Annotated in this window: 50 protein-coding genes (2 of these 50 running past the window's edge); 36 read left to right on the forward strand and 14 right to left on the reverse strand. The window is 73.9% G+C overall.

Annotated features, from left to right (window positions below):
- The 12 genes from ACFTWP_RS20255 to ACFTWP_RS20310 form a co-directional block, all read left to right on the forward strand.
- Window positions 1-348, forward strand: the 3' end of a protein-coding gene (locus ACFTWP_RS20255; RefSeq protein ID WP_380265975.1) for a glycosyltransferase family 2 protein. It extends 576 nt beyond the left edge of the window; 348 of the gene's 924 nt are visible here — the last part of the coding sequence; the start codon falls outside the window, past its left edge; it ends in the stop codon at window positions 346-348.
- 125 nt (window positions 349-473) lie between these two features.
- Window positions 474-1,409, forward strand: a complete 936-nt coding sequence (locus ACFTWP_RS20260) for an ABC transporter permease (protein ID WP_380265976.1) — start codon at window positions 474-476, stop codon at window positions 1,407-1,409.
- 19 nt (window positions 1,410-1,428) lie between these two features.
- Window positions 1,429-2,229, forward strand: a complete 801-nt coding sequence (locus ACFTWP_RS20265; protein ID WP_380266051.1) for an ABC transporter ATP-binding protein — start codon at window positions 1,429-1,431, stop codon at window positions 2,227-2,229.
- A 280-nt stretch (window positions 2,230-2,509) separates the two neighbouring features.
- A complete protein-coding gene (gene hpnC, locus ACFTWP_RS20270) occupies window positions 2,510-3,451 on the forward strand; it encodes a squalene synthase HpnC (protein ID WP_380265977.1) in 942 nt (313 codons plus the stop codon).
- A 41-nt stretch (window positions 3,452-3,492) separates the two neighbouring features.
- The gene (hpnD, locus tag ACFTWP_RS20275; RefSeq protein ID WP_380266052.1) at window positions 3,493-4,350 is read left to right on the forward strand and encodes a presqualene diphosphate synthase HpnD; all 858 of its coding nucleotides are present in this window, start codon (window positions 3,493-3,495) and stop codon (window positions 4,348-4,350) included.
- A gap of 103 nt (window positions 4,351-4,453) precedes the next feature.
- Window positions 4,454-5,881, forward strand: coding sequence for a hydroxysqualene dehydroxylase HpnE (hpnE, locus tag ACFTWP_RS20280; RefSeq protein WP_380265978.1), 1,428 nt, complete (start codon window positions 4,454-4,456; stop codon window positions 5,879-5,881).
- A complete protein-coding gene (locus ACFTWP_RS20285) occupies window positions 5,878-7,107 on the forward strand; it encodes a polyprenyl synthetase family protein (RefSeq protein ID WP_380265979.1) in 1,230 nt (409 codons plus the stop codon). The genes hpnE and ACFTWP_RS20285 overlap by 4 nt, the downstream gene beginning before the upstream one ends.
- Window positions 7,108-7,309: 202 nt before the next feature.
- Complete coding sequence (gene shc, locus ACFTWP_RS20290; RefSeq protein WP_380266054.1) at window positions 7,310-9,265, forward strand: squalene--hopene cyclase; 1,956 nt, start codon at window positions 7,310-7,312, stop codon at window positions 9,263-9,265.
- Complete coding sequence (locus tag ACFTWP_RS20295) at window positions 9,262-10,020, forward strand: 1-hydroxy-2-methyl-2-butenyl 4-diphosphate reductase (protein WP_380265980.1); 759 nt, start codon at window positions 9,262-9,264, stop codon at window positions 10,018-10,020. The genes shc and ACFTWP_RS20295 overlap by 4 nt, the downstream gene beginning before the upstream one ends.
- 2 nt (window positions 10,021-10,022) lie before the next feature.
- Entirely contained in the window at window positions 10,023-11,051 is a 1,029-nt protein-coding gene (gene hpnH / locus ACFTWP_RS20300; protein ID WP_380265981.1) for an adenosyl-hopene transferase HpnH, read from the forward strand.
- 200 nt (window positions 11,052-11,251) lie between these two features.
- Entirely contained in the window at window positions 11,252-13,162 is a 1,911-nt protein-coding gene (gene dxs / locus ACFTWP_RS20305) for a 1-deoxy-D-xylulose-5-phosphate synthase (RefSeq protein ID WP_380265982.1), read from the forward strand.
- The gene (locus ACFTWP_RS20310) at window positions 13,152-14,582 is read left to right on the forward strand and encodes an aspartate aminotransferase family protein (protein ID WP_380265983.1); all 1,431 of its coding nucleotides are present in this window, start codon (window positions 13,152-13,154) and stop codon (window positions 14,580-14,582) included. The genes dxs and ACFTWP_RS20310 overlap by 11 nt, the downstream gene beginning before the upstream one ends.
- Window positions 14,583-14,689: 107 nt before the next feature.
- On the opposite strand, the gene ACFTWP_RS20315 is transcribed toward ACFTWP_RS20310, so the two are convergent.
- Window positions 14,690-14,962, reverse strand: coding sequence for a DUF6343 family protein (locus tag ACFTWP_RS20315; protein WP_380265984.1), 273 nt, complete (start codon window positions 14,960-14,962; stop codon window positions 14,690-14,692).
- Between the two features lie 157 nt (window positions 14,963-15,119).
- Here ACFTWP_RS20315 and ACFTWP_RS20320 point away from each other — a divergent pair, with 157 nt between their 5' ends.
- The gene (locus ACFTWP_RS20320) at window positions 15,120-15,308 is read left to right on the forward strand and encodes an I78 family peptidase inhibitor (protein ID WP_380265985.1); all 189 of its coding nucleotides are present in this window, start codon (window positions 15,120-15,122) and stop codon (window positions 15,306-15,308) included.
- Here ACFTWP_RS20320 and ACFTWP_RS20325 read toward each other — a convergent pair.
- Window positions 15,235-16,095, reverse strand: coding sequence for a phosphatase PAP2 family protein (locus ACFTWP_RS20325; RefSeq protein ID WP_380265986.1), 861 nt, complete (start codon window positions 16,093-16,095; stop codon window positions 15,235-15,237). The genes ACFTWP_RS20320 and ACFTWP_RS20325 overlap by 74 nt on opposite strands.
- 174 nt (window positions 16,096-16,269) lie before the next feature.
- Window positions 16,270-17,109 carry a helix-turn-helix domain-containing protein gene (locus ACFTWP_RS20330; protein ID WP_380265987.1) on the reverse strand — a complete coding sequence of 280 codons (840 nt, stop codon included), beginning with the start codon at window positions 17,107-17,109 and terminating at the stop codon, window positions 16,270-16,272.
- 86 nt (window positions 17,110-17,195) lie between these two features.
- Between ACFTWP_RS20330 and ACFTWP_RS20335 the strand changes: the two genes are divergently transcribed.
- On the forward strand, window positions 17,196-18,158 hold the full coding sequence (locus ACFTWP_RS20335; protein ID WP_380265988.1) for an LLM class flavin-dependent oxidoreductase: 963 nt from the start codon (window positions 17,196-17,198) through the stop codon (window positions 18,156-18,158).
- A 182-nt stretch (window positions 18,159-18,340) separates the two neighbouring features.
- Here the strand turns inward: ACFTWP_RS20335 and fabG are convergent, their stop codons facing one another.
- Window positions 18,341-19,141, reverse strand: coding sequence for a 3-oxoacyl-ACP reductase FabG (gene fabG, locus ACFTWP_RS20340; RefSeq protein ID WP_380265989.1), 801 nt, complete (start codon window positions 19,139-19,141; stop codon window positions 18,341-18,343).
- Window positions 19,142-19,551: 410 nt separating this feature from the next.
- On the opposite strand from fabG, the gene ACFTWP_RS20345 reads away from it, so the two are divergent.
- Window positions 19,552-20,448, forward strand: coding sequence for a MarR family transcriptional regulator (locus tag ACFTWP_RS20345; RefSeq protein WP_380265990.1), 897 nt, complete (start codon window positions 19,552-19,554; stop codon window positions 20,446-20,448).
- A 161-nt stretch (window positions 20,449-20,609) separates the two neighbouring features.
- On the opposite strand, the gene ACFTWP_RS20350 is transcribed toward ACFTWP_RS20345, so the two are convergent.
- Window positions 20,610-21,473, reverse strand: coding sequence for an aldo/keto reductase (locus ACFTWP_RS20350; protein WP_380265991.1), 864 nt, complete (start codon window positions 21,471-21,473; stop codon window positions 20,610-20,612).
- Between the two features lie 360 nt (window positions 21,474-21,833).
- On the opposite strand from ACFTWP_RS20350, the gene ACFTWP_RS20355 reads away from it, so the two are divergent.
- From ACFTWP_RS20355 to ACFTWP_RS20405, 11 genes are all read left to right on the forward strand, one after another.
- Window positions 21,834-23,630 carry an ABC transporter transmembrane domain-containing protein gene (locus ACFTWP_RS20355; RefSeq protein WP_380265992.1) on the forward strand — a complete coding sequence of 599 codons (1,797 nt, stop codon included), beginning with the start codon at window positions 21,834-21,836 and terminating at the stop codon, window positions 23,628-23,630.
- Window positions 23,631-23,745: 115 nt separating this feature from the next.
- Window positions 23,746-25,518 carry an ABC transporter ATP-binding protein gene (locus ACFTWP_RS20360; RefSeq protein ID WP_380265993.1) on the forward strand — a complete coding sequence of 591 codons (1,773 nt, stop codon included), beginning with the start codon at window positions 23,746-23,748 and terminating at the stop codon, window positions 25,516-25,518.
- Window positions 25,519-25,786: 268 nt separating this feature from the next.
- Entirely contained in the window at window positions 25,787-26,041 is a 255-nt protein-coding gene (locus tag ACFTWP_RS20365) for a LapA family protein (protein WP_380265995.1), read from the forward strand.
- 35 nt (window positions 26,042-26,076) lie between these two features.
- Window positions 26,077-26,859: an amino acid ABC transporter ATP-binding protein gene (locus tag ACFTWP_RS20370; protein ID WP_380265996.1), complete on the forward strand. Its 783-nt coding sequence runs from the start codon at window positions 26,077-26,079 to the stop codon at window positions 26,857-26,859.
- 11 nt (window positions 26,860-26,870) lie between these two features.
- Entirely contained in the window at window positions 26,871-27,767 is an 897-nt protein-coding gene (locus tag ACFTWP_RS20375) for a glutamate ABC transporter substrate-binding protein (RefSeq protein ID WP_380265997.1), read from the forward strand.
- Window positions 27,768-27,779: 12 nt separating this feature from the next.
- Entirely contained in the window at window positions 27,780-28,424 is a 645-nt protein-coding gene (locus tag ACFTWP_RS20380; protein WP_380265998.1) for an amino acid ABC transporter permease, read from the forward strand.
- Window positions 28,421-29,338 carry an amino acid ABC transporter permease gene (locus tag ACFTWP_RS20385; protein WP_380265999.1) on the forward strand — a complete coding sequence of 306 codons (918 nt, stop codon included), beginning with the start codon at window positions 28,421-28,423 and terminating at the stop codon, window positions 29,336-29,338. Before ACFTWP_RS20380 ends, ACFTWP_RS20385 begins: the two co-directional genes overlap by 4 nt.
- A 216-nt stretch (window positions 29,339-29,554) precedes the next feature.
- On the forward strand, window positions 29,555-30,460 hold the full coding sequence (locus ACFTWP_RS20390; protein WP_380266000.1) for a LysR family transcriptional regulator: 906 nt from the start codon (window positions 29,555-29,557) through the stop codon (window positions 30,458-30,460).
- 208 nt (window positions 30,461-30,668) lie between these two features.
- Window positions 30,669-31,232 (forward strand): cysteine dioxygenase, encoded by a 564-nt coding sequence (locus ACFTWP_RS20395; RefSeq protein ID WP_380266001.1) that lies wholly within the window; start codon window positions 30,669-30,671, stop codon window positions 31,230-31,232.
- A 7-nt stretch (window positions 31,233-31,239) separates the two neighbouring features.
- Window positions 31,240-32,304 (forward strand): YeiH family protein, encoded by a 1,065-nt coding sequence (locus tag ACFTWP_RS20400; protein WP_380266002.1) that lies wholly within the window; start codon window positions 31,240-31,242, stop codon window positions 32,302-32,304.
- Window positions 32,305-32,380: 76 nt separating this feature from the next.
- Window positions 32,381-33,079, forward strand: coding sequence for a spermidine synthase (locus tag ACFTWP_RS20405; RefSeq protein ID WP_380266003.1), 699 nt, complete (start codon window positions 32,381-32,383; stop codon window positions 33,077-33,079).
- Window positions 33,080-33,177: 98 nt separating this feature from the next.
- On the opposite strand, the gene ACFTWP_RS20410 is transcribed toward ACFTWP_RS20405, so the two are convergent.
- Together ACFTWP_RS20410 and ACFTWP_RS20415 are read right to left on the reverse strand one after the other, a co-directional pair.
- Entirely contained in the window at window positions 33,178-35,445 is a 2,268-nt protein-coding gene (locus tag ACFTWP_RS20410) for a glycosyl hydrolase family 18 protein (protein WP_380266004.1), read from the reverse strand.
- Window positions 35,446-35,732: 287 nt separating this feature from the next.
- A complete protein-coding gene (locus ACFTWP_RS20415; protein ID WP_380266005.1) occupies window positions 35,733-37,313 on the reverse strand; it encodes an MFS transporter in 1,581 nt (526 codons plus the stop codon).
- 241 nt (window positions 37,314-37,554) lie between these two features.
- On the opposite strand from ACFTWP_RS20415, the gene ACFTWP_RS20420 reads away from it, so the two are divergent.
- Complete coding sequence (locus tag ACFTWP_RS20420) at window positions 37,555-38,667, forward strand: TetR/AcrR family transcriptional regulator C-terminal domain-containing protein (protein WP_380266006.1); 1,113 nt, start codon at window positions 37,555-37,557, stop codon at window positions 38,665-38,667.
- A gap of 148 nt (window positions 38,668-38,815) precedes the next feature.
- On the opposite strand, the gene ACFTWP_RS20425 is transcribed toward ACFTWP_RS20420, so the two are convergent.
- Entirely contained in the window at window positions 38,816-40,648 is a 1,833-nt protein-coding gene (locus tag ACFTWP_RS20425; RefSeq protein ID WP_380266007.1) for a hypothetical protein, read from the reverse strand.
- Window positions 40,649-40,765: 117 nt separating this feature from the next.
- The gene (locus tag ACFTWP_RS20430; RefSeq protein WP_380266008.1) at window positions 40,766-41,587 is read right to left on the reverse strand and encodes a TetR/AcrR family transcriptional regulator; all 822 of its coding nucleotides are present in this window, start codon (window positions 41,585-41,587) and stop codon (window positions 40,766-40,768) included.
- Between the two features lie 191 nt (window positions 41,588-41,778).
- Between ACFTWP_RS20430 and ACFTWP_RS20435 the strand changes: the two genes are divergently transcribed.
- A complete protein-coding gene (locus ACFTWP_RS20435; RefSeq protein WP_380266009.1) occupies window positions 41,779-42,570 on the forward strand; it encodes a molybdopterin-dependent oxidoreductase in 792 nt (263 codons plus the stop codon).
- Window positions 42,512-43,195 (forward strand): cytochrome b/b6 domain-containing protein, encoded by a 684-nt coding sequence (locus ACFTWP_RS20440; protein ID WP_380266010.1) that lies wholly within the window; start codon window positions 42,512-42,514, stop codon window positions 43,193-43,195. Before ACFTWP_RS20435 ends, ACFTWP_RS20440 begins: the two co-directional genes overlap by 59 nt.
- A gap of 31 nt (window positions 43,196-43,226) precedes the next feature.
- Here ACFTWP_RS20440 and ACFTWP_RS20445 read toward each other — a convergent pair whose 3' ends face one another.
- The gene (locus ACFTWP_RS20445; protein WP_380266012.1) at window positions 43,227-43,805 is read right to left on the reverse strand and encodes an NUDIX hydrolase; all 579 of its coding nucleotides are present in this window, start codon (window positions 43,803-43,805) and stop codon (window positions 43,227-43,229) included.
- Between the two features lie 110 nt (window positions 43,806-43,915).
- On the opposite strand from ACFTWP_RS20445, the gene ACFTWP_RS20450 reads away from it, so the two are divergent.
- The gene (locus ACFTWP_RS20450; protein ID WP_380266013.1) at window positions 43,916-45,274 is read left to right on the forward strand and encodes a serine hydrolase domain-containing protein; all 1,359 of its coding nucleotides are present in this window, start codon (window positions 43,916-43,918) and stop codon (window positions 45,272-45,274) included.
- Window positions 45,275-45,359: 85 nt separating this feature from the next.
- Here the strand turns inward: ACFTWP_RS20450 and ACFTWP_RS20455 are convergent, their stop codons facing one another.
- Complete coding sequence (locus ACFTWP_RS20455) at window positions 45,360-45,683, reverse strand: nuclear transport factor 2 family protein (protein ID WP_380266014.1); 324 nt, start codon at window positions 45,681-45,683, stop codon at window positions 45,360-45,362.
- Between the two features lie 215 nt (window positions 45,684-45,898).
- Here ACFTWP_RS20455 and ACFTWP_RS20460 point away from each other — a divergent pair, with 215 nt between their 5' ends.
- From ACFTWP_RS20460 to ACFTWP_RS20475, 4 genes are all read left to right on the forward strand, one after another.
- Window positions 45,899-46,327: a DUF6325 family protein gene (locus ACFTWP_RS20460; protein ID WP_380266015.1), complete on the forward strand. Its 429-nt coding sequence runs from the start codon at window positions 45,899-45,901 to the stop codon at window positions 46,325-46,327.
- A gap of 7 nt (window positions 46,328-46,334) precedes the next feature.
- A complete protein-coding gene (locus ACFTWP_RS20465; RefSeq protein ID WP_380266016.1) occupies window positions 46,335-46,787 on the forward strand; it encodes an SHOCT domain-containing protein in 453 nt (150 codons plus the stop codon).
- 133 nt (window positions 46,788-46,920) lie between these two features.
- Window positions 46,921-47,307 (forward strand): hypothetical protein, encoded by a 387-nt coding sequence (locus tag ACFTWP_RS20470; RefSeq protein WP_380266017.1) that lies wholly within the window; start codon window positions 46,921-46,923, stop codon window positions 47,305-47,307.
- A 158-nt stretch (window positions 47,308-47,465) separates the two neighbouring features.
- Window positions 47,466-48,635 carry a polymorphic toxin type 44 domain-containing protein gene (locus ACFTWP_RS20475; RefSeq protein WP_380266018.1) on the forward strand — a complete coding sequence of 390 codons (1,170 nt, stop codon included), beginning with the start codon at window positions 47,466-47,468 and terminating at the stop codon, window positions 48,633-48,635.
- Window positions 48,636-48,684: 49 nt separating this feature from the next.
- Here the strand turns inward: ACFTWP_RS20475 and ACFTWP_RS20480 are convergent, their stop codons facing one another.
- The 3 genes from ACFTWP_RS20480 to ACFTWP_RS20490 form a co-directional block, all read right to left on the reverse strand.
- Window positions 48,685-49,020: a DUF779 domain-containing protein gene (locus ACFTWP_RS20480; RefSeq protein WP_373311283.1), complete on the reverse strand. Its 336-nt coding sequence runs from the start codon at window positions 49,018-49,020 to the stop codon at window positions 48,685-48,687.
- A 16-nt stretch (window positions 49,021-49,036) separates the two neighbouring features.
- A complete protein-coding gene (locus tag ACFTWP_RS20485) occupies window positions 49,037-50,560 on the reverse strand; it encodes an aldehyde dehydrogenase family protein (protein WP_380266019.1) in 1,524 nt (507 codons plus the stop codon).
- A gap of 233 nt (window positions 50,561-50,793) precedes the next feature.
- Window positions 50,794-51,750 carry a terpene cyclase gene (locus tag ACFTWP_RS20490; RefSeq protein ID WP_380266020.1) on the reverse strand — a complete coding sequence of 319 codons (957 nt, stop codon included), beginning with the start codon at window positions 51,748-51,750 and terminating at the stop codon, window positions 50,794-50,796.
- A gap of 318 nt (window positions 51,751-52,068) precedes the next feature.
- Between ACFTWP_RS20490 and ACFTWP_RS20495 the strand changes: the two genes are divergently transcribed.
- Together ACFTWP_RS20495 and ACFTWP_RS20500 are read left to right on the forward strand one after the other, a co-directional pair.
- A complete protein-coding gene (locus ACFTWP_RS20495; protein WP_380266021.1) occupies window positions 52,069-55,065 on the forward strand; it encodes an ATP-binding protein in 2,997 nt (998 codons plus the stop codon).
- A 182-nt stretch (window positions 55,066-55,247) separates the two neighbouring features.
- Window positions 55,248-56,320: the 5' portion of an aldose epimerase family protein gene (locus ACFTWP_RS20500; RefSeq protein WP_380266023.1), read on the forward strand. The gene runs 52 nt beyond the window's last position; the window shows 1,073 of its 1,125 coding nt (coding positions 1-1,073); the start codon lies at window positions 55,248-55,250; its stop codon lies off the right edge, out of view.

Raw genomic sequence — 56,320 nt, forward strand, 5'->3', positions numbered from 1 at the left:
ACCGACCTCGCGTGGCGGGCGCTGGACGCCGGCTGGTCCATCGACTACCGGGCCGACGTCGTCCTGCACCACCCCACGACCTCCCCGGCCCGGCACGCCACGTTCTTCCACAACGTGGCCCGCAACCGGGTCTGGCTGGCGAGGCGGAACCTTCCCGCCCTGTTGGTGCCTCTTTACCTGGGAACCTGGTTCCTGCTCACGCTGGCCCGCCGCCCCTCCCCGGAGGCGCTCAGGGCCTGGCTGGGCGGGTTCCGGGCGGGTTGGCGCGAGCCCTGCGGCGAGCGTCGGCCGATGCGATGGCGTACTGTGTGGCGGCTGACCAGGTTGGGCAGACCGCCGGTCATCTGATCGCAGCGGCCGGCGGGCACACCGCCGGCCGAATCCCCCGTGATCCCCTGGATCCCCCTCGGCGAACGGCCGGCGTCCCCCCCGCCGCCCGCTCGCCCGACTCCCGATCCCTGCGAAGGACGAATGTGTCGACAGTGAGTGAACCTGCCAGCCTCTCCGCCCCGAGGGGGGCGGACGCCGGCCTGACCCCCAAGCAGCTCGCGGACAAGTACGGCCTGGCGGTCAGCGGCCGGCGCCCGTCACTGGTCCAGTACACCAAGCAGCTCTGGGCCCGGCGGCACTTCATCTGGGCGTTCGCGACCGCGCGCCTGGTGGCGCAGTACACCGACGCCAAGCTCGGCCAGATCTGGCAGGTGGTTACCCCGCTGCTGAACTGCGCGGTGTTCTACCTGGTCTTCGGTGTGATCCTCTCCAACAAGGACGGCTTCCCGTTCTACGTGGCGTGGCTGTGCATCGGCGTCTTCGTGTTCCAGTTCACGCAGAGCGCGGTGCAGGCCGGCACCCGGGCCATCTCCGACAACCTCGGGCTGATCCGGGCGCTGCACTTCCCGCGGGCCTCGCTGCCGATCGCCTTCACCGTGATCCAGCTCCAGCAGCTGCTGATCTCCCTGGTCGTGCTCGTCGTCGTGGTGATCGCCAGCGGCATCGAGCCCGGCCGGACCTGGCTGCTGGTGGCCCCCGCGCTGGTGCTGCAGTCGATGTTCAACACCGGTGTCGCCCTGATCATGGCCCGGATCGGCGCCAAGACCAGTGACATCTCGCAGCTGATCCCGTTCGCGATGCGGGCGTGGCTGTACATGTCCGGCGTGATGTACAGCATCCAGGACCGCATCGACAACTGGCCCAAGTGGGTCCAGGTTGTGATGACGATCAACCCGGCCTCGGTCTACATGGACCTGGTCCGGCACGCCTTCGCACCGATCATCTACAACAAGCACGAGGAGCACTACCAGGAGCTGCCGGCCCACCTGTGGGCCTACGGCATCGGCTGGGCGGTCGTGATGCTCGTGATCGGATTCGTCTTCTTCTGGAAGGCAGAGGAGGAGTACGGCCGTGGCTGACAGTGCAACGAACGTCGACATCGGGAAGAAGCCGGCCGTGCAGGACACCGTTCCGGCCCGCGAGCCCACCGTGATCGTGGACGACGTCCACATCGTGTACCGGGTGCACGGCGCCGGTTCCGGCAAGGGCAGCGCGACCTCCGCGATCAGCCGGATCATCAGCCGCAAGCGCGCCTCCGGCGTGCGCGAGGTGCACGCCGTGCGCGGCATCAGCTTCACCGCGTACAAGGGCGAGGCCGTCGGCCTGATCGGCTCCAACGGCTCCGGCAAGTCGACCATGCTGGCGGCCATCGCCGGCCTGCTGCCGACCGAGCGCGGGGGCATCTACACCAACGGCCAGCCGTCGCTGCTGGGCGTCAACGCGGCCCTGATGAACGAGCTCACCGGTGAGCGCAACGTCGTCCTGGGCTGCCTGGCGATGGGCATGTCGCCGGCCGAGGTGCGGTCCCGCTACGAGGACATCGTCGACTTCTCGGGGATCAACGACAAGGGCGACTTCATCTCCCTGCCGATGCGCACCTACTCCTCCGGCATGGGCGCCCGGCTGCGGTTCTCCATCGCCGCCGCGAAGACCCACGACGTGCTGCTGATCGACGAGGCGCTGGCCACCGGGGACCAGGCCTTCCAGCAGCGCAGCAAGGCCCGGATCAACGAGCTGCGCAAGGCGGCCGGTACGGTCTTCCTGGTCAGCCACGACAACTCGTCGATCCGCGAGGTGTGCGAGCGGACCATCTGGATCGAGCACGGCGAGCTGGTGATGGACGGGCCGACCGAGGAGGTCGTGTCCGCCTACGAGCGCGGCGAGCGCCCGCAGCGCTGAGCCGTCCGGCCGAGGGGCCGGCGTCCGGGACACCAGCTGTCCCGGACGCCGGCCCCTCCGCCGTGCGGGTGACAGTGCGGTGAGGCGTTCGCAGGCGGTCTTTTGCGGCGCGCTCCGCGGTGTCAGGCTGTACGCCGGGGAGTGGTGCGTCGCACGGGACGCCCGGTATCGGACGCGTGTCCGGGCGAGGTCAGTGGTCCAGGCGGTGTAGAACGGGGGAGTGACAGCAGTGTCGGCTTCGGCCCATCCGAGCAGCGAGCCAGCGGACCAGACGGCAGGCGTGACGCTGGACAAGGCGGACCTGGAGAACTTCCCGGTCGCCCCCTTCTTCCTGCCCGCAGCCTGGCGCACGGACCTGATGGCCGTCTACGGCTTCGCCCGGCTGGTGGACGACGCGGGGGACGGCGACCTCGCCGACCCCGCCGGCACCGCCCGCACGCTGGGGGTCGACCCGGCCGTGCCCGCGCCGCCGCCCCCGGCCCCGGGCGCGCCGGCGGGCCCGCCCACGGCGGTGGAGACCGCGTTCCGGCTCGCCCTGCTCGACGGCCTGGAGCGCGACCTCGACCGGGTGTTCGAGAGCGCCCTGGAGCCGGCGGCCGCCGACCGGCCCCGGCACCCGCTGATGCGCGCCCTCGTCCCGCTGGTGGGCCGGCACGCGCTCACCCCGGAGCCCTTCCGCCGGCTGATCGAGGCCAACCGGGTGGACCAGACCACCGCCCGCTACCCCGGCTACCGCGACCTGATCGACTACTGCCGGCTCTCCGCCGACCCGGTCGGCCGGCTGGTGCTCTCGATCGCCGGTGTCTCCACCCCCGAGCGGGTCGCCCTGTCGGACGCCGTCTGCAGCGCCCTGCAGATCGTCGAGCACCTCCAGGACGTCGCCGAGGACCTCGCCCGGGGCCGGATCTACCTGCCCGCCGAGGACCTCGCGCGGTTCGGCGTCACCGAGGCCGACCTCGCCGCACCCACCGCCGGCCCGGCCGTGCGCGCGCTGATCGCCTTCGAGGCGGACCGGGCCCGGACCCTGCTCGATCGCGGCGCGCCGCTGGTGGGTACGGTTCGGGGGAGGCTCCGACTGCTCCTGGCGGGATTCACCGCCGGCGGCTACGCGGCCCTGGCGGCCGTCGAGGCGGCCGGGTACGACGTACTCGCCCAGCAGGCGAAGCCCGACAAGCGCCGCCTCGCAGCGAAGGCGGCGGCAATCTTCGCGAAGGGAAGGTGAACGCCCGAGTGGCGGCATCACCACTGGCGTCGGCGCAGGTCATGGCGGCCTATCGGTACTGCGAGGCGGTCACCGCCCTGCAGGCCCGCAACTTCAGCTACGGAATCCGGCTGCTGCCGGAACCCAAGCGGCTGGCCATGTCGGCCCTCTACGCCCTGGCCCGCCGGGTCGACGACATCGGCGACGGCGAACTGCCACCCGAGCGCAAGGCCGACCAGCTGCTGCGCACCCGCGAGCTGCTGGACGAGATCCGGGCCGGCGCGGTGGCGGAGGACGACACCGACCCCATCAAGGTCGCCCTGGCGGACGCCGCGCGGCGCTTCCCGATCCCGCTCGGCGGCTTCGACGAGCTGATCGACGGCGTCGAGATGGACCTCAAGGGCGCCGAGTACCAGACCTTCGAGCAGCTCAAGGTCTACTGCCGCTGCGTGGCCGGCTCGATCGGCCGCCTCTCGCTCGGGGTCTACGGCTGCGAGGACCCGGAGCTCGGGGCCCGGTACGCCGACACCCTGGGCCTGGCGCTGCAGCTCACCAACATCCTGCGCGACCTGCGCGAGGACGCGGTCAACGGCCGGACGTACCTGCCCGCCGAGGACCTCGCCCGGTTCGGCTGCGAGGAGGGCTTCGCGCTCGCCGTCCCGCCGGTCGGCGCGGACTTCACGGGGCTGGTGGCCTTCGAGGCCGCGCGCGCCCAGGAGTCCTTCGCCGAAGGCCTGCGCCTGCTGCCGCTGCTGGACCGCCGCAGCCGCGCCTGCACCGCCGCGATGGCCGGCATCTACCACCGTCTGCTCGGCCGGATCGCGGCCGATCCCGAGTCGGTCCTGCGCGGCCGCGTGTCCCTCCCGGGCTGGGAGAAGGCATACGTGGCGCTGTCGGGGCTCGCCGGAGGGCGTTCTTGATTCTCACGCCAGTTATGTCACGCTTTGTCAGCAGGCAATCACGCATGGGCACATCCGCGTCGGACGTCGGCGTCCCGTGCGACCAGGACAGGGGGGAGGGCCGATGAGCGGGCGATCCGGGGGCACCCGACCCACCGCCGTGGTGGTCGGCGGCGGCCTGGCCGGCATCACCGCCGCGCTGCGGCTCGCCGAGGCCGACCACCGGGTCACCCTGGTCGAGGGCCGGCCCCGGCTCGGCGGACTGGCCTTCTCCTTCCAGCGCGGCGAGCTGACCGTCGACAACGGCCAGCACGTCTTCCTGCGCTGCTGCACCGCCTACCGCGGGCTGGTCGACCGGCTCGGCGCCGGCCGCCTGGTCGACATCCAGCCCCGGCTGGACGTCCCGGTCCTCGGCGTGTCCGGATCGGGGCCGGCCACCCGCCGCACCCTGGGCCGGCTGCGCCGGGCCGCCCTGCCCGTCCCGCTGCACCTGGCCGGCAGCCTCGCCGCGTACCCGCACCTGGGCCCGGCCGACCGCCTGCGGGTGGTGCGGGCCGCGCTCGCCCTCAAGGGCCTGGACCTCGCGGACCCGGCGCTCGACGAGATCTCCTTCGGGGACTGGCTGCGCCGCAAGGGCCAGAACGCCGCCACCCTCGCCGCCATGTGGGACCTGGTGGGCGTGGCCACCCTCAACGCCAGGGCCGACCAGGTGTCGCTGGCACTCGCCGCGATGGTCTTCAAGACCGGCCTGCTCTCCGACCCGGGCGCCTCGGACATCGGTACGGCCGCCGTCCCGCTCGGCGCCATCCACCACGACGCGGCGCTCGCGGAGCTGGAGCGCGCCGGAGTGCGCGTGCTGCTGCGCGCCCGCGCGACCGAGCTCAAGCCGGCCGGCCAGCACGCCGTGCGCCTCGACGGCGGCGAACTGCTCTCCGCCGACACGGTCGTCCTCGCCGGCGCCCAGGACACCGCCGCCGCCCTGCTGCCGCCGGACGCGATCGACGGCCAGCAGCGGCTCGCCGGCTTCGGCACCGCGCCCATCCTCAACGTGCACGTGATCTACGACCGCACGGTGCTGCGCCGCCCCTTCTTCGCCGCACTGGGCTCGCCCGTGCAGTGGGTCTTCGACCGCACCGCGCACTCCGGGCTGGCCACCACCGCCCTGGGCGCCGCGCACGCCGGGGCCCAGTACCTGGCCGTGTCCCAGTCCGCCGTCCAGGACGAGATCGACCTGCCGGTCGCCGAGCTGCGCCGCCGCTACCTGCCGGAGCTCGCCCGCCTGCTCCCGGCCGCCGGGGGCGCCGAGGTGCTGGACTTCTTCGTCACCCGCGAGCGCACCGCCACCTTCGACCCGGCCCCGGGCAGCGCCGCGCTGCGGCCGCAGGCCCGGACCCGCGTCCCCGGACTGCTGCTCGCCGGGTCGTGGACGGCCACCGGCTGGCCCGCGACCATGGAGAGCGCCGTGCGCAGCGGCCACGCGGCGGCCGACGCCGCTCTGACCGGCAGCGCCCGTCGCCCGGTCGACCGGGGCGACGGGCGGTGGCCGCGATGACCACCGGACCCGTCCGCACCGACGACGCCCGACCCGGCACCGCGCCGACCGCCGCCGCGCGGTCCGGCGCCGCCGCCGACACCGCAAACACCCGGCCGTCCAGCACGGCCCGGCACCATCAGGGAGAGGGAACGTCCGTGGAGTCACGCATCGGCAGAGGCGCGGGAGGCACGGCGCAGGCCGAGCCGATCTCGGTGCCCGAGCTGCTCGCCCACGCCCGCACGCTCTGTTCCGCCCCGCTGCGGGCCTCGGTGGCCCGCCTGGTGGCCCCGATGGACACCGTGGCGGCCTACCACTTCGGCTGGATCGACCGCGACGGCACCCCCGTGCAGGGCGACAGCGGCAAGGCCGTGCGCCCGGCGCTGGCCCTGCTCTCGGCGCAGGCCGTGGGCGCCGAACCCCAGGCCGGGGTGCCCGGCGGGGTCTCCGTTGAACTGGTGCACAACTTCTCCCTGCTCCATGATGATCTGATGGACGGTGACGAGACCCGACGGCACCGGGCCACCGCCTGGACGGTCTTCGGTCCGGCCCAGGCGATCCTGGTCGGCGACGCCCTGGCGACGCTCGGGACGGAGGTGCTGCTGGACGCCGCCGTGACCGGCGGGGCCTCCGCGGCCGACGCGGCCCGGGCCGTCCGGCTGATCACCACCGCCACCCGCAAGCTCATCGACGGCCAGGCCCAGGACCTCTCCTTCGAGCACCGCGACGTCGTCACCGTCGAGGAGTGCCTGGAGATGGAGGGCAACAAGACCGGCGCCCTGCTCGCCGCCGCCTCCGCGATCGGCGCGGTGCTCGCCGGTGCCGACGACCGCACCTCGGACGCCCTCCAGCGCTACGGCCACCACCTGGGCCTCGCCTTCCAGGCCGTCGACGACCTGCTCGGCATCTGGGGCGCGACCGAGGTCACCGGCAAGCCGCACTGGGGCGACCTGCGCCAGCGCAAGAAGTCCCTGCCGGTCGCCGCGGCCCTGGCCGAGGGCGGCGCGGCCTCGCGCCGGCTGGCCGAGGAGCTCGCCGACCCGAAGGGGCGCGGCGAGGAGAGCGAGCCGCAGCTCGCCGCCCGCGCGGCGCTGATCGAGGCGGCCGGCGGCCGCTCCTGGACCCAGGACGAGGCACGCCGCCAGCACAAGACTGCCCTCGCCGCCCTGGACGAGGTGCCGATGGCCGACACGGTGCGCGAGCACTTCGTCGCACTCGCCGAATTCGTGGTGGTACGAGAGAGGTGACGTCAAGTTGACAGCAACTGCGGACGGCCGGCTCGACCCTGAGTACGATTCCGAGCCGGTCGCGGTGGGCGAGCGCCCACCGGCGCCTGAACGCCTCGCGGGGCACCAGGCGCCGGGAGCGGCTCCGTCCCTGCCCCTCGCGAGCGCCGGGCGGCGGGAGGGTGACGGAGCCAAACCGGTCCGACAAGCTGATGGACCCACTATCGGTGGCGCGGTCCCCGGGGCCGCCTCCGCACAGGAGGCACTGTCCCGCGCCACCACCCACCTGCTGTCGCTGCAGAGCTCCGAGGGCTGGTGGAAGGGTGACCTGGAAACGAACGTCACCATGGACGCCGAGGACTTGTTACTGCGTCAGTTCCTCGGCATCCGGGACGAAGAACTGACCAAGGCCACCGCCGAGTGGATCCGCTCCCAGCAGCGGGACGACGGCACGTGGTCGACCTTCTACGGCGGCCCCGCGGAACTCTCCACCACCGTCGAGGCGTACGTCGCGCTGAAACTCGCCGGGGACGACCCCGGCGCCCCCCACATGCAGGCGGCCGCCCGGCACATCAGGGACAGCGGCGGCATCGCGGCCACCCGGGTCTTCACCCGGATCTGGTTGGCCCTGTTCGGCTGGTGGCCGTGGGAACGGCTACCGGAGATGCCGCCCGAGATCATGTTCCTGCCCAAGTGGCTGCCGCTGAACATCTACGCCTTCGGCTGCTGGGCCCGCCAGACCATCGTCCCGCTCACCGTGGTGTCCGCCCACCGGCCGGTCCGCCCGGCCCCCTTCGCCCTCACCGAGCTGCACGCCGACCCGGCGAACCCCTTCCCCCAACGCCCGCTCGCCCCGCCCACCACCTGGGACGGCATCTTCGAGCGCCTCGACAAGTTCCTGCACGCCTACCACCGGCGGGCCGTCCGCCCGCTGCGCCGGGTCGCCCTGGCGCAGGCCGCCCGCTGGATCGTCGAGCGGCAGGAGGCGGACGGCTGCTGGGGCGGCATCCAGCCCCCCGCCGTCTACTCGCTGATCGCCCTGCACCTCCAGGGCTACGAACTGGAGCACCCCGTCATGCAGGCGGGTCTGGCCGCCTTCGACCGCTTCACCGTGCACACCGAGGACGGCATGCGCTGGATGGAGGCCTGCCAGTCCCCGGTCTGGGACACCTGCCTGGCCACCATCGCGCTGGTCGACGCCGGCGTCGGCGCCGACCACCCGGCCCTGGTGTCCGCGGTCGACTGGATGATCGGCGAGGAGATCACCCGGCGCGGCGACTGGTCCGTCCAGCGCCCCTCGCTGGCCCCCGGCGGCTGGGCCTTCGAGTTCGAGAACGACAACTACCCCGACATCGACGACACCGCCGAGGTGGTCCTCGCCCTGCGCCGGGTGGCGCACCCCGATCCGGCCCGGGTCTCGGGCGCCGTCGGGCGGGCCGTCGACTGGAACCTCGGCATGCAGTCCAAGAACGGCGCCTGGGGCGCCTTCGACGTGGACAACACCAGCACCCTGCCCAACAAGCTGCCGTTCTGCGACTTCGGCGAGGTCGTCGACCCGCCCTCCGCCGACGTCACCGCGCACGTGGTCGAGATGCTCGCCGAGGTCGGCATGGCGGACGACCCCCGTACCCGCCGCGGCGTGCAGTGGCTGCTGCGCAACCAGGAGCAGGACGGCTCCTGGTTCGGCCGCTGGGGCACCAACTACATCTACGGCACCGGCTCCGTCCTGCCGGCCCTGGTCGCCACCGGCGTGCCGGACACCCACCCCGCCGTCCGCCGGGCGGTGCGCTGGCTGGAGGAGCGCCAGAACGCCGACGGCGGCTGGGGCGAGGACATGCGCTCCTACGAGGACCCGCAGAACTGGGCCGGGCGCGGGGACTCCACCGCCTCGCAGACCGCCTGGGCGCTGATGGCCCTGCTGGCCGCCGGCGAGGGGCCGGAGGGCCGGGCCAACCCGGCGGTCGAACGCGGCGTCGACTGGCTGGTGCGCACCCAGCTGCCCGAGGGCACCTGGGACGAACCCCAGTTCACCGGCACCGGGTTCCCGTGGGACTTCTCCATCAACTACCACCTCTACCGCCTGGTCTTCCCCGTCACCGCGCTCGGCCGCTACCTCAACGGCACGCCCGGCGCCGGCGCCCTGGCCGGCAGCGCGCCGGGGATCGGGGCCGCCCGATGAGCACCGCCCCGCTCCTGGTGCTCTGCGCCCTGGGCCCCGAGGTCTGGGCGCTGCGCGGCGGCGACTGGTCGGGCGCGGCCGGCGGCCCGCCCGTGCTGGTGCGCACCGGCATGGGCCGCCGCCGCGCCGGGCTCGCCGTCAGGCGCCTGCTGACCGCCGCGCCCGGCGGGTACGGCGCCCTGGTGGTCGCCGGGTTCGGTGCCGCGGTCGCCCCGGGAATAAGCCCGGGAGACGTCATCGTTGCGAACGGGGTGCGCGACGCCGAAGGCAACCACTTCGCGATCGATTCCGGCCCGACCCTCGCCAAGGCCCTGCAAGCCCGGGGCCTGACCGTCCACATCGGCGCGCACCACACCGCCGACCACGTCGTCCGCGGTCTGGAGCGCCGCGCCCTGCACGCGCAGGGCGCGCTGGCCGTCGACATGGAGGCCGCGGCCGTGCTCGCCCGGCTCCGCGAGCTGCCGCCGGCCCCGCCGGCCGCCGGCGCCACCGGCCCGCTGCCGGCCGCCGTCCTGCGGGTCGTGGTCGACACCCCCGAACGCGAGCTGGTCCGACCCGGCACCCTGCCGGCCGGACTGCGGGCCTGGCGTACGCTGCGCGCCACCGTGCCCGCCCTGGTGGCCTGGCACGCGCAGGCCGCCTCGCCCGCCACCGCCGCGCGGCCGGCCGGCCCGCCCGGCGCGGTCGGCGACCCCGGTGGTCCGCACCCCCCGACTCACCCCACATCCTCGACGCTCCCTCAGGAGGCGAGCTAGCCATGGCCATGCCGCTGCGCCAGACCGTGCGGGTCAGCACCTACCTCATGCAGCAGAAGCTGCTCAAGCGGCGGGACAAATTCCCCCTCATCGTGGAACTGGAGCCGCTGTTCGCCTGCAACCTCGCCTGTGAGGGCTGCGGGAAGATCCAGCACCCGGCGGGGGTGCTCAAGCAGCGCATGCCGGTCGCCCAGGCGGTCGGCGCGGTCCTGGAGTCCGGCGCGCCGATGGTCTCCATCGCGGGCGGCGAGCCGCTGATGCACCCGCAGATCGACGAGATCGTCCGCCAGCTGGTGGAGCGCCGCAAGTACGTCTTCCTCTGCACCAACGCGCTGCTGATGCGCAAGAAGCTGGACAAGTTCACGCCCTCGCCGTACTTCACCTTCACCGTGCACATCGACGGGCTGCGCGAGCGGCACGACGCCTCGGTGGCCAAGGAGGGCACCTTCGACGAGGCGGTGGAGGCGATCAAGGAGGCCAAGCGGCGCGGCTTCCGGGTCACCACCAACAGCACCTTCTTCAACACCGACACCCCGCAGACCATCATCGAGGTGCTCGACTACCTCAACGACGAACTCCAGGTCGACGAGATGATGATCTCCCCGGCCTTCGCCTACGAGAAGGCGCCCGACCAGGAGCACTTCCTCGGCGTCGAGCAGACCAGGGAGCTCTTCAAGAAGACCTTCGCCGGGGGCAACCGCCGCCGGTGGCGCCTCAACCACAGCCCGCTCTTCCTGGACTTCCTGGAGGGCAAGGTCGACTTCGAGTGCACCGCCTGGGGCATCCCCAACTACTCGCTGTTCGGCTGGCAGCGCCCCTGCTACCTGATGTCCGACGGGTACGTGCCGACCTACCGCGAGCTCATCGAGAAGACCGACTGGTCCAAGTACGGCCGCGGCCGCGACCCGCGGTGCGAGAACTGCATGGCGCACTGCGGGTACGAACCGACCGCCGTGCTCGCCACCATGGGCTCGCTCACCGAGTCGCTGCGCGCCCTCCGCGAGACCATCGGCGCCAACCGCCGGAACTGAGGGCCCCGGCCGTCGGGGGGCGGCGCCACCCCCCCCCCGCGGGCCGCCGGCTCCGGGCCCCGCCCGGCACGGGCTCCCCCGTGCCGGGCACCGCCACCCACCCACAGGTCAGACGTGCAGGCGCCCAGCAGGCGCGCCGACCGCTCTCACGGCAGGCTGAACACCCCACTCGTCAGTCGAACAAGTCCTGAGGTGAACCCATGTCACTCCTGCCCGCGATCAAGGGACCAGCAGACCTCAGACACCTGCCCGCGGCGGATCTCCCCCTGCTGGCCGAGGAGATCCGGGACTTCCTGATCGGCGCCGTCACCCGGACGGGCGGCCACCTCGGTCCCAATCTCGGCGTCGTCGAACTCACCATCGCCCTGCACCGGGTCTTCGACTCCCCGTACGACCGGATCGTGTGGGACACCGGGCACCAGAGCTACGTCCACAAGCTGCTCACCGGCCGGCAGGACTTCAGCCGGCTGCGCGCCCGGGGCGGCCTCTCCGGCTACCCCTCGCGGGCCGAGTCCGAGCACGACCTGGTGGAGAACTCGCACGCCTCGACCGCGCTCGCCTACGCCGACGGCCTGGCCAAGGCCACCCAGCTGCTCGGCCAGCACGACCGCCGGACCGTCGCCGTCATCGGCGACGGCGCGCTGACCGGAGGCCTCGCCTGGGAGGCCCTCAACAACATCGCCGAGGCGCAGGACCGGCCGCTGGTCATCGTCGTCAACGACAACGAGCGCTCGTACGCGAAGACGATCGGCGGGCTCGCCCACCACCTCTCGACCCTGCGCACCACCCAGGGCTACGAGCGGTTCCTGGCGCTCGGGAAGGGGGCGCTGCAGCGCACGCCGCTGGTCGGCCAGCCGATCTTCGGCGCGCTGCACGGCGCGAAGAAGGGCTTCAAGGACGCCTTCGCGCCCCAGGGCATGTTCGAGGACCTCGGCCTGAAGTACCTCGGCCCGATCGACGGCCACGACGTCGGCGCCGTCGAGCAGGCGCTGCGCCAGGCCGGGGGCTTCGGCGGCCCGGTCATCGTGCACTGCCTGACCGTCAAGGGCCGCGGCTACCGCCCCGCCGAGCAGGACGAGGCCGACCGGTTCCACGCGGTCGGCCCGATCGACCCGTACACCTGCCTGCCCATCTCGCCGAGCGGCGGCACCTCCTGGACGTCGGTCTTCGGCAACGAGATGCTCGCCCTCGGGGCCGAGCGGCCGGACCTGGTCGCGATCACCGCGGCGATGCTCCAGCCCGTCGGACTGGCCAAGTTCGCGCAGGCCTACCCCGAGCGGACCTTCGACGTCGGGATCGCCGAGCAGCACGCCGTCACCAGCGCCGCGGGCCTGGCCACCGGCGGGCTGCACCCGGTCGTGGCCGTCTACGCGACCTTCCTCAACCGGGCCTTCGACCAGGTGCTGATGGACGTCGCGCTGCACCGGCTGGGCGTCACCTTCGTGCTCGACCGGGCCGGCGTCACCGGCACCGACGGCGCCTCCCACAACGGCATGTGGGACATGTCCGTCCTCCAGGTGGTGCCCGGCCTGCGACTGGCCGCCCCGCGCGACGCCGACCAGCTGCGGGCGCAGCTGCGGGAGGCGGTCGAGGTGACCGACGCGCCCACCGTGGTGCGGTTCCCCAAGGCCGACACCGGCCCGGCGATCCCCGCCCTGGAGCGGATCGGCGGCGTCGACGTGCTGCAGCGCACCGGCCCCGCCCCCGAGATCCTGCTGGTCGCCGTCGGCACCACCGCCCCCGCCTGCCTGGACGCCGCCGCCCTGCTGCTCGCCGAGGGCTTCACCACCACCGTGGTGGACCCGCGCTGGGTCAAGCCGGTGGACCCGGCCCTGGTCGAACTCGCCGCCGCCCACCGCCTGGTGGTCACCGTCGAGGACAACGGCCGGGTCGGCGGCGTGGGCGCCGCCGTCGCCCAGGCCATGCGGGACGCCGAGATCGACACCCCGCTGCGGGTGCTCGGCATTCCCCAGGAGTTCCTCGCCCACGCCTCGCGCGGCGAGATCCTGGAGGAGATCGGCCTCACCGGAACCGGCGTGGCCGCCCAGACCGCCGCCATCGCCAAGCGGCTGCTACCGACCCGAGGAGCGAACCAGCGCCATGCCGGCTGACCCCAGCACCGAACCGGCCCCCGCCCGCCCGGCCGCGGCCCCGGGCTTCGACCTCGCCGCGCTGATCGCCGAACGCGGCTCCGAGCGCTACGAGTTGCACGGCAGGTACCTCAACCCGCAGCTGCCCCGGATGCTGCACACCATCGGCTTCGACAAGTACTACGAGCGGGCCGAGGGCCCGTACTTCTACGACGCCGAGGGCAACGAGTACCTGGACATGCTGGCCGGGTTCGGCATCTTCGCGCTCGGCCGGCACCACCCGGTCGTACGGGCCGCCGTCCAGCAGGTGATGGACCTCGAACTGCCCGACCTCACCCGCTTCGACTGCTCACCGCTGCCCGGGCTGCTGGCGGAGGAACTGCTCTCGTACACCCCCGGGCTGGACCGGGTGTTCTTCGGCAACAGCGGCACCGAGGCGGTCGAGACGGCGCTGAAGTTCGCCCGGTACGCCACCGGGCGCCGCCGCGTCCTCTACTGCGACCACGCCTTCCACGGGCTGACCGCCGGCTCGCTCTCGGTCAACGGCGAGAGCGGCTTCCGCAAGGGCTTCGACCCGCTGCTGCCCGACACCGCGATCCCGCTGGGGGACCTCGGCGCGCTCGCCCGCGAGCTCAAGCGGGGCGACGTGGCGGCGCTGATCGTCGAGCCGATCCAGGGCAAGGGCGTGCACGCGCCGTCGCCCGGCTGGCTGCGCGCCGCCCAGGCCCTGCTGCACGAGCACAAGGCCCTGCTGATCTGCGACGAGGTGCAGACCGGGATCGGCCGCACCGGGGAGTTCTTCGCCTACCAGCACGAGGAGGGCGTGCTCCCGGACCTGGTGTGCGCGGCCAAGGCGCTCTCCGGCGGGTACGTGCCGATCGGCGCGACCCTCGGCAAGGGCTGGATCTTCGAGAAGGTGTACTCCTCGATGGACCGCGTCCTGGTCCACTCGGCGAGCTTCGGCTCCAACGCCCAGGCGATGGCCGCGGGGCTGGCCACCCTGCACGTCCTGCGCGACGAGAAGGTGGTGGAGAACGCCCGGCGGGTCGGCGACCTCCTCCGCGAGCGCCTCGCCGCGCTGACCGACCGGTACGAGCTGCTGGCCGACGTCCGCGGCCGGGGGCTGATGATCGGCATCGAGTTCGGCCGGCCGAAGTCGCTGAAGCTGCGCACCGGGTGGACGGCCCTGCAGGCGGCCCGCAAGGGCCTGTTCGCGCAGATGGTGGTGGTCCCGCTGCTCCAGCGGCACCGGATCCTCACCCAGGTGTCGGGCGACCACCTGGAGGTCATCAAACTGATCCCGCCGCTGACCGTCACCGAGCGGGACGTCGACCGCTTCCTGGACGCGTTCACCGACGTGATGGACGACGCGCACCGGGGCAGCGGCCTGATGTGGGACTTCGGACGCACGCTGGTCAAGCAGGCGGTCGGCAGCCGCTGAGGTCCGCCCGTCCTGTCCCGCCGTCCTGTCCCGCCGTCCCGTCCCGACGCCCTGTCCTGTCGCGCGACGGGGGCGGGGCGGACCGGTGCGCCGGCCGGCCCCGCCCGTCAGAGCTCCGTCTGCCGGCGGCGCAGCACGATCCAGAGGTCCACCAGGGCGAACAGGGTCAGCGCGCCGCAGGCGATCGCGAACCCGATCAGGGTGTCCCGGGTGGGCTCGCCACCCGGCCGGGCCCTGGCGGCGAACACCGCGAAGCCGACGGTGCAGAGGGCGAAGAACGGCGTGAAGGTGAGCGACAGCAGCAGCCGGAGCTTGAGGTCGCTGCGGGCCGTGGCCGGCTCGGTGCCGCTGCGCCAGCGTCTGGGGGTCGTCGCGCGCACCTCGCTCACCTCCTGGCGGCGCCCGGTGTCCGGGTGGGCGGTCTACGATTCCAGCGTACGTCCGTCGGCGGGACGTGACCGTGCCGCGGGACGGGTGCCGGACGGGTGCCCCGCGGTGGTCCCGGCGGGCGTGCCGCCGTACCGAAGGGGGAGCGAGATGGCCGACGACCGGACCGGGGAGTTTCCCGGACTGTCCGCCGAGGAGGCCGGGGAACTGGCCCGAGCCCGTGGCTGGGACACCGTCCGGGTGCTGGAGCCCGGCGCCATGATCACTATGGAGTACCGCGAGGGTCGGTTGAACCTGACGGTGCGGGACGGGGTCGTGGAACGAGCCTGGGAGGGGTGAGCCCGGTCGCCGGTGCCCGGGCGGCCTCGGGATCGACCGGGAGGGAGCGGGCCCGCCCGGGCCCCCGGCGGCGGGCCGCGAACCGGCCGGCGACGGAGGTCAGCAGCGGCTCGGCCAGCGGGAGGGCCAGCAGCACCAGCAGACCGGCCGCCCAGCCGGCGAGCACGTCGCTCACCCAGTGCGTGCCGAGGTACACGGTGGTGAGTCCGATCGAGCAGGCGGTGGCGCCGGCCAGTACGGCGCCGGTGCGCCGCCAGCGCGCCGCGAGGTAGGCGAGCACGCCCCAGGTCACCACGGCGTTGGCGGTGTGTCCGGAGGGGAAGACGGTGCCGCCCGAGAACAGTTCGGCCGAGCCGACGTAGTGGGCGTAGTGCGGGCCCAGCCGGCCGGTGACGATCTTCACGGTGCCGACCGTGACGTTGAGCAGCAGCAGTGCGGTGGCCATCACCAGCAGCGGGCGCGCGGTGTGCGTCCGGCAGGCCCGCCAGAGCAGCCAGCCCCCCGCCGCGATCGCGGAGGGCCCGCGCTGGCCCGCCACCACCCAGGCGCTCAGCAGCGGCTCCAGCTCGGGCCAGCGGTGGTACGGCCGGACCAGCCTGGCCCACCAGTCGAGGTCCACCAGGGCGGTGTCCAGGAGCACGCCGGCGATCACGATCAGGTAGGCCAGTGCGGTGAGGGCCAGCAGGGTGGCTTGGGTCCGGTTCAGCGGGGGCCAGCTGGAATAGGCCGGGTCGGGACCGGCCGGCGGCCTGGTCGGGGCCGGTGATGATTCGGTCTGCGCATGCACGGAATGGAGATTACCCGCGTCAAGAATTCATGAGTCCTTTTTCCCGAGGAAAAGGTCGCAGGTCAAAGTGTGTGCTAAGCGCACGCTCGGCGGGAGTCCACCTGTTGGGGGCTCCCGTGCGCCGGGTGGCGGCGGTTTTGCGGAACAGCTCCCCGGGTAATTCCTGTTCGAATGTCAGAGCGAGTCTCGAATGGGAATTCCCGAATATCCGGCCGGTCGGACCGCGGGGCCCGGCGCGGCCGGCCGGTCGGCGTCGCACAGCCCCGCGAGGATCGTCGAGGTGGCCCGGTCGGCGGGCAGGAAGGCCTCCAGCTTCAGCTCGGCCAGGGTCACGTCGGCCGCCGTGGCGAAGGTGGTGATGGTGGTGATCAGCCGCAGCAGGCCGTGCCGGGAGCGCAGCTCCATCGGCACCGCGAAGCCGAGCGGGGCCGTGGTGGGCGCCCGCGCCGGCAGGTAGGAGCCGAGCTCGGCGTGCAGGGCGTCCAGTCGCTCGTCCGGGTGGCGCTCCGCCTCGCGCCGCAGGGCCGTCAGGATGTGCTGCGCCCACTCGGGGAGGTTCTCGATCCTCGGCGCCAGCCCCCGCGGGTGCAGGGCCACCCGGTAGACGTTCGTCGCCGGGCCCAGCAGGTCGGCCGGGACGCCCTCGGTCAGCAGGCCGAACGCGGTGTTGGCCGCGACGAGTTCGCCGTAGCGGTCGACGACCACCGCCGGGTAGGGCAGGTGCCCGGTCAGGATGTGCTCCAGCGCGTCCAGTACGGGGGCGAGTTCGGGGTCGGTCAGGGCGCCGCTCGGATAGGCGGGCGCGAAGCCGGCCGACAGCAGCAGGTCGTTGCGCTCGCGCAGGGGCAGCTCCAGGGACTCGGCCAGCCGGATGACCAGCTCCCGGCCGGGAGCCGAGCGGCCGGTCTCGACGAAGCTGAGGTGCCGCTGGGTGGTGCCGGCCCGGTCCGCGAGTTCGAGCTGGCTGAGGCGGCGTCGGGTGCGCCGCTCGCGCAGTGCCTGAGGGAAGTCCACGGCCAAGTTCTAGTGCCCGCGGCGAGGGAATCGCCATTCCCCGCAGGGAATTGCCCGGCCCGCCGCCCGGGGCGAGGCTGGCTGCCATGGACGACGAGATGCGTGTGGGTGTGGTGCTGCCGACCGGTGCGGCGCAGTGGGACGGGGCCGGCGGGCCGCGCGGCCTGATCGGGTTCGGGGCGCGGGCCGAGGAGTTCGGGTTCGACTCGCTCTGGGCCGGGGACACCCTGCTCAAACCGATGCTCGACCCGCTCGCCCTGCTCGGCGCGCTGGCCGCGCGGACCGAGCGGGTCACCCTCGGCACCGCCGCCCTGCTGCCCGCCTTCCGCCGGCCGGTGCAGACCGCCCGGGCGCTGGCCTCGCTGGACCTGCTCTCGGCCGGACGGCTGGTGGTGACCGTCGGCGCGGGCTTCCCGAACCGCTCCGAACGGGAGTACGCCGTGTCGGAGGTGCCCTGGGAGCGCCGCTTCGGACGGCTCGACGAGACGGTGGCGCTCTGGCGCCGGCTGTGGACGGCCACCGGGCCGTCCGACTTCCACGGCAAGGTGCTGCACTTCGACGACCTGCCCCAGGGGCTCGCCCCGCACCGCCCCGGCGGCCCGCCGGTCTGGCTGGGCGGGGCGACCCCGGCGGCGCTGGCCCGTACCGGCCGGCTCTACGACGGGTGGCTGCCGTACCCGCCGGACCACCGCGACTACCGGCCGGGCCTGGCGGACGTACGGGCCGCGGCCACCGGGGCCGGCCGGGAGGCGGCCGCGATCACCCCGGCGCTCTACTGCACGGTGCTGGTGACGCCGGGTCGGGAGGGTGGGCGCGAGGGCCTGGACGCCTTCTGCCGGGCGACGTACGGGGTGCCGCTGGAGGTGGCCGAGACGATCCAGTGCCTGGTGGCCGGCCCTGCCGAGGAGGTCGCGCGGCGGCTGCGGGCGTACTCGGCGGCGGGAGCGAGGCACCTGGTCTGCCGGCTCGGCGTGGCCGACGCGCGGGGGCAGGCGGAGCAGCTGGAACGGCTCGCCGGTCTGCTGCCCGTGCTGCGGGGCCTGGGGTGAGCGGGCGGCGGGCCGTTGAGGCGCCGGGCCGCCGGGCCGCCGGGCCGCGCCCGGTGCGGTCGAGCCCGCCCCGCACCTCGGACACGTCCACGCCCCCGTGGAGCCCCGGGCATGTTCATGCCTCTATATAGAGGTGCGCCCCCGGCCGTGGTCGACCGGGGGCGGCTCTCGCGGTGGGCGGATCAGTCGAGTGGTCCACCGGCGACGTAGATGACCTGGCCGGAGACGAAGCCGGCGCCCTCGCCGGCCAGGAACGAGATGGTGTTGGCGATGTCCTCGGGGACGCCGACCCGGTTGACCGGGATCTGGGTGGCGGCCGCCCGCTTGAAGTCCTCGAAGTCCATGCCCACCCGGGCGGCGGTGGCCGCGGTCATCTCGGTGGCGATGAAGCCGGGGGCCACGGCGTTGGCGGTGACGCCGAACTTGCCGAGCTCGATCGCCAGGGTCTTGGTGAAGCCCTGCAGGCCCGCCTTGGCGGCGGAGTAGTTCGCCTGGCCGCGGTTGCCCTGCGCCGAGGAGGAGGAGAGGTTGACGATGCGTCCGAAGCCGGCGTCGACCATGTGCTTCTGCACCGCGCGGGTCATCAGGAAGGCGCCCTTGAGGTGCACGTTCATCACGGTGTCCCAGTCGGACTCGGACATCTTGAACAGCAGGTTGTCACGCAGCACGCCGGCGTTGTTGACCAGGACGACCGGGGCGCCGAGTTCGGCCGCGATCCGCTCGACGGCGGCCTGGACCTGCTCGGCGTCGGAGACGTCGGCGCCGACGGCCAGCGCCCGGCCGCCGGCCGCGACGATCCGGTCGACGGTGTCCTTGCCGGCCGCCTCGTCGAGGTCGACCACGGCGACGGCGTACCCGTCGGCGGCCAGCCGCAGCGCGGTGGCGGCGCCGATCCCGCGGGCGGCGCCGGTGACGACCGCGACCCTGGCCCCCTCCTGCCCGGCGGCGGACGGGGTGCGGGGTGCGGTGCTCTGCTCGGTCATGCTCGGTCTCGTCTCTCTCGTGGGGTTGCTGGCCGGTCCGCTCGAAAAAAATTCGTCACGGTCGGCCGGAGGGTGGCGTTGAGAGCGCTTCGCCGACACCTTACCGACGAGTAGGCAACCGAACCAGAGGACAGAGCCGCAGGTGACCGAGGGTAAGGACCGGCCGGTCGGCTTTCTGCTGCGAGTGGGTGAACGACACCCCGCCCGGACGAGTAAATATGCCAAGTTCCCGGAAGTTGCGTCTACTATCGGCCCCCGTCTGCCAGCAGGGCCTTGGCGTTTGTATAGTGTGCGCCAGCAGCCACCGGCTGCACGGCTGGCGCGCCCTCCCTCATAGCGGGACGCCCACACGCCGTTACTGCCCCACCCGGGTGTCCCACACACACCGGGTGTGACATCGGGACGGATACATGGTGCTGGGGGAGATCCCGACGACCCGCGTGTCCGCGCGACTGCAGCAGTCGCCCGGACACCTCATCCGCGTTGCACAGCAGGTCCACACCCGCCTGTGGTCCGAGCACGTCGGAGCCGACCTCACGGCTCCGCAGTTCGCGGTACTGCTGGTTCTCGCCCTCGAACCGGGCGCCGACCAGCGCACGGTGGGGGAGCGGGCCTCGCTCGACAAGGCCACGATGGCCGAAATGGTCGCCCGTCTGGTGCGGCGGGGCCTGGTGCTGCGGCGCCGGGACCCGGCAGACGGCCGACGCAAGCTGCTGGCACTCTCTCAGAACGGTGCGCAGGCGGTCCGCGAGGCCACCGGCGGAGTGGTTCGCGTGCAGCGCACGCTGTTCGAGCCGCTCAGCCCGGAGGAGCAACTGGAGATCGTCCGGGTGATGGCGCGGATAGCCAGGCTGGAGCCGGCCGCAGTGGCCGTCCTGACCGACGCCCGTCCGATGCTCGACGCCCAGCGGGCGATCGGCTACCTGATCCGGGTCGGCCAGCAGGTGCACACCAAGCTCTGGTCCGAGCACGTCGGTTCCGAGCTGACGGCGCCGCAGTACGCGGTGCTGGACGCGCTGGAGCTGGAGCCGGGCGCCGACCAGCGCACGGTGGGCGAGCTCGCCTCGCTGGACAAGGCGACGATGGCCGAGATGGTCAGCCGTCTCGTCCGCCGTGGCCTGGTGCTCCGTCGCCGCGACCCCTCGGACGGCCGCCGCAACCTGCTCTCGCTGTCCTCGGCGGGCCAGGACCTGCTGCACCGCTCGGCGGCCGGGGTCCGTGAGGTCCAGTGCCTGCTGCTCTCTCCGCTGGAGGAGCACGAGCACGAGGCGGCCCTCGCGCTGCTCGCCAAGGCCGCCCGTCTGTAGAGCAGCCAAAACGATTCGCCTGAGCCCGAAGGCCGTCACCCCGACCAGGGGGTGACGGCCTTCGGCGTCGACCTGCCGTCAGATCGCGGCCCGGCCGATCGCGCGGCGGGCCGGACGGGTCGCGTCCGGCCCCGCGGTCGGCCGGGCCGCGGCCGGGCACGTCAGTTCCAGTCGAAGCCCTGCGGGTCCGGGCCGAGCCGCTCGCCGGTCTCGACGGCGGCGATCGCGGCGAGGTCCTCGGCGTCCAGCTCGAAGCCGGCGACGTCCAGGTTCTCCCTGATCCGCGACGGGGTGACCGACTTCGGGATCGCGATCACGCCGCTCTGCAGGTGCCAGCGCAGGACGACCTGGGCGACGGTCCGGCCGTGCTTCTCGGCCACCTTCACCAGCGCGGGCTCGGCCAGCAGGCCCTTGCCCTGGCCCAGCGGGCTCCACGCCTCGGTGGCGATGCCGTGCTGGGCGTGGAAGGCGCGGAGCTGGCGCTGCGGGAAGTGCGGGTGCAGCTCGACCTGGTTGAGGACCGGCACCACGGAGGACTCCTCCAGCAGGCGGGTCAGCTGCTCGGGGCCGAAGTTCGAGACGCCGACGGACTTCACCCGGCCGTCCGCGAGCAGCTGCTCGAAGGCCTTCCAGACGTTCGGGTAGCTGCCGTGCATCGGGCGGGGCCAGTGGATCAGGTACAGGTCGACGTAGTCGAGGCCCAGCTTGTCCAGCGAGGTGTCGAAGGCCTTGAGGACCGCGTCGCGGCCCTGCTCGCCCGTCCAGTCGGCGGTGCCGGAGTTCCACAGCTTGGTGGTGACGTACAGGTCCTCGCGGCGGACGCCGGCCTTGAGGGCCTCGGCGATCGCCTGGCCGGTGCCGGCCTCGTTCTCGTAGATCGCGGCGGTGTCGATCGAGCGGTAGCCCGCCTCGATCGCGGTGCGGACGGCGGCGGTCGCCTCGGCGTCCGGGACCTGCCAGACGCCGAAACCGAGCTGCGGGATCTTCACCCCGTTGTTGAGGGTGACGTGGGGGATGGTGCTCACGGGAAGGGATGCCCTCCTGGTCGTCCGACGGGGTTCCGGATCTTGGCAACCAGGAGGGCGCCGTCGATGTTCCCGGTCCGGCGGGGAAAGTCGGCAGGTCGGCGGACGGCCGGAAAACCTGTTGCGTACGTCACATCGATACGGGCAGGCTCGATTCCCATGACGTCCTGAACCCAGCCCGCCGTGACGCCGCCGGCCCCGTAGCCGCGTGCCCTCCGCCCGCGGACGCCGCCCCGACACCACCTCCGTACCCCTCCACGCCCCGGATCCGCCCAGCGCGGCCCGGGTACTCGGCGGTGCCCCGCGATCCGGGGCGCGCGCCTGCCCCTCCCTGCCCGTTAACCCCCGCAACGGAGCGACATGCCGCTCAAAACCCTGCCGCTGCCCGACCCCGGCAGCCCCGACCTCTCCTCGCCGCTCGCCTTCCTGCGCTGGCTCCAGCGCAGCCAGCGACGCGGCCAGGTGCTCTCCACCCTCTGGGCGCTGCTGGAGATGGGCTGCCGGGCGGCCCTGCCGCTGCCGCTCGGCCAGGGCGTCCAGGCCGCCGTCGACGGATCGGCCGCCGGTCTGTGGCGGGCCGGCGCCTTCGCCCTCGCGCTCTCGGTCGTCGCCGCCGCCGGTACCGTGCTGCTGCACCGCCAGGCCGTCTGGAACTGGATCACCGCCGCGACCCAGGTCCGCCAGCTGGTCGCGCGCCAGGCCTCCCGGCTCGGCGCCGGGCTGTCCCGCCGGATCGCCACCGGCGAGATCGTCGCCGTCGGCAGCGGCGACGTGGAGAAGATCGGCTGGTACGTCGAGCTGGTCGCGCGCGTCCGCGCCGCGGTGCTGGTCTGGCTCGGGGTCAGCGCCGTCGTCCTCGCCGTCCAACCGCTGCTCGGCCTGGCCGTCCTGCTCGGCGTGCCGGTGCTCGCCGCCTCGGTCTGGCCACTGCTCGGCCCCTTCGAGAAGCGCTACGCCGAACAGCGCGCACTCGGCGGCCGGGCCACCGAGCTGGCCGCCGACACCGTCGCCGGGCTGCGCGTCCTGCGGGGCATCGGCGGCGAGGAGCTCTTCCTCGCCCGCTACCGGGCCGCCTCCCAGAAGGTCAGGGCGGCAGCCGTGCGGGCCACCCGGATCTGGTCGCTGATGCAGGCCCAGCAGGTGCTGCTGCCCGGCCTCTTCGTGGTCGGCGTCACCTGGTACGGCGCCCACCTGGCCGCCACCGGCCGGATCGGCATCGGCACCCTGGTGTCGGTGTACGGGGCGACGGCCTTCCTGGCCGCGCCGCTGCGCATCCTCGGCGAGGCCGCGCACGCCTGGAGCGTCGCCCGGGTCTCCGCGGGCCGGGCCGTGCGGGTGCTCGCCCTGACCCGGACCACCGGTGCGCCGGAGGCCTCCCTCGACCGCCCCGAGCACGGTGACCTGCACGACCCGCTCACCGGTCTGACCGCCCGCGCGGGCGAGCTGACCGCCGTGGTCTGCGGCGATCCGGACTTCGCGGGGGAGCTCGCCGAGCGCCTCGGCGGCCACGTACCGTCGGCCGAGGGGGCGGAGCCGGCCCGGGAGCGGCACGCGGTGCGGCTCGGCGGCACCCCGTTGGACGCCGTCCCGCTGGCCGAGGCCCGCGCCGCCGTCCTGGTCCACGACAAGGAGCCGGTGCTGCTCTCCGGCACCCTCGCCGAACTGCTGGACGTGCCCGCCTCCGGGCGGGTCGAGGCCGCCGACGCGCTGGCCGCCGCCCGCGCCGCCGACGTGCTGGACGCCCTGGTCGACGGCTCGCCCGACTGCGGCGGGGACCCGATGTTGGCCGGCATCACCGAGCGGGGTCGCTCGCTCTCCGGCGGCCAGCGCCAGCGCCTGGCCCTGGCCCGCTCGCTGTTCGCCGACCCGCCGGTGCTCGTCCTCGACGAGCCGACGAGCGCCGTCGACGCCCACACCGAGTCGCGGATCGCGGCCGGCCTGCGCAAGAGCCGGGCCGGGCGCACCACCGTCGTGCTCGCCACCAGCCCACTGCTGCTCGACCAGGCCGACCGGGTGCTGCTGGTCCACGACGGCCGGGTGGCCGCCGCCGGCACCCACCGGGAACTGATGCGCGGCGACCCGCGCTACCGGGCCGTGGTCACCCGCGAGGAGGACCCGGCCCCGGTGGCGGCCGCGGTCGTACCGGAGGGGGTGTGAGCGGCGTCCCCGTGCGGCACGCCGCCCCGTCCCGCTCCCGCCGGCGTCCACCCCGCCGCCACCCGTCCGCCCAGCACCCCGGCACCCCTGCCGGGCCCCGCCCGAGGAGCAGCGCATGAAGCCCCCCGCCCGATCGGAGAGCGGGCCCGCGACGATGCTGCCGGTCGGCTCCCCCGCCGCCGTCCGCGACTACGTCCGACTGCTGGCCCGCCGGCACCGGGTCAACTTCGGCTCGGTGGTGGCACTGCACGCCGTCGCCACGGTGGCCGGCCTGGTCGGCCCCTGGGTGCTCGGCGGGCTGGTCGAGTCGCTCGCCACCGGCACCGCCGAGGGTGCCATCGCGGCCGCCGTCGGCTGGTACCTGCTGGCCCTGCTGGTCCAGTCCGGGTTCACCTGGTGGTCCCGGCTGCGCGGCGGGGTGCTCGGCGAGGAGGTGCTGGCCGACCTGCGGGAGGACTTCCTGGTGCGCTCGGTGGCGCTGCCGCCCGGTGTGCTGGAGCGGGCCGGCACGGGGGACCTCGTCTCGCGCGGCACCACCGACGTCGACCGGCTCTCCAAGTCGGTGCGCGAGGCCGTCCCCGAGCTGGCCGTCGCGGTGGTCTCGCTGGTGCTGGTGCTCGGCGCCCTGGTGGTCACCTCCCCGCTGCTCGCCCTCACCTCGGTGATCGGCCTGCCGCTGCTGCTCGCCAGCTCCCGGTGGTACTTCCGCCGGGCCCCGCAGTCCTACCGCTCCGAGTCGGCCGGGTACGCGGCGGTCAACACCGTGCTCGCCGAGACGGTGGACGCCGGTCGCACGGTCGAGACGCTGCGCCTGGGCGAGGACCGGATCCGGCTCACCGACCGCAAGCTCGGCGAGTGGCTGGCCTGGGAGCGCTACACGCTCTGGCTGCGCTCGGTCTGGTTCCCGACCATCGACGCCGTCTACACCCTCGCGGTGCTGGGCACCCTGGTGCTCGGCGGTCTCTTCACCCTCCGGGGGTGGATCAGCGTGGGTCAGCTGACCACCGGCGTGCTCTACGCCCAGGCGCTGACCGGCCCGGTCGACCTGATCCTGCGCTGGTACGACGAGCTGCAGATCGGCCAGGCCTCGCTGGCCCGGCTGGTCGGCGTCCGGGAGGTGGAAGACCCGGAGACGGACGACTCCGTCCACCCGGACGGGCGCCGGGTGGAGGCCACCGACGTGCGGTTCGGCTACCGCGAGGGCGCCGACGTGCTGCACGGCATCAGCCTGGACGTGGCGCCGGGCAGCCGGGTGGCGCTGGTCGGCCCGTCCGGAGCCGGCAAGTCCACCCTGGGCCGGCTGCTGGCCGGGATCTACGCACCGGGCCGGGGCAGCGTCACCCTCGGGGGCGCCTCGCTCGCCCGGATGCCCGCCGAGCGGGTCCGGGCCCGGGTCGTACTGGTCAACCAGGAGCACCACGTCTTCGTCGGCACCCTGCGGGACAACCTCCGGCTGGCCGCGCCCGGGGCGGACGACACCGAGCTGCGGGCCGCACTGGTCGCGGTGGACGCCGGCGAGTGGGCGGACGCCCTGGAGCAGGGGCTGGACACCGAGGTGGGCTCCGGCGGCGTGGCGCTGACGCCGCCGCAGGCGCAGCAGCTCGCGCTGGCCCGGCTGGTGCTGGCCGATCCGCACACCCTCGTCCTGGACGAGGCGACCTCGCTGCTCGACCCCCGGGCCGCGCGGCACCTGGAGCGCTCGCTCGCCCGGGTGCTGGAGGGCCGGACGGTGATCGCCATCGCCCACCGGCTGCACACCGCGCACGACGCGGACGTGATCGCGGTGGTCGAGGGCGGCCGGATCAGCGAGTACGGCAGCCATCCCGAACTGGTCGCGGCCGGCGGCCCGTACGCGGCGCTCTGGCGGTCCTGGCGGGACGAGGGGTAGCGGCCGGCGGCGGCCCGGTGCTCCCTTCCCGGAGCGGCCGGGCCGCCGCACTCCGAGGGCCGGCAGGACCGCCCAGCCCTGTTCGGGCCGGGTTCCGGCCCCGGTCCCGGTCGAGGCTCCGGCTCTCCCGGCTCCCGCCCTGGTCGAAGGCTCCCGCCCCGGCCCCCGTCGCGGGAGTTGGGCCGTTCGGGTGTCGCGGCGGGACCGGGCGGGTCAGTCCCGGCCGGGCGGTGCGGGGATTCGGCGCGCCCGCGCACAGACTGCCCTGGTGACCAAGATTTCGGACGGCTCGTCATCCCCGGCGCCCAACAGGAAGCGGGAGATCGCCGGCATCCCGACCCGCTACCTGGCGATCGGTGCGATCGTCGTCCTCGCGTTGTGGTTCCTCTTCGCCAACCTCGACAAGGTGAAGATCCAGTTCTGGGTGTTCACCGTCACCGCGCCGCTCTGGATCGCCCTGCTCGCGACCCTGCTCGCCGGTGTCGCGCTGGGGTGGTTGCTCAAGGGCCGGCGCAGCAAGTAGTCGACCTCCTCGACCCCTGAGGAGGGATCGCACCGATGAGCACCGGACAGCCGGGCGCCGCAGGGACGGGCGCCGCCGTCTTCACGCCGCTGATCGAGTTGAGCGGCGTCAACAAGCACTTCGGCGACCTGCACGTGCTGCAGGACATCGACCTGACGGTGGGCCGCGGCGAGGTCGTGGTGGTGATCGGACCGTCCGGCTCGGGCAAGTCCACGCTCTGTCGGACGATCAACCGGCTGGAGCCGATCGAGAGCGGCAGCATCCGGATCGACGGGGAGCCGCTGCCGGTCGAGGGGCGGGGCCTGGCGAAGCTGCGGGCCGAGGTCGGGATGGTGTTCCAGTCCTTCAACCTGTTCGCGCACAGGACCGTGCTGCAGAACGTCTCGCTGGCCCAGGTCAAGGTCCGCCGGCGGGGCCGGGCGGAGGCCGACGCGACGTCCCTCGCCCTGCTGGAGCGGGTCGGGCTGGCCCCGCAGGCCGACAAGTACCCGGCGCAGCTCTCCGGCGGTCAGCAGCAGCGCGTCGCGATCGCCCGCGCCCTGGCGATGGATCCCAAGGCACTGCTGTTCGACGAGCCCACCTCGGCCCTCGACCCCGAGATGATCAACGAGGTGCTGGACGTGATGCGCGGGCTCGCGCACGAGGGCATGACCATGGTGGTGGTCACCCACGAGATGGGCTTCGCCCGCGCCTCCGCCAACCGGGTGGTCTTCATGGCCGACGGGCGGATCGTCGAGGACCGCAGCCCCGAGGACTTCTTCGGTGCCCCCGAGAGCGCGCGGGCCCGGGACTTCCTGTCCAAGATCCTGAAGCACTGAGGGCCGCCGCCGTGACGACCTCCGGACGCGCCCGCGCCGCCCTCGCCGTGCTGCTCCTGCTCACCGCCTGCGGCAGACCGGGCACTCCGCCGCCCAAGGGGCCGCAGCCCGGGGCGCTGCCCGTGTACCAGGTCCGCACCGGCGAGGCGGTCAACGGCTCGCCGACCCTGGACGCGGCCCGCGGCCGGGGCCACCTGGTGGTCGGCGCCAAGGAGGACCAGCCGTACCTGGGGCAGAAGAACCCGGCCACCGGCGAGTACTCCGGTTTCGACATCGAGATCGCCAGGATGGTCGGCGCCTCCCTCGGGTTCGGCCCGGACCGGATCCAGTTCAGGACCATCGCCTCCGCCAACCGCGAGACGGCCCTGCAGAACGGCCAGGTGGACTACTACGTCGGCACCTACACGATCAACGACAACCGCAAGAAGCTCGTCGGCTTCGCCGGGCCGTACTTCGTCGCGGGCCAGTCGCTGCTGGTGCGCCGGAACGAGGACGGCATCCACGGGCCGCAGGACCTGGCCGGCCGGAAGGTCTGCTCGGCGGCCGGTTCCACCCCCTACCAGCGGATCGAGAAGGACTACCCGCAGGCGGAGCTGGTCGCCTACGACACCTACTCGGCCTGCGTGGACAACCTGGTCACCGGGCAGGTCGCGGCCGTCACCACGGACAACGCCATCCTGCAGGGCTACGCCGCCAAGGTGCCGGACGAGCTGAAGATCGCCGGGGAGCCCTTCTCGAAGGAGCCGTACGGGATCGGCACCCCGCGGGGTGACACGGTGCTGCGGCTCGCGCTCGACGACGCGCTGGCGGTGCACGAGCGGAACGGCGACTGGAAGAAGGCCTACGACGCCACGCTCGGCCTGTCCGGGGTGCCGGCCCCCACCCCGCCGCCGATCGACCGGTACTGAGGAGCGCGCGGTATGGACGTCCTGACCGACAACTGGTCGATCTACTGGCACGGATTCGTCGGCACCCTGGAGCTGACCGCGGTGAGCGCCGTACTGGCCCTGGTGCTGGGCGCCCTGGTCGCGAGCTTCCGGGTCTCGCCGATCCGGGCACTGCGGGCCTTCGGCACCGGCTGGGTGACGCTCCTGCGCAACACCCCGCTGACCCTGCTGTTCTTCGTCGTGGTGCTCGGCCTGCCGCGCTTCGACATCGTGCTGCCGTTCTTCACCTTCTCGGTGCTGGCCCTCGGCTGCTACACCTCGGCGTTCATCTGCGAGGTGCTGCGTTCGGGCATCAACACCGTGCCGGTCGGCCAGGGCGAGGCGGCCCGCAGCCTGGGCATGACCTTCGGTCAGACGCTCGGCCTGGTGGTGCTGCCGCAGGCGGCCAGGTCGGTGGTGGCGCCGATCGGCAGCGTGCTGATCGCCCTCGCCAAGAACACCGCCATCGCCGGCTCGTTCAGCGTGGTCGAGCTGCTCGGCAGCTACCGCACCATCAACGAGCTCGGCTACGGCATCGTCTGGACGTTCGTCTGGATCGCCGTCGGATACCTGGTCATCACCCTCGCGATCAGCGCGGTCTTCAACCTCCTCGAACGACGAACGGCGGTGTCCCGATGACCGCGCCCACCTCCGCGCCCCCGGCCGCACCTCCCGCCCGGCCCGCCGCCGCGCCGGCCTCCGCCCTGTACGACGTGCCGGGCCCCAAGGCGGTCGCCCGGCACCGGCTCTACGGCCTGCTCGCGCTGCTGGCGATCACCGCGCTGCTCGGCTGGATCGTCTACATGCTGTTCCACACGCAGCAGTTCACGTACGAGAAGTGGATGGCGTTCGAGTACCGGGGGGTTCAGGAGCTGCTGCTGCGGGGGCTCGGCCGGACCCTGGAGGCCTTCGGCTGGACGGTGCTGTTCGCCCTGCCCTTCGGTGCGCTGTTCGCCGCCGGCCGGCTCTCCGACCACCGGGCGGTCCGCTGGGTGTCCACGCTGGTGGTGGAGTTCTTCCGGGCCATGCCCCTGCTGGTGATGATCTTCTTCATCTTCGTTGCGATGCAGGTCCAGCCGCTCTGGGCGCTGGTCGCCGGGCTCACCCTCTACAACGGCTCGGTGCTGGCGGAGGTCTTCCGGGCCGGCGTGCTCGCGGTACCGGCCGGGCAGCGGGAGGCGGCCTTCGCGCTCGGGATGCGCAAGACCCAGGTGATGGCGAACGTGCTGGTACCGCAGGCCAACCGGGCGATGCTGCCGGCCATCATCAGCCAACTGGTGGTGGCCCTCAAGGACACCTCGCTCGGGTTCCTGATCACCTACGAGGAGTTCCTGCACGCGGGCAAGCTGATCGCCACCAACCTGGACTACGACCTGCCGTTCATCCCGGTGGTGATGGTGATCGCGCCGGTCTACATCGGCATGTGCCTGGCGCTGTCCTGGCTGGCCCGCTGGGTGGAGCGCCGAAGTCGCCGCAGCCCGCGGAACCGGGGCGGCGCCCCGGTGGCCGAGGCCGGCGTGGTGCTGGGGCTCCCGCCCGAGGCGCAGCAGTAGGCCGGGTCGGGCCTGCGGCCGCCGTTCGGCCCCGCCGCCGTGGTGCGCCGCGCAGGTGGTCCACCGTGGTGAGCGTGGTCGGGAGTCGGGAGTCGGGAGCCGGGAGTCGGGGGCGGGGCGGGCGTCCGGGGGTCGAGGGGCGGGCGGTTCGGCTGAAAACCATAGGGGTAACGGGGAATTGCCCGGCACTCCACAATATTTGCTTATGATTCGACGGTGTTCGACTCCCGTCACATCAGGACCTTCCACGAGGTGGTCCGGGCCGGCTCCTACTCGGCGGCGGCCCGCGAGCTCGGCTACACCCAGCCGGCCGTCACCCAGCAGATGAAGGCGTTGGAACGCAGCGTCGGCGTCCCGCTGTTCACCCGGGCCGGCCGGGGGCTGCGGCTCACCGAGGCGGGCGAGGCGCTGGCCGGCCACGCCGAGCTGATCCTCGACAGCCTCTCCGCGGCGCAGCAGCAGCTCGCCGCGCTCGCCCGGCTGCGGGCCGGGCGGGTCCGGGTCTGCGCCTTCCCGAGCGCCACCGCCACCCTGATCCCGTCCGCCATCGCCAGCCTGCTCGCCGAGCACCCCGGGGTCCGGGTCGAGCTGCACGAGGCGGAGCCGCCCGACTCGGTGCGCCGACTGCTGCGCGGCGAGTGCGACATCGCGCTGGGGTTCGACTACCCGGGCTCGGCGGGCGGGCCGCCGGAGGGGGTCGAGGAGATCCCGCTGATGGAGGACCTGCTGACGGTACTGCTGCCGGTCGGCCACCCGCTGGGTCGCCGGCACGCTGTGCGGCTGGCCGACCTGGCCGGGGAGCGCTGGATCGCCGGCTGCCCCCGCTGTCGGGCCAACCTGCTGCACGTCTGCGCGGAGGAGGGCTTCGCCCCCGACGTGGTCTTCAGCACCGACGACAACCTCGCCGTGCAGAGCCTGGTGGCCGCCGGCGTCGGTGTCGCCCTGATGCCCGCCCTCGTCCTCAGCTTCATGTGCCACCGCAAGGTCACCGGCCGGACCGCCGAACCGCACCTGCGGCGGAAGGTCAGCGCCTACGTGCTGCGCGAGCACCGCCGGATCCCGGCGACCGCCCTGGTGCTGGACAGCCTGCGCTCCGCCGCGGCGGCCCGCTCCGGCTGCTGATCCGGCCGCGGGTCATGCTGCGGGTCCGGCCGCCGGTCCTGCCGCTGGTCCTGCCGCTGGTCCGGCGGCGGGCCGCGTCCGGGTTCGTCCGGGCCGGCCCCGGCGGGTCCGGGCGGGCTCCCGAGCCGCCGTCACCCATAAGCCGGGCTAGGGGAGAACGAACAAATCCTCCTTGGACGTGATGGGCCGCCGCGCCGACGCTGCTGCCATGGCCACTCCCACCACGGTCCCCGCGACCGTCCTCACCGAACGCGTGCAGGCCCTCGTCGGCGATATCCGCGAGGTGGTCGGCCGCGGCCTGCCGCCCGAACTCACCGCCTACCTGGTCGGCGAACGCCTCGCCCCCCACCTCGGGGCCGACCACCTGCTGACCGAGGCCCAGCGGCAGGGCGACCCGCAGCGGTACCTGCAGCACGTGCTGCACGCCGAACCCGACGGGTCCTTCTCGCTGGTGGCCCTCGTCTGGCTGCCCGGCCAGTGCACCCCCATCCACGACCACGTCTCCTGGTGCGTCGCCGGAGTCCACCAGGGCCAGGAGAGCGAACGCCGCTACCGGCTGGTCTCCGACGGCCGCACCGGCCGGCTGGTGGCCACCGAGGACGTCCTCGGCCCCCAGGGCAGCGTCGCCGCCTTCGCGCCGCCCGGCGACATCCACCGGGTGCGCAACGCCGGACTCACCACCGCCATCTCCCTGCACGTCTACGGCGCCGACGTCTCCCGGCTCGGCACCAGCATCCGCCGCGTCTACCGCCTGCCCGAGGGCGAGGGGTGAGGGCGGCATGGCGCTGATCCTGCGCACCCACCCCCGGGCCGCCGTCCGCCCCCCGCTGCTGCGCGGGGACGTTCCCGGCCTGCTGCTGGCCGGTGCGGGTGTGGTGGCGGCCCTGGCGGTGCACCGGGTCGTCCCGGCCGTGCCGAAGCTGACCGCCGCCGTGGTGCTCGGCATCGCCGCCGCCCACCTGCCCGGCCTGCGGGCGCTCGTCCGCGGCGCGGCCCGGCCGGGCCTCTCCACGGCCGCGCGGCGCCTGATGCGCCTCGGCATCGTCCTGCTCGGCCTCGCCCTCAGCGCCGACGACGTGCTCGGCCTCGGCTGGGCCACCGTGGTGATGGTGCTCGGCGTGGTCGCCGCCACCTTCGCCGGCACCTGCTGGCTCGGGCGCCGGCTCGGACTGCCCGGCGACCAGCCGCTCCTGGTCGCCACCGGCTACTCGATCTGCGGGGCCTCCGCGATCGGCGCGGTCAGCCAGGCGGCCGGCAGCGAGGAGGAGGACGTCGCCGCCTCGGTCGCCCTGGTCACCCTCTGCGGCACCCTCGCGATCGCCGTCCTGCCGCTGCTGCACCACCCGCTGGGGCTCGACGACGCCGGGTTCGGCCGCTGGGTCGGCGCCAGCGTGCACGACGTCGGGCAGGTCGTCGCCACCGCGCAGAGCGGGGGGCCGGCGGCGCTGCGCGAGGCCGTCCTCGTCAAGGTGATGCGGGTGGCGCTGCTGGCGCCGCTGGTCGCCGGGGTGGGCCTCGCCGCCCGGCGCGCCCGGGCGGGGGCGCTCGCCGCCGGCGCCCCGGCCCGCCCCGGCGCCGGCCGGCGCCCGCCCGTCCTCCCGCTGTTCGTCGCCGGGTTCCTGCTGATGATCGCGCTGCGCAGCACCGGCGCCGTTCCGCCGGGGGCACTGACGCTCGCCCAGGACGCCCGCGAACTCCTGCTGGCCGCAGCCCTGTTCGCGTTGGGCAGCGCCGTCCACCTGCCGAGCCTGCTGCGCACCGGCGGGCGCCTCGCCGCCCTCGGGCTGGCCTCCTGGGTGGTGGTGGCCGGAGTCTCGTACGCCGGGGTGCTGCTCACCTCCTGAGTCCGGCGAGCGGGCTCCGGGCTCGGATAGAGTCGCCCACGTACCAACAGCGACTGTCGAGACCCCGGAGCCCGCCATGACGACCGCACTGCCCGACCGGGACGGATCCCATGCCGTCGACACCCTCGACCGGCGGGAAGGCCCGTACGGCGAGGTGGTGTTGCGGCGGCGCGGCGAGCACTTCGAGATCATCGCCAACGGCTGTTTCCTGATGGACACCGCGGACGGCCGCTCCGAGCGGCTGCTGATCCGGGCCGCCCTGGACGAGTTGGGTCCGGCCGCGGCCGGGGCGAGCGTGCTGATCGGCGGCCTCGGCGTCGGCTTCTCGCTCGCGTACGCCGCCGCCGAGCCGCGCTGGGGCCGGATCGCCGTGGTCGAGCGGGAGGGCGCGGTCATCGACTGGCACCGCCGGGGCCCGCTGGCCGCCTTCTCCGCCGGCGCCCTGGACGACCCCCGGGTGGAGGTGCTCCACACCGATCTGCTGGAGTACCTGGCCGCCGGCGGCGAGAGCTACGACGCGCTGTGCCTGGACATCGACAACGGCCCCGACTGGACGGTCACCGACTCCAACGGCGGGCTGTACGGCCCCCGGGGGCTGGCCGGCCTGTGGCACCGGCTGCGGCCGGGCGGGGTGCTCGCGGTGTGGAGCGCGCAGCCGTCCGCCGCCTTCGAGGAGGCGCTGCGCACGGCCGGGTTCTCGGGTGTCGTCACGCACGAGGTCCCGGTGGCCAGGGGAGTGCCGGACGTCGTGCACCTGGCCCGCCGGGCGGCCTGAGCGACGTCGCGGGGCCGGCCCGTGACGCGGCCGGGGCCGACCGTGGCGCTGCCCGCCACCCCGGGGCGGGGTGGCGGGCAGCGCGTCCGACGGGGGTGCTACTTCAGGCCGTTGTCCACGGCGGCCATCAGCTCTCCGTTGGCGGTGTCGCCGTCGAAGGACCAGACCATCGCGCCCGCCAGGCCCTGGGACTTGATCCAGGCGGTCTTGCGGGCGATCTCGGTCGGGTCGTCGTACGTGTAGAGCACCGACCCGTTGTAGATGTACGCGAAGCCGGCCACCGGGTCGCGGTAGACGGTGTAACCGCCGCTCGTGGCCATGTCCTTGAGCTTGTGGTAGTCCTCGTACCCGGCCTCGTAGGTGCCCGGGCCGGGGCCCGTGCCGGTCTGGAAGAGGCCGTTGGTGGTGCCGCGCGGCACGCCCGTCCAGCCGCGCCCGTAGAACGGGATGCCGAGCGTCAGTTTGCTCTTCGGCGCACCGCCGTTGACGTAGGCGTTGATGGCGATCTCGGAGCTGAACTTCTGGGTGGCCGGGCTCGGGTCGCCGGCCGGGAGCTTGATCGCCGACTGCTGGTTGGTGACGTTCTCCCAGCCGCCGTGGTAGTCGTAGCCCTGGATGGTGGCGAAGTCGAACGCGCCGAACAGGCCGGGGATGTCGATGCCGGCGGAGATCTTCAGCGGGTCGGCCGGGAGGAAGGCGCTGAGCGTGTAGTGCTTGCCGTTGGTGGCGCCGAGGGCGTCCAGCTGGCGGCGGAACTCCTGTGCCAGCAGGGTGTAGTTGGCCTTGTCGGCGGGCTTGAAGACGTTCCCGAGGTGGCCGTCGGAGTTCGGCCACTCCCAGTCGAGGTCGATGCCGTCGAAGATGTTCGCGGCGCTGCCGGCGCCGCCGCGGCCGTCGATCACCGGCAGGTTGCCCTTGATGTACAGGTCGATGCAGGAGCTGACCAGCGCCTTGCGGGAGGCGTCGGTGGCCGCCGCGTCGGAGAACCACTTGCTGTACGACCAACCGCCCAGCGAGATCTGGATCTTGAGGTTGGGGTACTTCGCCTTGAGCTGCTTCAGCTGGTTGAAGTTGCCCGCGAGCGTCTGGTCCCAGGTGTCGGTGGTGCCGGCCACCGAGCTGCCCGCGTCCACGCCCCGGCCGTAGTCGGCCCAGGCGTCGCCGGCTCCGTCACCCGCGTTGGGGTCGGAGTCGGTGCCGGCCGCCTTGTTGGTGAGGAAGCACTGCTTGGTGCTCGGGTGGATGTTGGCGAAGGCGTAGTTGAGCGTGGTGAGGCGCCCCGCCGAGCCGGAGGTGTCGAGCTTCTTCACGCTGTAGCCGCGTGCGTAGATGCTCCACTGGGTGAAGTAGCCGATCTTCAGGGCGGGGCCGGGATCACCGCCGCCGGGCTGCGTCCTGGCGCTCACCGCGGCGGAGGCCGCCGACGCGTTGCCGGCCGCGTCGCGGGCCTTGACGGTGAACGTGTACGCGGTGTCGGCGGCCAGCCCGCCCACCGTCGCCGAGGTGCCGGTGACCGTGGTGGCCAGCGCGGTGCCGTTGTACACGTCGTACGCGGTGACGCCGATGTTGTCGGTGCTGGCGCCCCAGCTCAGGGAGACGCTGCCCGAGGTCGTCCCGGTCACGAGCGGGGTGCCCGGGGCCGTCGGCGGCGCGGTGTCCGGGACGGTGGTCGGCGGGGTGGTCACGGCGAGCGGGCCGGCTGCCGCCGAGCGGTTGCCGGCGGCGTCCACGGCCTGCACCGTGAACTGGTACGTGGTGGCGGCGGTCAGACCCGCGACGGTGGCCGAAGTCCCGGTGACCGTCTGGACCTTGACGCCGTTCTGGTAGACCTCGTAGCCGGTCACGCCGACGTCGTCGGTGCTCGCGGTCCAGGCCAGGGTCGCACTGGTCGAGGTGGTGGCCGTGGTGTGCAGGGCGGTGGGCGTGCTCGGTGCGGTGGTGTCCGGTCCGGTGACGCCGCCGCACGGGCTGCCGTTCAGCTTGCAGTTGGCCAGCGCCTGGTAGCTGCCCGAATAGGCGATGTTGAAGCCGAAGTTGTACGAGGCGCCGGGGGCGATGGTGGCGGCCCAGCTCGGGTTCTTGACCGTCACGTGCGAGGCCGCCGTGGTGTACGTGGCGTTCCAGAGCGAGGCCACCGTGTTGGCGGCCGGGAGGTCGAACTCCAGCGTCCAGCCGTTGAGCGCGGTGGCGGAGCCGTTGGTGATGGTGTAGCTGCCCTCGTAGCCGCTGCCCCAGTCGCTGCCCTTGGCCAGGGTGGCGGTGGGGGAGGCGGCGTGGGCCGAGGTGGCGGGCAGCGCGACCGCGATCAGCGGGGCGAGCAGGCTTCCGGCTGCCAGCAGGGAGATTCGGATCCGACGTCTGCGCATGGATGTGGCTCCTGTCCAGGGGCGCGTCCGGGCCGGGCCCGATGCGCCCCGTTACCTGTGGGGAGGTGTCAGGTGCGTGGAGCGGTGCTGCTCCGGCCAGGGGGCAGCGCGGAGCGGGGACCTCGGGCCGTCGGGTTGCCGTGGAGGTCCTGTGCTTAGCGAGGGTAGGGAGCGTGGCACCAACTGGCAATAGGTCTGTACCACTTGACGCCGTGGACCTGACATGCGGTGCGGCCCGCCGCCCCGTGCCGGCGGGCCGCACCGCGGTTCGCGGCGCCCGGTGGTCGTCAGCTCGCGCCGGACAGTGCCGCCCGGTCGGCGGGCCGGTCGGCGGGCGCGCGCACACCGCGCAGCAGGAGCGGCGTCACGGCGGCGCCGACGACCATCACCGCGGCTGCCGCCAGGGCGGCCAGGTGCAGGCCCGAGGTGAACGCCGTCCGGGCCAGCTGGGCGACGAACTCCCCGGTCGGGCCCGGGAGTCGGGCCGACACGTGGAGTGCGCCGCTCAGCGTCTCGCGGGCGGCGTCCGGGGTGCCGGCGGGCAGCGAGTCGGACATCCGGGCGTGGTACAGGGCGACGCCGGCGGTGCCCAGCACCGCGGTGCCCAGGGCGCCGCCGAACTCCTGGCCGGTCTCCAGCAGGGCGGCCGCGGAGCCGGCCCGCTCCGGCGGCACGGTGCCGAGCGCGAGGTCCGCGACCAGGCTCATCGCCGACACGCCGCCGAGGTTGGTGACCGTGACGCCGGCGAGCGCCAGCCAGAGCGGCGAGTGCGGCCCGATCAGCGTCAGCCCCCCGAAGCCCGCGGCCGCCACCAGGAAACCTCCGCTGATCACCCGGACCCGGGAGAGGCGCCGGGCCAGCGCCGCGGCCCCGGCCGCGCTCGCACCGATCAGGACGGACGGCGCCAGGCACCACAGGGCGGCGGTCAGCGGGCTCAACCCGAGCACCGACTGCAGGTACTGGGTGGAGAACAGGACGAAGCCGATGACGCCGAACATCACCAGGGTGTTCACCGTCATCGCACCGCTGAAGCCCCGGTCGCGGAAGAGCCGCAGGTCGATCAGCGGCGAGGCGGCCGTCCGGAGCCGGACCAGGAACGCCGCCCCGACGGCCAGCCCCAGCGCCATCGCCAGGACCGGCAGGGTGCCGAAGCCGTCGGCGGCGCCGCGCTTCAGCCCGTAGATCAGCGGGAGGACGGTGCCCAGCGAGAGCAGGGCGCCCGGCAGGTCGAAGCGCCCGGGCGCCGGGTCCCTGGACTCCGGCACCAGCAGCGGGGCCAGCACCAGCAACAGCAGCATGGCGGGCGTGTTGACGAGGAACACCGAGCCCCACCAGAAGTGCTGCAGCAGCAAGCCGCTGAGCACCGGGCCCACGGCGATGCCGCCCGCCATCGCGCCGGTCCAGATGGCGACGGCGGTGCTCCGCCGGCGCTCGTCGGGGAACAGGTGACGCACCAGGGCGAGCGTCGACGGCATCAGCGTGGCGCCGCCGATGCCGAGCAGCGCCCGGACCCCGATCAGGGCCTGCGCACTGCCGGCGTACGCGGCGGCGACGGAGGCCAGGCCGAAGGCGGCGGCGCCGAGCAGCAGCAGGCGCCGCCGTCCGATCCGGTCGCCGATCGACCCCATGGTCAGCAGCAGGCCGGCCAGCACGAAGCCGTAGATGTCGAAGATCCAGAGCTGCTGGGTGGCGGTCGGCGCGAGGTCCTGGTTGATGAACGGGACGGCGAAGTAGAGCACCGACACGTCCATCGAGACCAGCAGCAGCGGGAGCAGCAGGACGGTGAAGGCGATCCACTCCCGGCGGGAGGCGGTGCGGGCGGCCGGCCGGCCCGGCCCCTGGTCTGGTCGGCGTGCGGTGTCGGACACGGGTACCCCCGGGGTGCTCGGAGCGTACGGCGTACGCATTGCTGTGCAGAAGATAGGCGGTACGGCGTACGCGGCACAAGTTCCCTGCAAAATAACGCTATTGGCCGCTAGTGCACTAGGGCACGTCGGTGGTCGACGGCCTCGGGCGGTCCTTCGGCGGACCTGCGTGCGTACGGCCCGGGCAGTGCACTAGTACACTGCCCGGGAGGGCGGGGACGCCGCGGACGACGGAGGAGAACCGGTGACCACAGGAGAGGGCCCCGGCCCCGGACAGCCGGCGGCCTCCGCCCGGATCGTGGCCGAGCTGCGCCGCCGGATCGAGGCGGGCGAACTCGCCGCAGGCGACCGGGTGCCCTCCACCCGGCAGATCACCCAGGAGTGGGGCGTGGCGATGGCCACCGCCACCAAGGCGCTGACGGCGCTGCGCCAGGAGGGGCTGGTACGAGCGGTGCCCGGGGTCGGAACGGTGGTGCGGGAGGGCCCGCCCGGTGTGCTCGTACCCCCTGCCGCGGTTGCCCCGCCCGCCGCGCTCGCGCCCCCCGCGCCGGTGTCGGCGCCGGTGCGCGGACCTGTCCCCGATCCGGCGGCCGTGCCCCCGCACCCGTCCGCCCCGGCGCCCGCTCCGGCGCGCTCCCTCGGGTACGCGCCCGACACGCGCCCGGCGCGCGGAGCCGACCGCGAGCTGACCCAGGAGCGGATCGTGCGCACGGCCGTCGCCATCGCCGACGCGGAGGGACTGTCGGCGCTCGCGATGCGCCGGATCGCGGCCGAGCTCGGCGCCGCCACCATGTCGCTCTACCGCCACGTGGCGGACAAGGGCCAGCTGATCCGGCTGATGATGGACCGGGTGCTCACCGAGAACCCGCTGCCCGAGGACTTCCCGTCGCACTGGCGGGCCGGGCTGGAGACCGTGGCCCGGACCCAGTGGCGGGTCTACGGGCGGCACCCGTGGCTGGCGCCGGCGACCTCCTTCACCCGGCCGGTGCCCTCCCCGCACGCGGCGATCCACACCGAGCGCTCGATCGCCGTGCTGGTGGGAGGCGGCCTCGCGCTGGGGGAGGCCGCCCAGGCCGCCGTCACGCTGGCGGCCTTCGTCTGCGGACTCGCCGTCAACTTCGAGACCGAGGCGGCAGCCGTGCGGGACAGCGGGATCTCCGCCGAGGAGTGGATGGACTCACAGGAGGAGTACGAGGACGAGGACGTCTTCGCCGACCCCGCACGGTTCCCGATGTTCCACGCGCTGCAGGGAGGCCCCGAGGTCGGCCTCGACCTGGAGAGCCTGTTCGAGTTCGGTCTGGCCCGGATGCTGGACGGCTTCGGCACGCTGATCGCCCTGCGGACCGGCCGGGCCTGAACCCGCCCCGCGCTCGACGGCGGCCGGCCCCTCGGGAGGGACCGGCCGCCGCGGTGCGGTCAGGTCGGGGCGTGCGGGGCGTGCGGGCTTCGCGGCGTACGGATGCCGCGGGGCGTCCGCCCGGACCGGCCCGCCACCGGCCGGTGGATCAGCCGAACGGGCTGGTCTGCGGCGCGGGCGGCTCCGTCTGCTCGGGCTCGGCGGCCGGGACGTCGGCCATCGGGGCGAAGGGGTTGAAGTCCGGCGGCGGGATCCGCACCGGAGTCCCCTTCGGGGCGGCCCCGTCGGCCGCCGGCGCGACGGCCGGCGGGCTGCTCGGCATCGGCGGGGCGGCCACCGGCGCCGGGGCCGCCGACGGCAGCTTGGTGCCGAACGGGTCGCTCGGCTGATCGGCCGTCACGGTGCCGAACGGATCGGTGGCCCGGGTGGCCGCCGGCGCCGCCTGGGCGGCCGGCGCGGGCTCGGCCGGGAGCGGCGCGAAGGGGTTGAAGTCCGGCGGCGGGATCCGCACGGGCGTGCCCTTCAGCACCGGCTCCGTCTGCTCGGGCTCGGCGGCCGGGGCGTCGGCCACCGGGGCGAAGGGGTTGAAGTCCGGCGGCGGGATCCGCACCGGAGTCCCCTTGAGCGGGGGTTCGGCGGACGCGGGCCGAGTGGCGGCGGGCTCCGCGGCCGCCTGCGCGGGAATCTCCGCCTGCGGTGCGAAGGGGTTGAAGTCGGCGGGCGGGATCCGCACCGGCGTACCCCGCAGGGCGGGGTCGGCGGGCGGCTCCACCGCGACGGCCGCGGCCTCGACCGCCGCGCCGGCGGCCTGCACCACGGGCGGGGCCGCCACGGCGGGTGCGGCCGCGGCGGGTGCTGCCTGCACCGGGACCTGAGCCTGGACCGGGGCCTGCGCCGGGCTGCCGACCACCCCGTCCCAGGCGAACTGGATGCTCTTCAGGAGCTCCGCGAAGACACCGGTGTACAGCTCCCAGTCCCGGGTGTGGGCCGTGGCGAGCTGCACGCACAGCACCGACACGCCGTCCGGCAGCGGCACGAAGGCCTCGACGACGGAGGTCACCACCCAGCGCCGCCGGCCGTCCTCGGCGAGCCGACCGGGGACGGGGACGCTGCGGCCCTCGACCAGCACCGCGGCCGGACCGGCCGGCAGCAGCACCGTCCACACCTCGGCGTCCGGCCTGGCGGTGGCCAGCTCGGTGGCCAGCACCTGGATCGGGCTCGGGTGGCGGGTGAGGGAGACGACCAGTGAGGCGTCGGAGGGACGGCCGTCCACGGTCAGCGCGGACAGGCCCGCGAAGCGCACGCCGGCGGCGGCGGCCAGGTCCGCCAGGGTGGCGCCGAGCACGGCGAAGTCCCGGCGCTGCGCCGGGCCGGTGCCGGAGAACACCTCCTCGGTGACCTCCGCCAGGTGCACGGCCAGGTCGCCGCCGGCGTCCGGCGCCGTCAGCGGGTGGAACACCGACGGGACCACCAGGCGCACCTCGGCGCCCTCGCCGGCCGCCAGGTCGGTGGTCTGCCGGGTCTGCTGCCCGCCCGCGAGCTCGGCCAGTGCCGCGGTGAACACCGGGCGCAGGGCCGGGTCCGCGGCCTCACCGGTCACCGGGAGCTCGAACCGGGCCGCCGTCGGGCCGCTCGGACCCGGGCTCGCACCGCGGACCTCGCCGCCGCCGAAGCGGGCCAGCAGGGTGGCCGCGGCGCGCTCGGACCGGGGAGCGGGGGACGGCCCGGCCGTGCCGGCCGAGACCACCGTGCCGAGGTGGTGGACCGACTGGTGGGCGGTGCCGGTACCGCCCGGGCGGAGGGTGAACAGGGCCTCGGCGGCGGCGTGCGCCCGGCCGCGCAGGGCGGTGAGCGAGGCCAGCGGATAGCGCGTGGCCCGGCCGTCGAGCAGCGCCGCCGCAAGACTGCCGAGGGTCGCGGAGACCTGCTCGGCCGCCGCGAACGGGGCCACCTCCACGCCGGTGTAGCCGTGCTGGGTCATGGTGGCGAGCCCCCCGCTCTACTGCGTTGCCGATCGTCTGAGATGCGCTCAATTTCTATCAGACGCCGCCCGCCCGGCTGAACCCGAAGCAGCCCGGGGCGGCCGGGCCCCGCGGGTTCAGTCCGGCGGCGAAGCAGCCAGGCCGGCGACCGCCTCGGCCAGGCCCGGCACGCTGAACAGGCCAGCCAGTTGGCGCACCAGCCGTCCGGTCGGGCCGTCCGGGTGCTCGGCCGCGAAGTAGCCGGTCAGTTCGGCGGCCAGCTCGGGCTCCCGGGCGGCGGTCAGGGTCAGCGAGGCGATGAACTCCTGGACCAGGCGCAGCTGCAGCTCCTCGCGCGGCACCGCGCGGTCGGCCAGCCACTCCAGTGAGGTGATCTCGGCGTTGGCGATCCACGCCCGGACGGTCAGCCGCAGGCCGGCACTCGGCGCGGGGACGGCCAGGTGCAGCAGGATCTGGTCGTGCGCCGCCCGCCGGACCTGGTCGATCACGGCGTTCGTCCCCGGGCTGGCCGCCACCGAACCACCGCGCAGCAGCGCGGAGAAGCCCGGACCGTGGCTGTCCACGTAGTCCAGGTAACGCCCCATCACCCGGAACAGCCGCTCCGACAGCGGGCCGCTGGCCGGCTCCTCGAACCGCCCCGCCAGATCCTTCCCGGCCCGGCGCAGCGACTCCTCGTACAGGGCCTGCTTGCCGGGGAAGTAGTGGTACACCAGCGGGCGGGAGGCGCCGGCCGCCGCCGCGATGTCGTCGATCGACACCTCCTCCGGCGGACGGAGGCTGAACAGTTCCAGGGCGACGGCGATCAGCTGCTCGCGCCGCTCGTCCACACTGAGCCGCCGCCTCGGTCGCTCGGCAGGGTTCCGCGCGGTGCCGGCCGGGGTGCCGTCGGCCGGTGCGCCCGTGGAGCTGGGCGCCGCCGGCGGAGTACGGGAAGCCATGGCGCCACCCTATCCGGCCGGTCCGCCGAGTCGTGATCCACTACGGCCCGCCGGTCCGCGGACCGGCGGCGCGGACCCCCGCCGGCTCCCTCCGACCCCCGCGGCCTCCCGCGGGTCGGAGGAAGTGACGAAACCCTGACGTCCGGCCGTCGGCTCTGGCCCTGCCCGCCCCGAGCTGTTCGAATGGAGGGGTGAACGACAGCCCCGCCGGTGACGGCACCCCTGCCGGCGACGGCCGCCCCGCCGAGCGCGAGCGGCCCGCCGGGTCCGGCCCGCCCGCGGGCCGTGGCACGCCGATCGGCCGCCGCGTCGTCCTCGGCATGCTGGGTCTCGGGGCGGCCGGTGTCGCGGCGGGCCCCTACCTCCAGCGCGCGGCCGACACCGTGGTGTCCAAGGTCAGCGAGAAGGACCCGACCGGCCTCACCGGACTGCTGCCCGGCGGCGGCTTCCGCTACTACTCGGTGGTCGCCTCCGTGCCGACCCGCACGGCCGAGGACTACACCCTCACCGTGGACGGCCTGGTCGACCGGCCGGGCTCGCTGCGGCTCGCCGACCTGCAGGCGATGCCGCAGACCCGGATCGTGCACGACGTCCAGTGCGTCACCGGCTGGCGGGTGCCCGGCACCCCGTTCGAGGGGGTGCGCCTGTCGCACCTGCTGGACGCCGCGGGCGTACGGGCCGGGGCCACCGCCGTCCGCTTCACCTGCTTCGACGGCAGCTACAGCGAGAGCCTCACCCTGGACCAGGCCCGCCGCGAGGACGTGCTGGTCGCGCTGCGGATGCAGGACCGGCCGGTGACGCACGAGCACGGCGGGCCGGTCCGGCTCTACGTGGCGCCGATGTACTTCTACAAGTCCGCGAAGTGGCTCTCGGGGATCACCCTCACCTCCACCGTCCAACCCGGCTACTGGGAGCACTACGGCTATGACGTCGACGCCTGGGTCGGACGCTCCAACGGACGCGACGACGCCCCCACCGGGTGAGCGGCTGGCCCGCTTCGCCCGCGCCGAGCGCTGGGTGCACCGGTCGACCTCCGCGCTGATGCTCACCTGCCTGCTGACGGCGGCCTTCCTGTACGTGCCCGACCTGGCCCAACTCGTGGGCCGCCGGCGCCTGGTGGTGGTCGTGCACGAGTGGGCCGGACTGCTGCTCCCGCTCCCGCTGCTGCTCGGGCTCGGCTCGCGCGCGCTGCGGGCCGACCTCTCCCGGCTGGGCCGCTTCCTGCCGCAGGACCGGATGTGGCTGCGGGCGGTGCGCCGCCGTCTGCCGCGGCGCCCGGCCGGCAAGTTCAACGCGGGCCAGAAGCTGTACGCGTCCTGGATCGCGGGGGCGGCCCTGGTCATGCTCGGCACCGGCCTGTTGATGTGGTTCACCCACCTGGCTCCGCTGGTCTGGCGCACCGGCGCGACCTTCGTCCACGACTGGCTGGCCCTGGCGGTCGGTGTGGTGGTGCTCGGGCACGTCTGGATGGCCGTCCGCGACCCGGAGGCCCGGCTCGGGATGCGCACCGGCACCGTGGACCGGCTCTGGGCGGTGCGCGAGCATCCGGACTGGGACGGCGACCCGCCGCAGGACCGGCGCGACCGACCGCCGGGCGCCGACCGGTGACGGCGCGGCGGCGGCCCCCGCGGGTCGGCCGTCAGCGCGCGGAGAACTCCAGGTAGCGCCGGTAGGCCTCGCGCCCGTCCGGGACGACGTCCCAGTCGGTGAGGCGGGCGTGGAGTTCGGCCTCCGTCAGCCAGCCGTGCCAGGCGACCTCCTCGACCTGGGGGGCGACCGGCCCGTCCCAGGTGGCCTCGGACACGTCGCACCACCAGGAGAGACCCTCCTGTTCGAAGAGGAACCTGAACAGCGGCCGGGGCCGGATGCCGCTCACGCCGAGCTCCTCCTCGGCCTCGCGGACGGCCGCGTCCGGGTAGGACTCCCCGGCGCCGACCACGCCGCCGACGAACATGTCGTACGCCCCGGGCGCGAACATCTTGGTGTCCGTCCGCCGGTGCACGAAGATCCGCCCCCGGGGGTCGCGGACCAGGACGAAGACGCAGCGGTGGGTCAGTCCCAGCCGGTACACCTCGCCGCGCGTCGCCGTTCCGGTCACCCGGTCCTGCGCGTCGACGACGTCCAGCACCTCGCGGGCGGGATCGGCGGCATCGGCGGGTTCGGCGGGCGCACCGAGGTGGTCGGCGGGGGCGGGGGACGGCGTGCCGGGTTCGGTCATGACCGTCACCGTACCGAGGGCCGGCCGCCGTGCGCAGGCCGCCGCGGCGGTGCCCCGGGCAGGGTCCGGATAGGGTTCCGATATCGATGGACAGTCGGATCATCGGATCGATGTTCGAGTCGGACCGCGGGTCGGCCGAAGCCGCCGCGGGCGGGGCCGGCCGAGCGCCGGTGGCCGTGCTCGGACGCAGCGGGAGAGGGTGGCGCACGGTGGAGATCTGGGGCGAGACGGCCGAGGGCTTCGAGCCCGTGCGCGAGGCGTTCACCCGGAACTTCCGCGAGTACGGCGAGCTCGGCGCCGCCTTCGCGCTGTACGTGCACGGCCGCAAGGTGGTCGACCTCTGGGGCGGCGACGCCCGGCCGGAGGTCGGCGGACGCCCCGCGCCGGCGGTGCCCTGGACGGCGGACACCGCCCAGGTGCTGCGCTCGGTCACCAAGGGCCTGACCGCCACCGCCGCCCTGCACCTGGCCGAACGCGGCCTGCTGGACCTGGACGCACCGGTGGCCTCCTACTGGCCGGAGTTCGCCGCCGCCGGCAAGGGCCGGCTGCCGGTGCACTGGCTGCTGTCCCACCAGGCCGGACTGCCCGCGCTGGACGTGCCGCTGCGCCTGGAGGACGTCCTCACCTGGGAGCCCGCCGCCGCGGCCGTCGCCGCCCAGGCCCCCGCCTGGGAGCCGGGCACCGCGCACGGCTACCACCCGTACACCTTCGGCTGGCTGGTCGGCGAGGTGATCCGGCGGGTCAGCGGACGCACGGTGGGCCAGTACTTCGCGGAGGAGATCGCCCGCCCGGCGGGACTGGACCTGTGGATCGGCCTGCCGTCCGGCGCCGCCCCGCGGGTCGGCCGGCTGGTCGACCTGCCCGCCCCCGAGGCGGCCCAGTCCGGACCGGGCGGACTGCGGGTGCGGCCCAAGCAGGCCGTGGTGGACGCCTACCGCGACCCGTCCTCGCTGACCGCCCGGGCCTTCGCCTCGGTCCGCTCGATGGTCGACCTCAACGACCCGGCGGTGCAGGCGGCCGAGATCCCCGGCGCCGGCGGCATCGGCACGGCCCGCTCGCTGGCGCGCTTCTACGCCGCGCTGATCGGCGCGGCCGACCGGCACGGCTGGGCGGCCGGCGAGCCCTCCGCGGCCTCCGGCTGGGAGCTGCCCCCGGCGCCGCTGCTCGGCCCTGAGCTGCTGGCCAGGGCGATGGGGCCGGCCGTCAGCGGGCCGGACAAGGTCCTGATCGTGAAGTCGACCTTCGGTCTGGGCTTCTTCCGGCACGGCCCGACCTCGCTGATGGGCTCGCCCGCGAGCTTCGGTCACCCGGGCCGCGGCGGTTCGCTCGGCTTCGCCGATCCGGAGCTGGGGATCGGCTTCGGCTACGTGACCAACGGGATGCAGCCCGGTGTCACCGGCGACATCCGCTCCCGCACGCTGATCAAGGCCGTCCTGGCCTGCCTGCCGGAGAAGGCCGCCCGGCCCTGACCGTCGCTCGCGTACCCGCGGGGCCACCGTGCGGCGCAGGCGCCGCCCGCCCGGCGCGGGGCCGGGCCGGCGGCCCCGCGACCGGTCAGGCCTGGCCGGTCTCGAAGTGGGTGATCTTCCCGCCGTCGACCGTGAACCGCCAGGCGGTCCGCATCTCGCCCCAGGTGTCGTTGCGGTAGTCGGCGATCAGGGCCCGACCCGCGGCCGACTCGGAGCGGACGTCCATGTGACCGCGCGAGGAGAAGATCTCCCGCTCCGTCCAGTCGTCGAGGTCGCGGTCGCTCCCGTCGTCGGACATGGTCGCGTCCGGCGCGAGCACCTCCCGGAACGCCTCCCGGTCGCCCGCGTTGATCGCGGCTACCAGGGCGCGGACCGCCGGGTCCGACAGTTTGTCAACGGCGATGGCCATCGGTTCACTCCTTGGGTTCGGTGGCGCGCGCAGGTCCGGCGTCGCGCCGTGCGGGGGCGGGTGCGCCCGGATGGCGCCGGGTGCGGCCCGCCGCCTCCCACGGTGAGGGGCAACCGGGTCGGCGGCCTCGATCCGCGCGCGGCGCGTCGGTGAATCGGTCCATTCGTGTGTTTGTATCCGCCTATGGGTGAATCCTGTACGGAAGGAGGTCCGGAATGGGGCCGGCCGAACTGCTCGTCCTGACGTTCCCGCTGGAGACCATCACGGTCGAGGCCGCGGCGGCCCTGGCCAAGCTGAGCACCGGCGGCGACATCAGGGTGATCGACTCGCTCGTCGTCACCCGCCGCCCCGACGGTGAGACGACGTACGGCGAGCTGGCGGACTTCGAGCACCTCGACGGCGTGGTCCCGGGCGGCAACGCCGAACTGCCGCTGATCGGACCGGAGGACGCCCAGGAGGCCGCCGAACTGCTGGAGCCCGGCTCGGTGGCGCTGATCGTCCTGATCGAGCACGTCTGGGCCCAGGCCGCCGCCGACGCGCTGCGGGCGGTCGGCGGGCGGATCGCCTCCGGCGTGCGGATCCCGCCGGAGAACATCGAAGAGGCCGTCCGCGCCGCCGAGGCGCGGCGTACGGCAGGGAAGTGAGGACGCCGTGTTCAGACCCATGCGCCCGATCCGTCCGCTGAGGGTCAGGCGGCCGGTGGGGGCCCCGCTGGTCCGCGGTCTGGTGGTGGGCGGCGCCGCCTACGCCGCCGGCCGCAGCGCCGCCCGCTCGCAGCGCGCCGAGCAGGACCAGGACGAGGCCATCGCCGACCTCCAGGCCCAGCAGTTCCAGGCCCAGCAGCAACCGGCCCAGCAGCAACCGGCCTCCGGTCCGGCGCAGCAGGCCCACCCCGCGCCGCCCGGATATCCGACGGCGCCCGGATACCCCACCGCGCCCCCCTACGGCGGACCGCCCCCGTACCCGCCGCCGGTGCAGACCGCCGCCGCGGCCCCGGTGCCCGACCTCGCCGACAAGCTGACCGAGCTCGGCCGGATGGTCCAGCAGGGCCTGCTCACCCCCGAGGAGTTCAGTACCGCCAAGACCCGCCTGCTCGGCACCTGACGCCGTGTCGCCCGGGTCGGGGCGGGCCGGTCGCGGTCCGCCCCGACCGGGGGAGGTCGGACATGTCCGATAAGATCATCTGCACGGCTCCGGGGGGAGACTCTCCCGGACGACCAGCAGCACGGGGGAGAACATGGCAGTCAGCGGTACCGAGTCGGGCCTGCCCGGAACACGGCTGAACAGCACGCAGCCGGCCGACGGCGCGAGCGGCGGCATCAAGGTGAACCCGACGGCGCTCCGGCTGGCGGCCGGCGCCGCCCACGACATCGCGGTCGCGCTGGACGCCGCCCGCGCTCCCGAGGAGCCCAGCTACCACGCGGCCGACAAGCTGCGGGCCCAGCAGTTCGAACTCGGCGCGGCCCTGGGCGACGCGGCCGCGCGCTGGCGCAAGCAACTGGCCTCGGTGACCGAGGCCGTCGACCTCACCAGCCGCAACCTCACCGTCAACGCCGACGGGCACAGCGCCACCGAGAGCGCCATCGCGAGCCGGATGACCGAGATCGGCGCGCACTACCACTGAGCCGTCGCCGACCGGCACCGGCAGCACGTCCGCCCGCCGTCCGCGGGCCGACGACTCCGCCCGCCGTCCGCGGGCCGACGACTCCGCCCGCCGTCCGCGGGCCGACGACTCCGCCCGCCGTCCGCGGGCCGACGACACACGACAGCTTCGGGGGAGACATGCTGAGCTACGAACAGGTGCTGGCCGCACCGCTGGAAGAACTGGCCGAGGCCGCCGCCACGTGGCAGGCGGCGATCAAGCCGCTCGGGGAGCAGCAGGACGCCTACCGGGACCGGGTGATCGTCCCGGTCCGCGACTCCGACTGGCAGGGCGCGGACGCCGACGCGGCCAAGCCCTTCATGGACAAGGTGTCCAAGGAGCTCCGGGACGCCACCAAGGAGGCCGAGGCGATCCACGGCGTCCTGGTGGACGCCCACCGCGAGATCGAGATCGCCCGCCTGGAGCTCCGCCGGCTCACCGACGCGCAGGCCCCGAAGCTGGGCCGGACCATCGGGCCGGGCGGTGAGGTGAAGCCGCTGCGCCCGGTGACCACCGACTCGGAGACCTGGGGCATCCATGTGGACTACTGGCACGCCGTGGCAGCGGAGAAGGAGGTCAACGACCAACTCTCCAAGGAGATCATCAACGCCCGGGCCCGGGCCCACGAGGCGGACCGGGCCGCGGCCTGGGCGCTGGGGCAGGACACCGGCGCCGACGACATGGAGTTCAACCCCGGCGGGTACGCCGACGTGACCGCCGCCAAGGGCGGGCTGGGGGAGTACAAGTACCGGGAGTCGTCCGAGTTCATCTTCGGGGAGATGAGGACCAACAGCGCCTCCCCCGAGGTGGCGAAGATCCGGACCCTGATGAGGGCCAGCGAAGGGCCCCTGGGCCTGATCTCACCGGGGGCCGGGCTGGGCTCCCGCGGCACCGGCCTGGCGCTCTGGTACCAGCTGGTGAAGACCGGCGGCCCGTGGGACCACAAGCCGCAGCTGGAGAAGAAGTTCGACCTCCAGTCGAAGAACGACTTCTACTTCAAGGTGCCCGGCCGCGACCTCTCGGTGTCGGACGACATCTACTCCAACATCCACTACGGCTACGTCGGCCGGGCCGCCGGCATCAGCCGCCCGGAGCTGATGGAGGGCGCCAACGGCGGCATCGCCAGCACCGGCACCAACGACCCCGGTGACGACATGTCGATGAAGGTCGGGATGGACCTGTACGAGAAGTACGGCGACGGCATGACCAAGGAGCAGATGGACGCGGCGATCCTGAAGCTGGTCGACGACATGGACGCCAGGCGCCGGGCCGGGGACACCACCGTGACCCAGGTGCGCCCCTTCCCGTAGCCGACCGGCCCGCCGCCCGTGGCGACCGCGCGGGCCGGCCGGTCCCGGGTCAGGCCTCCAGCAGCCGGGAGCGGGTCAGGAAGCGCAGCCCGGTGGGCGTTTCGAGGGAGAACCCGCTGCCGCGGCCGGGCACCACGTCGATGGTCAGGTGGGTGTGCGACCAGTAGGCGTACTGGTCGCGGCCGATCCAGACCGGGATCGGGTCCAGCCCGTCCACCAGCAGCTCGCCGAGCAGGTGGTCGGCCTCCGAGGTGAGGAACTCCCCGGCGGGGTAGCACATCGGCGCCGAGCCGTCGCAGCAGCCGCCGGACTGGTGGAACATCAGTGGGCCGTGCTCGGCCGCCAGCCGTTTCAGCAGGTCGGCGGCCGCGCTGCTGACGGCCACCCGGGAGGCGGCCACCCTAGAAGAACCCGAGGGCCTGCGGCGAGTAGCTCACCAGCAGGTTCTTGGTCTGCTGGTAGTGCTCCAGCGCCACCCGGTGGGTCTCCCGGCCGATGCCCGAGTTCTTGTAGCCGCCGAAGGCCGCGTGCGCGGGGTAGGCGTGGTAGCAGTTGGTCCACACCCGGCCCGCCTGGATCGCCCGACCGGCCCGGTAGGCGACGCCGCCGTCGCGGCTCCAGACGCCCGCGCCCAGCCCGTACAGGGTGTCGTTGGCGATCTCGATGCCGTCGGCGAAGTCGTCGAAGCGGGTGACCGCGACCACCGGGCCGAAGATCTCCTCCTGGAAGATCCGCATGCCGTTGTCGCCCTCGAAGACCGTCGGCGCCACGTAGTACCCGCCGGACAGCGCCCCGCCGAGGTCCACGCGCTCGCCGCCGGCCAGCAGCTTGGCGCCCTCGGCCTGGCCGATCTCGATGTACGCGAGGATCTTCTCCAACTGGTCGTTGCTGGCCTGCGCGCCGACCTGGGTCTCGGTGTCCAGCGGGTCGCCCTGGCGCATCGCGCGCACCCGCTCCAGGCCGTCGCCGAGGAAGCGGTCGTAGATCGAGGACTGGATCAGCGCCCGGCTCGGGCACGTGCAGACCTCGCCCTGGTTGAGGGCGAACATCGCGAAGCCCTCCAGTGCCTTGTCGTAGAAGGCGTCCTGCTCGGCCGCGACGTCGGCGAAGAACAGGTTGGGGCTCTTGCCGCCGAGCTCCAGGCTGACCGGGATCAGGTTGCCGCTCGCGTACTGCAGGATCAGCCGGCCGGTGGTGGTCTCACCGGTGAAGGCGATCTTGCGGACCCGGCTGCTGGAGGCCAGCGGCTTGCCGGCCTCCACGCCGAAGCCGCTGACCACGTTCAGCACGCCCGCCGGCAGCAGGTCGGCGATCAGGTCGATCAGCAGCAGGATGGAGGCCGGGGTCTGCTCGGCGGGCTTCAGCACCACCGCGTTGCCGGCCGCCAGCGCGGGGGCGAGCTTCCAGACCGCCATCAGCAGGGGGAAGTTCCACGGGATGATCTGGCCGACCACGCCGAGCGGTTCGTGGAAGTGGTAGGCCACCGTGTCGTCGTCGATCTGCGACAGCCCGCCCTCCTGGGCCCGCAGCGCGCCGGCGAAGTAGCGCAGGTGGTCGATGGCCAGCGGCAGGTCGGCGGCCAGCGTCTCGCGCACCGGCTTGCCGTTCTCCCAGCTCTCCGCGACGGCCAGTTCCTCCAGGTGCCCGGCCATCCGGTCGGCTATCCGCAGCAGCACCTGGGCGCGGTCGGCGGGCGAGGTGCGGCCCCAGGCCGGGGCGGCGGCGTGGGCCGCGTCCAGTGCGGCCTCGATGTCCTCGGCGGTGCCCCGGGCGACCTCGCAGAATATCTCGCCGGTCACCGGGGTCGGGTTCTGGAAGTACTGCCCGCGCACCGGCGGGCGCCACTCACCACCGATCCAGTGCTCGTACCGGGGGCGGTAGGTGACGATGCTCCCGGGCTGGCCGGGGGGCTGGTAGACCGTCATGCTCTGGTGTCTCCTCGCTGCGACGGGCGCCGCCCCGGCCCGCCCGGGGCGGCGTGTCGGGCCGCGGGGCGGCCCGGCGGAAGGACTGGCAGATGCTCGATCCGGGCGCCCGTCCACCTCCTGCCGGCGACGGGTGCCCGCCGCCGTGCACACTAGCCCGCCGCGCGGCCGATCGCCACGGTGCGTACAGGGGACATCCACGGATGGTGGCGGTCCGGCGCCCCCGCGCCGGTTCAGGCCACCCGGTACCGGCCGGTGCGGGCCTCCCAGTGCAGGTATCCGGCGAGCCAGTCGGTCAGGCCGGTGGCGTACCTCCGGGCCCGCTCCTGCTGGTCCTGGTCGAGACTCAGCATCCGGTAGGCTTCCGGGAGTTGGGTGACCAGGTCGGCACAGCGTGCGATCATCAACTGGGCTTCGGCCATGACCAGGGTGCAGGCCGCGTCCGCCGAGCAGCCCCGCTCGCGCTGCACGATCATCACCAGGTTGTTGACGTCCCCGGTGGGTGCCTCCTTCGGGTAGGACCGGACGTCGTTGCTGAGGGAGGGTATGTCGGCGGCGAGCTGGCGGAGCTGGCGGAGCAGCGGGTGGTGGTGGGCGGCCAGCGGCACCTCGAAGCGGCCGAGCCGCTCGATCATGTCGAAGATGGTCTCCATTGCGGCGGTGCCGCGGCGCAGGGCCAGGTAGCCGTCGCGATCCGGTGGTCTCTCGGAGATCCGGCCGGCCGCCTCGGCGGGATGGCTGGCGAAGTACCACTCCCAGTTGTAGGCGGCGCGCGCCCTCCAGCGGGCCGGCATGCCGAGCGTGCTGCGTCGCCAGAGGTCGTCGAAGGCGGTCTCGGCGGGGGAGTGCGGATCGGGCTTCGCGCCGTGGATTATCGCCGCGAGCCGGTCGCAGATGGCTGCCACCTCGGCGGGCCGCCGGCCGAGCGGGCCGTCGAACTGGTCGTCGAAGAGGAAGTAGAACCCCATCAGGTCGGCGGCGAGGGCGAGTTCTTCCGGTCCGGAGTCGGGGTAGCCGAGTGCGGCGAGGTCGACCACGTCCCAGTGCGCGTAGCCGGTGTGGCCGACGGAGCCGTCGGCGTGGAGCAGTGGGTGACGCTCCAGCCAGGCACGATGGAGTTCGGTGGCCTCGGCGTGGTAGGGGCTGCGCCGATGTGGGAATGGGTTGCGAAGTGAGTCGTCGTCAGACATCGGACTCCCAGTGTCGTGGGGGGTGTGGGTCACTTACCGGAAGATCAACTGCGCCCCGAGGGCCCGAGGGTATCTGATGGAATGATCGGACGTTAGGGATATCAGGGCAATTGCCCCGGGCACCCGCTCCGAACCCTCGATCTCCCCCTCCGCCTGCGCGAATGCCGCCCGCCGGGTTCGTCTCGGCGCTAGTGTCGGCGACAGGGCCGTGGATCGGCAGGACCACGGATCGGCGAGGCGGAGGGCGTAGCGGTGGCCGAGGAACGCGAACTGCGGGGCGGGGACGAGCGCGAGGACGGGCGGTCGGAGGGGCGCGGAATGACGGAGCGTCCGATCGGCTCCGGGCGCGAACCCGAGCCCGGGCGCGAACCCGACGGCCGGCCGGGCGCACCCGCCGCGGAGGGGCGCACCACGCTGCGCGACCGCGACTCCGAGGTGCGCTCCGCCGAGGCCGCCGTGGACAAGCTCTGCCGCGAGTTCGCGGCCGGCGGCACCGAGATCGGCGAACTGCTGGTCTTCTCCGGTCAGGCCGGGCTCGGCAAGACCAGCCTGCTGCACGAGGTCCGCCGGCGCGCCCACACCCGGGAGCGCTGCACCGTGCTGTTCGCCCGCGGCGGCGAGCAGCAGTACACCGAGCCGTACCACGTGCTGCGCCAACTGCTGCAGCCCGTGCTCGGCGGCCTCACCGAGCCCGAGCGCAACGAGGTCTTCGGCAACTGGTACGACACCGTCGGCCCCGCCATCGGGCTGTTCCGCCCGGGCAGCGAGGCGGTCGCCATCGACCCGCAGGGCATCCGCGACGGCCTCGACTACGTGCTCACCCAACTCGCCCCGCGCCGGGCCCCGTTGGTCATGATCGTGGACGACCTGCACTGGGCCGACCTGGAGTCGCTCAGCTGGCTCGCCGCCTTCGCCGTCCGCTCGCGCGAACTGCCGGTGCTGCTGGTGGCCGCCTACCGCGACGGCGAGGAGTTCACCCCGGAGGCGCTGCCGTTCCAGCAGGCCATCGCCGCCCAGGCCACCCGCCGGCACGAGCTGCGGCCGCTCACCCCCGACTCGATGTCCGAGATCGTCCGGGACGCGCTCGGCCCCGACGCCGACGAGCAGTTCTGCTACGAGGTCTGGTCGGTCACCCGGGGCAACCCCTACGACGCCACCGCCCTGATCGGCAAGGTCCTCGACCACGAGCTCGAACCGGTCGAGGAGAACACCGCGATGCTCGGCGAACTCGCCGCCGAGGCACGCGGAATGACCCTGAAGACCTGGCTGGAGAAGCTCGGCACCACCACCCTGCGCTTCGCCTGGGCCGCCGCCCTGCTCGGCACCGACATCAACCCCGAACTCGCCACCCGGATCTCCGCGTTGAGCAGGGACGCCGCGGGCGAGGCGGTCAAGCAGCTGCGCAAGCACCGGGTGCTCACCCAGGTGCCCGGCGGCAACCTGGAGTTCGTCCACCCGCTGATCGGCACCTCCATCTACAAGACCATGCCGGACGCCGCCCGCACCGGCATGCACGGAGTGGCGTTCACCGAGATCGAGAACGCCGGCCTCGGCCTGATCGCGGCCTCCCGGCACCTGATCGCCACCCACCCCGAGGGCGACGACCGGACGGTGCGCAAACTGCGCCGCGCCGCCGCCGAGCACCTCGCCATCGGCGCCCCGGAGGCGGCCCAGGCCTGTCTGAAGCGCGCCCTCAGCGAACCGCCGGACGAGGACTACCGCGCCGAGGTGCTGTACGAGCTCGGCTGCTCGGCCCTGCTCACCGACCCGGTCGCCACCGTCAACCAGCTGCGGCTGGCCCTCGACCCGGACGAGGGGCTCCGCTCCGAACTGCGGGTCGACGCCACCTTCCGCCTCTCCGAGGTGCTCGCCCGCAGCGGTCAGCTGATCGCCGCCGCCCAGGTCTGCAAGGACGAGATCGGCCTGACCAAGGACCCGGCGGGCCGGCTTCGACTGGAGGCCGCCTCGCTCATGTGGCAGGCCTGGCAGAAGGCCGAGGAGGACGGCCCGGCCCGCTCCCACCGGCTGGAGGAGCTCTGGCGCGGACTCCAGGGCCGGGGCACCGCCGAGCGGGCGATCCTCGCGATGCGCGCCTGGGACCTCACCCTGCGCGGCGAGCCCGCCACCATCGCGCTGTCACTGGTGGAGGAGGCGCTGGAGGACGGTCGGCTGCCCGACGGACTGCAGTGGACCGGCACCACCTGGGGCTTCGAACTGCCCGCGATCATCGGCCTCACCTTCACGTACACCGACCGGCTGGCCCTCGCCGAGCGGCTCTTCTCCGACGCCATCATGGAGTTCGAGCTGGCCGGCTGGAGCGGCGCGCACCGCGGCTTCGCCTACTTCCTGATGGGCCTGACCAGGTTCCGCCGCGGCCTGCTCGCCGAGGCCGAGGACTTCCTGCGCCGGGGCCTTCGGCTGTCCGAGCGGATCGGGCCCGGCCTCCCGCTGCAGTGGGACACCGTCGGCGTGCTGATCGACACCCTGATCGCCCGCGGGCGGGTGGACGAGGCCTGGGACCTCGCCCAGAAGTACAACTTCGGTCCGCCGTACCACCCGACCGCGATGGTACTGCCCGACGCGCCCTCGCTGTACGGCAAGCTGCTGCTGGCCAAGGGCAAGCACGTGGCGGCCGCGGCCACCCTCACCCGGGTCGGCGGGCAGCTCGCCGAACGCGGCTGGCACAACACGGTGTGGGCGCCCTGGGCCGGCCACCTCGCGGTCGCGCTGTCCCGCGAGGACCCGGAGCACGCCTGGGAGTTGGCTGAGGAGTCGGTCGCCCGGGCGAAGACCTTCGGGGCGGCCTCGGCGATCGGCACGGCACTGCGGCTGCAGGCCGAGATCGCGGACGGCCCGAAGGCGGTCGAGCTGCTGGAGGCCGCGGTCGGCCACCTCGGACAGTCGCCGGCCGGGTACGAGCACGCCGTCGCGCTGGTCGACCTGGGGTGCGCGCTGCGCCGGGTCGGCCGGCTGGACGACGCCGCCGAGTACCTCTACCAGGGCATCGAACTGGCCCAGCACTGTGCCGCCGACGGTCTGGTGAACCGGGCCCGCCGGGAGCTCGCCAAGTCCGGCCTGCGGCCCAACCGGCTGCGGACGGTCAGCAGGGACGCGCTCAGCCAGCGTGAGTGGGAGGTCGCCGCACTGGCCGTCAAGGGTGTTCCGGCGCCGCGGATCGCGCTCGAACTGGGCGTGCCGCTGAGCCTGGTGCACCGCCGGCTGGCCGCCGTCCACCGTAAGGCCGGCACCGACGCCGAGGGCCTCGCGGCGGCGCTCGGGCTGACGGGCGAGGAGCCCGGGCCGGACGAGGAGTGAGGCCGGCGGCGCCGGGAGCCCCCGGCGCCGTTAGGTCGGGGCGCGCGGGGGCCCGCTGTGGCGCCCCGGGCCCCGGCCCCGGCTAGGCTTTGGGTGGCGGGCGACACGATCGCCCACTCTCGAACACGTACCGACGCGGGGTGGCCGTCCGGCGGGCCTCGGCGACCACTGAGGAGCAGGTCATGGCGACGCAGCGGGCTGGTGTGCAGGGCACCGACGGGGGCGGCGGCGAGACGCGGGCCGGCCGGTCGGGGACGACGGTGCGGCGCGCTCCCTTCGAGCCGGGCGGCGCCGGCGCCGCGATCGAACGCTGGACCCTGACGGCCGGCCCGTACGAGGCGAGCGTGCTGTCGCTCGGCGCCACCCTGCACACCCTGCGGGCCCCGGACCGTACCGGCGCGATCGCCCAACTGCTGCTCAGCAGCGAGGATCTGCAGCAGGTCCTCGGCCCGGCCCGGCACTACGGCGCCACCGTCGGCCGCTACGCGAACCGGATCGCCGACAGCCGCATCGCCCTCGACGGCGTGGAGCACCCGCTGATGCCCACCGGCAGGGGAGTGACCCTGCACGGCGGTCCGGACGGCTTCGCCAACCGGATGTGGCAGGCCGAGGAGATCCCGGACGGGGTCCGGCTGCGCCTGCACAGCCCGGACGGCGACCAGGGGTTCCCCGGCGGGCTCGACGTCCAGGTCGACTACATCCTGTCGGCGGCAGGGGAGTTGACCATCGCCTACCACGCCACCACCAGCCACCCCACGGTCGTCAACCTCACCAACCACGCGTACTTCAACCTGTCCGGCGAGGGCAGCGGCGACATCCTCGGCCACCTGCTCACCGTCGACGCCGACGCCTACACCCCGGTGGACGAGCGGCAGATCCCGTACGGGCCGTACGAGCCGGTGAGCGGCACGCCGTTCGACTTCACCGTGGCCCGGCCGGTCGGCAAGGCCATCCACGACCCGCACCCGCAGCTGACCGCCCCGGGCGGCTACGACCACAACTGGGTGCTGCGGGAGCGCCCGGCGGACGGCAGCCCGGCGCGCGCGGCCCTGCTGGAGGACCCGGTCTCCGGACGCACCCTGGAGGTCCTGACCACCGAGCCGGGCCTGCAGGTCTACACCGCCAACAGCTTCGCGGGCGCGGTGACCGGTGCGGCCGGCGTGCCCTACGGCCCGTACGCGGGCATCGCCCTGGAGACCCAGCACCACCCGGACTCGCCGCACCACCCCGAGTACCCCAGCACCGAGCTGCGGCC

Origin of the sequence: Kitasatospora sp. NPDC057015 (assembly GCF_042673745.1) — a bacterium.
In the GTDB taxonomy this organism is placed as follows: Bacteria; Actinomycetota; Actinomycetes; order Streptomycetales; family Streptomycetaceae; genus Kitasatospora.

What these genes read in the sequence shown, in the direction of transcription:
- ACFTWP_RS20410 (WP_380266004.1), bottom strand. Translation starts at nt 35,445, where the DNA reads ATGCGCAGACGTCGGATCCGAATCTCCCTGCTGGCAGCCGGAAGCCTG.
- hpnH (WP_380265981.1), top strand. Translation starts at nt 10,023, where the DNA reads ATGGCCATGCCGCTGCGCCAGACCGTGCGGGTCAGCACCTACCTCATG.
- ACFTWP_RS20495 (WP_380266021.1), top strand. Translation starts at nt 52,069, where the DNA reads ATGACGGAGCGTCCGATCGGCTCCGGGCGCGAACCCGAGCCCGGGCGC.
- ACFTWP_RS20285 (WP_380265979.1), top strand. Translation starts at nt 5,878, where the DNA reads ATGACCACCGGACCCGTCCGCACCGACGACGCCCGACCCGGCACCGCG.
- hpnE (WP_380265978.1), top strand. Translation starts at nt 4,454, where the DNA reads ATGAGCGGGCGATCCGGGGGCACCCGACCCACCGCCGTGGTGGTCGGC.
- ACFTWP_RS20400 (WP_380266002.1), top strand. Translation starts at nt 31,240, where the DNA reads ATGGCGCTGATCCTGCGCACCCACCCCCGGGCCGCCGTCCGCCCCCCG.
- ACFTWP_RS20370 (WP_380265996.1), top strand. Translation starts at nt 26,077, where the DNA reads ATGAGCACCGGACAGCCGGGCGCCGCAGGGACGGGCGCCGCCGTCTTC.
- fabG (WP_380265989.1), bottom strand. Translation starts at nt 19,141, where the DNA reads ATGACCGAGCAGAGCACCGCACCCCGCACCCCGTCCGCCGCCGGGCAG.
- ACFTWP_RS20460 (WP_380266015.1), top strand. Translation starts at nt 45,899, where the DNA reads ATGGGGCCGGCCGAACTGCTCGTCCTGACGTTCCCGCTGGAGACCATC.
- ACFTWP_RS20385 (WP_380265999.1), top strand. Translation starts at nt 28,421, where the DNA reads ATGACCGCGCCCACCTCCGCGCCCCCGGCCGCACCTCCCGCCCGGCCC.
- ACFTWP_RS20485 (WP_380266019.1), bottom strand. Translation starts at nt 50,560, where the DNA reads ATGACGGTCTACCAGCCCCCCGGCCAGCCCGGGAGCATCGTCACCTAC.
- ACFTWP_RS20320 (WP_380265985.1), top strand. Translation starts at nt 15,120, where the DNA reads ATGGCCGACGACCGGACCGGGGAGTTTCCCGGACTGTCCGCCGAGGAG.
- ACFTWP_RS20295 (WP_380265980.1), top strand. Translation starts at nt 9,262, where the DNA reads ATGAGCACCGCCCCGCTCCTGGTGCTCTGCGCCCTGGGCCCCGAGGTC.
- ACFTWP_RS20470 (WP_380266017.1), top strand. Translation starts at nt 46,921, where the DNA reads ATGGCAGTCAGCGGTACCGAGTCGGGCCTGCCCGGAACACGGCTGAAC.
- ACFTWP_RS20490 (WP_380266020.1), bottom strand. Translation starts at nt 51,750, where the DNA reads ATGTCTGACGACGACTCACTTCGCAACCCATTCCCACATCGGCGCAGC.
- ACFTWP_RS20425 (WP_380266007.1), bottom strand. Translation starts at nt 40,648, where the DNA reads ATGACCCAGCACGGCTACACCGGCGTGGAGGTGGCCCCGTTCGCGGCG.
- ACFTWP_RS20430 (WP_380266008.1), bottom strand. Translation starts at nt 41,587, where the DNA reads ATGGCTTCCCGTACTCCGCCGGCGGCGCCCAGCTCCACGGGCGCACCG.
- ACFTWP_RS20355 (WP_380265992.1), top strand. Translation starts at nt 21,834, where the DNA reads ATGCCGCTCAAAACCCTGCCGCTGCCCGACCCCGGCAGCCCCGACCTC.
- ACFTWP_RS20360 (WP_380265993.1), top strand. Translation starts at nt 23,746, where the DNA reads ATGAAGCCCCCCGCCCGATCGGAGAGCGGGCCCGCGACGATGCTGCCG.
- ACFTWP_RS20405 (WP_380266003.1), top strand. Translation starts at nt 32,381, where the DNA reads ATGACGACCGCACTGCCCGACCGGGACGGATCCCATGCCGTCGACACC.
- ACFTWP_RS20310 (WP_380265983.1), top strand. Translation starts at nt 13,152, where the DNA reads ATGCCGGCTGACCCCAGCACCGAACCGGCCCCCGCCCGCCCGGCCGCG.
- ACFTWP_RS20475 (WP_380266018.1), top strand. Translation starts at nt 47,466, where the DNA reads ATGCTGAGCTACGAACAGGTGCTGGCCGCACCGCTGGAAGAACTGGCC.
- ACFTWP_RS20445 (WP_380266012.1), bottom strand. Translation starts at nt 43,805, where the DNA reads ATGACCGAACCCGGCACGCCGTCCCCCGCCCCCGCCGACCACCTCGGT.
- ACFTWP_RS20440 (WP_380266010.1), top strand. Translation starts at nt 42,512, where the DNA reads ATGACGTCGACGCCTGGGTCGGACGCTCCAACGGACGCGACGACGCCC.
- ACFTWP_RS20395 (WP_380266001.1), top strand. Translation starts at nt 30,669, where the DNA reads ATGGCCACTCCCACCACGGTCCCCGCGACCGTCCTCACCGAACGCGTG.
- ACFTWP_RS20380 (WP_380265998.1), top strand. Translation starts at nt 27,780, where the DNA reads ATGGACGTCCTGACCGACAACTGGTCGATCTACTGGCACGGATTCGTC.
- ACFTWP_RS20345 (WP_380265990.1), top strand. Translation starts at nt 19,552, where the DNA reads ATGGTGCTGGGGGAGATCCCGACGACCCGCGTGTCCGCGCGACTGCAG.
- ACFTWP_RS20335 (WP_380265988.1), top strand. Translation starts at nt 17,196, where the DNA reads ATGGACGACGAGATGCGTGTGGGTGTGGTGCTGCCGACCGGTGCGGCG.
- ACFTWP_RS20450 (WP_380266013.1), top strand. Translation starts at nt 43,916, where the DNA reads ATGTTCGAGTCGGACCGCGGGTCGGCCGAAGCCGCCGCGGGCGGGGCC.
- dxs (WP_380265982.1), top strand. Translation starts at nt 11,252, where the DNA reads ATGTCACTCCTGCCCGCGATCAAGGGACCAGCAGACCTCAGACACCTG.
- ACFTWP_RS20455 (WP_380266014.1), bottom strand. Translation starts at nt 45,683, where the DNA reads ATGGCCATCGCCGTTGACAAACTGTCGGACCCGGCGGTCCGCGCCCTG.
- hpnD (WP_380266052.1), top strand. Translation starts at nt 3,493, where the DNA reads ATGGCGGCCTATCGGTACTGCGAGGCGGTCACCGCCCTGCAGGCCCGC.